54 protein-coding genes, 1 tRNA gene and 2 pseudogenes (1 of these 57 running past the window's edge) are annotated in these 57293 nt (G+C 67.5%); 41 read left to right on the forward strand and 16 right to left on the reverse strand.

From position 1 onward, the window contains the following. Together A5696_RS21175 and A5696_RS21180 are read left to right on the forward strand one after the other, a co-directional pair. A pseudogene (locus tag A5696_RS21175) lies at positions 1-1900 on the forward strand (ATP-binding protein); the annotation flags it as partial. An 83-nt stretch (positions 1901-1983) separates the two neighbouring features. Then, the gene (locus tag A5696_RS21180; RefSeq protein WP_067883014.1) at positions 1984-3246 is read left to right on the forward strand and encodes an alpha/beta hydrolase; all 1263 of its coding nucleotides are present in this window, start codon (positions 1984-1986) and stop codon (positions 3244-3246) included. Here A5696_RS21180 and A5696_RS21185 read toward each other — a convergent pair. The 4 genes from A5696_RS21185 to A5696_RS21200 are packed head-to-tail and all read right to left on the reverse strand — an operon-like array spanning position 3233 to position 8691. Then, positions 3233-4969: an ABC transporter family substrate-binding protein gene (locus A5696_RS21185; protein ID WP_082956605.1), complete on the reverse strand. Its 1737-nt coding sequence runs from the start codon at positions 4967-4969 to the stop codon at positions 3233-3235. The two genes, A5696_RS21180 and A5696_RS21185, sit on opposite strands and share 14 nt — an antisense overlap. Further along, the gene (locus A5696_RS21190; protein ID WP_067882960.1) at positions 4962-6800 is read right to left on the reverse strand and encodes an ABC transporter ATP-binding protein; all 1839 of its coding nucleotides are present in this window, start codon (positions 6798-6800) and stop codon (positions 4962-4964) included. The genes A5696_RS21185 and A5696_RS21190 overlap by 8 nt, the downstream gene beginning before the upstream one ends. Further along, on the reverse strand, positions 6797-7720 hold the full coding sequence (locus A5696_RS21195; protein WP_067882961.1) for an ABC transporter permease: 924 nt from the start codon (positions 7718-7720) through the stop codon (positions 6797-6799). The genes A5696_RS21190 and A5696_RS21195 overlap by 4 nt, the downstream gene beginning before the upstream one ends. After that, positions 7717-8691 (reverse strand): ABC transporter permease, encoded by a 975-nt coding sequence (locus tag A5696_RS21200; protein WP_067882962.1) that lies wholly within the window; start codon positions 8689-8691, stop codon positions 7717-7719. The genes A5696_RS21195 and A5696_RS21200 overlap by 4 nt, the downstream gene beginning before the upstream one ends. Before the next feature lie 126 nt (positions 8692-8817). On the opposite strand from A5696_RS21200, the gene A5696_RS21205 reads away from it, so the two are divergent. Further along, on the forward strand, positions 8818-9309 hold the full coding sequence (locus A5696_RS21205) for a carbonic anhydrase (protein ID WP_067882963.1): 492 nt from the start codon (positions 8818-8820) through the stop codon (positions 9307-9309). An 86-nt stretch (positions 9310-9395) separates the two neighbouring features. Here A5696_RS21205 and A5696_RS21210 read toward each other — a convergent pair whose 3' ends face one another. Further along, on the reverse strand, positions 9396-9815 hold the full coding sequence (locus A5696_RS21210) for a PaaI family thioesterase (protein ID WP_067882964.1): 420 nt from the start codon (positions 9813-9815) through the stop codon (positions 9396-9398). A 144-nt stretch (positions 9816-9959) separates the two neighbouring features. On the opposite strand from A5696_RS21210, the gene cysD reads away from it, so the two are divergent. The 3 genes from cysD to A5696_RS21225 are packed head-to-tail and all read left to right on the forward strand — an operon-like array spanning position 9960 to position 13245. Continuing rightward, positions 9960-10889 carry a sulfate adenylyltransferase subunit CysD gene (gene cysD / locus A5696_RS21215; RefSeq protein WP_067882965.1) on the forward strand — a complete coding sequence of 310 codons (930 nt, stop codon included), beginning with the start codon at positions 9960-9962 and terminating at the stop codon, positions 10887-10889. Beyond that, on the forward strand, positions 10889-12730 hold the full coding sequence (gene cysC / locus A5696_RS21220; protein ID WP_067882966.1) for an adenylyl-sulfate kinase: 1842 nt from the start codon (positions 10889-10891) through the stop codon (positions 12728-12730). The genes cysD and cysC overlap by 1 nt, the downstream gene beginning before the upstream one ends. A gap of 32 nt (positions 12731-12762) precedes the next feature. Beyond that, a complete protein-coding gene (locus tag A5696_RS21225) occupies positions 12763-13245 on the forward strand; it encodes an RrF2 family transcriptional regulator (RefSeq protein ID WP_067882967.1) in 483 nt (160 codons plus the stop codon). On the opposite strand, the gene A5696_RS21230 is transcribed toward A5696_RS21225, so the two are convergent. Beyond that, positions 13242-13631: a VOC family protein gene (locus tag A5696_RS21230; RefSeq protein WP_067882968.1), complete on the reverse strand. Its 390-nt coding sequence runs from the start codon at positions 13629-13631 to the stop codon at positions 13242-13244. The genes A5696_RS21225 and A5696_RS21230 overlap by 4 nt on opposite strands. 132 nt (positions 13632-13763) lie before the next feature. Further along, complete coding sequence (locus tag A5696_RS21235; RefSeq protein ID WP_067883015.1) at positions 13764-14177, reverse strand: VOC family protein; 414 nt, start codon at positions 14175-14177, stop codon at positions 13764-13766. Between the two features lie 39 nt (positions 14178-14216). Here A5696_RS21235 and A5696_RS21240 point away from each other — a divergent pair, with 39 nt between their 5' ends. Beyond that, on the forward strand, positions 14217-15095 hold the full coding sequence (locus tag A5696_RS21240; protein WP_067882969.1) for an LLM class flavin-dependent oxidoreductase: 879 nt from the start codon (positions 14217-14219) through the stop codon (positions 15093-15095). Here the strand turns inward: A5696_RS21240 and A5696_RS21245 are convergent. Then, the gene (locus tag A5696_RS21245) at positions 15092-16807 is read right to left on the reverse strand and encodes an NAD-binding protein (RefSeq protein WP_067882970.1); all 1716 of its coding nucleotides are present in this window, start codon (positions 16805-16807) and stop codon (positions 15092-15094) included. The two genes, A5696_RS21240 and A5696_RS21245, sit on opposite strands and share 4 nt — an antisense overlap. Positions 16808-16976: 169 nt before the next feature. Between A5696_RS21245 and A5696_RS21250 the strand changes: the two genes are divergently transcribed. After that, positions 16977-17513, forward strand: a complete 537-nt coding sequence (locus A5696_RS21250) for an NUDIX hydrolase (protein WP_067882971.1) — start codon at positions 16977-16979, stop codon at positions 17511-17513. 12 nt (positions 17514-17525) lie between these two features. Here the strand turns inward: A5696_RS21250 and A5696_RS21255 are convergent, their stop codons facing one another. Continuing rightward, positions 17526-18065, reverse strand: coding sequence for a TetR/AcrR family transcriptional regulator (locus A5696_RS21255; RefSeq protein WP_231964547.1), 540 nt, complete (start codon positions 18063-18065; stop codon positions 17526-17528). Positions 18066-18077: 12 nt separating this feature from the next. Next, entirely contained in the window at positions 18078-19067 is a 990-nt protein-coding gene (locus A5696_RS21260) for an NAD-dependent epimerase/dehydratase family protein (RefSeq protein WP_067882973.1), read from the reverse strand. Positions 19068-19150: 83 nt separating this feature from the next. Here A5696_RS21260 and A5696_RS21265 point away from each other — a divergent pair, with 83 nt between their 5' ends. Beyond that, positions 19151-19963 carry an SDR family NAD(P)-dependent oxidoreductase gene (locus tag A5696_RS21265; protein ID WP_067882974.1) on the forward strand — a complete coding sequence of 271 codons (813 nt, stop codon included), beginning with the start codon at positions 19151-19153 and terminating at the stop codon, positions 19961-19963. On the opposite strand, the gene A5696_RS21270 is transcribed toward A5696_RS21265, so the two are convergent. Then, on the reverse strand, positions 19960-20748 hold the full coding sequence (locus A5696_RS21270) for an SDR family NAD(P)-dependent oxidoreductase (RefSeq protein WP_067883016.1): 789 nt from the start codon (positions 20746-20748) through the stop codon (positions 19960-19962). The genes A5696_RS21265 and A5696_RS21270 overlap by 4 nt on opposite strands. Positions 20749-20793: 45 nt before the next feature. On the opposite strand from A5696_RS21270, the gene A5696_RS21275 reads away from it, so the two are divergent. Together A5696_RS21275 and A5696_RS21280 are read left to right on the forward strand one after the other, a co-directional pair. Next, positions 20794-21360 (forward strand): carboxymuconolactone decarboxylase family protein, encoded by a 567-nt coding sequence (locus A5696_RS21275; protein WP_067882975.1) that lies wholly within the window; start codon positions 20794-20796, stop codon positions 21358-21360. Between the two features lie 4 nt (positions 21361-21364). Next, positions 21365-21865 (forward strand): nitroreductase family deazaflavin-dependent oxidoreductase, encoded by a 501-nt coding sequence (locus A5696_RS21280; protein ID WP_067882976.1) that lies wholly within the window; start codon positions 21365-21367, stop codon positions 21863-21865. A gap of 254 nt (positions 21866-22119) precedes the next feature. Here A5696_RS21280 and A5696_RS21285 read toward each other — a convergent pair whose 3' ends face one another. The 3 genes from A5696_RS21285 to A5696_RS21295 all read right to left on the reverse strand — a co-directional run bounded on the left by A5696_RS21285 (position 22120) and on the right by A5696_RS21295 (position 24713). Further along, complete coding sequence (locus tag A5696_RS21285; RefSeq protein WP_067882977.1) at positions 22120-22311, reverse strand: hypothetical protein; 192 nt, start codon at positions 22309-22311, stop codon at positions 22120-22122. Between the two features lie 291 nt (positions 22312-22602). Continuing rightward, positions 22603-22830, reverse strand: coding sequence for a hypothetical protein (locus A5696_RS21290; protein ID WP_067882978.1), 228 nt, complete (start codon positions 22828-22830; stop codon positions 22603-22605). Between the two features lie 578 nt (positions 22831-23408). After that, positions 23409-24713, reverse strand: coding sequence for a cytochrome P450 (locus A5696_RS21295; protein ID WP_067882979.1), 1305 nt, complete (start codon positions 24711-24713; stop codon positions 23409-23411). A gap of 669 nt (positions 24714-25382) precedes the next feature. On the opposite strand from A5696_RS21295, the pseudogene A5696_RS29250 reads away from it, so the two are divergent. The 8 genes and pseudogenes from A5696_RS29250 to A5696_RS21315 all read left to right on the forward strand — a co-directional run. Further along, positions 25383-25727 (forward strand): annotated as a pseudogene (locus A5696_RS29250) (adenylate/guanylate cyclase domain-containing protein); the annotation flags it as partial. Further along, positions 25716-25928, forward strand: a complete 213-nt coding sequence (locus A5696_RS29255) for a tyrosine-type recombinase/integrase (RefSeq protein WP_369803373.1) — start codon at positions 25716-25718, stop codon at positions 25926-25928. The pseudogene A5696_RS29250 and the gene A5696_RS29255, both read left to right, overlap by 12 nt. A 286-nt stretch (positions 25929-26214) precedes the next feature. After that, the gene (locus tag A5696_RS21305; protein ID WP_067882981.1) at positions 26215-27327 is read left to right on the forward strand and encodes a tyrosine-type recombinase/integrase; all 1113 of its coding nucleotides are present in this window, start codon (positions 26215-26217) and stop codon (positions 27325-27327) included. Between the two features lie 98 nt (positions 27328-27425). After that, positions 27426-27647, forward strand: a complete 222-nt coding sequence (locus A5696_RS27285) for an AlpA family transcriptional regulator (RefSeq protein ID WP_082969088.1) — start codon at positions 27426-27428, stop codon at positions 27645-27647. 281 nt (positions 27648-27928) lie between these two features. Beyond that, positions 27929-28795: a hypothetical protein gene (locus A5696_RS27760; protein ID WP_156738530.1), complete on the forward strand. Its 867-nt coding sequence runs from the start codon at positions 27929-27931 to the stop codon at positions 28793-28795. Positions 28796-28901: 106 nt separating this feature from the next. Next, the gene (locus A5696_RS21310) at positions 28902-29174 is read left to right on the forward strand and encodes a hypothetical protein (RefSeq protein ID WP_067882982.1); all 273 of its coding nucleotides are present in this window, start codon (positions 28902-28904) and stop codon (positions 29172-29174) included. Positions 29175-29252: 78 nt separating this feature from the next. Then, a complete protein-coding gene (locus A5696_RS27290; RefSeq protein WP_082969089.1) occupies positions 29253-29555 on the forward strand; it encodes a WhiB family transcriptional regulator in 303 nt (100 codons plus the stop codon). 313 nt (positions 29556-29868) lie between these two features. After that, the gene (locus A5696_RS21315) at positions 29869-31266 is read left to right on the forward strand and encodes a phage major capsid protein (protein ID WP_082969090.1); all 1398 of its coding nucleotides are present in this window, start codon (positions 29869-29871) and stop codon (positions 31264-31266) included. 542 nt (positions 31267-31808) lie between these two features. Here the strand turns inward: A5696_RS21315 and A5696_RS27295 are convergent. Continuing rightward, positions 31809-32897, reverse strand: coding sequence for a LuxR C-terminal-related transcriptional regulator (locus A5696_RS27295; protein ID WP_197517043.1), 1089 nt, complete (start codon positions 32895-32897; stop codon positions 31809-31811). A 348-nt stretch (positions 32898-33245) separates the two neighbouring features. Between A5696_RS27295 and A5696_RS21325 the strand changes: the two genes are divergently transcribed. Continuing rightward, the gene (locus A5696_RS21325; RefSeq protein ID WP_156738531.1) at positions 33246-34007 is read left to right on the forward strand and encodes a hypothetical protein; all 762 of its coding nucleotides are present in this window, start codon (positions 33246-33248) and stop codon (positions 34005-34007) included. Beyond that, positions 34004-34582 carry a hypothetical protein gene (locus A5696_RS21330; RefSeq protein ID WP_156738532.1) on the forward strand — a complete coding sequence of 193 codons (579 nt, stop codon included), beginning with the start codon at positions 34004-34006 and terminating at the stop codon, positions 34580-34582. Before A5696_RS21325 ends, A5696_RS21330 begins: the two co-directional genes overlap by 4 nt. Before the next feature lie 724 nt (positions 34583-35306). On the opposite strand, the gene A5696_RS21335 is transcribed toward A5696_RS21330, so the two are convergent. Beyond that, positions 35307-35379, reverse strand: a tRNA-Arg gene (locus A5696_RS21335). A gap of 103 nt (positions 35380-35482) precedes the next feature. Here A5696_RS21335 and argS point away from each other — a divergent pair. From argS to atpD, 20 genes are all read left to right on the forward strand, one after another. Then, entirely contained in the window at positions 35483-37135 is a 1653-nt protein-coding gene (argS, locus tag A5696_RS21340) for an arginine--tRNA ligase (protein WP_067882987.1), read from the forward strand. Further along, complete coding sequence (lysA, locus tag A5696_RS21345; protein ID WP_067882988.1) at positions 37132-38550, forward strand: diaminopimelate decarboxylase; 1419 nt, start codon at positions 37132-37134, stop codon at positions 38548-38550. The genes argS and lysA overlap by 4 nt, the downstream gene beginning before the upstream one ends. Before the next feature lie 3 nt (positions 38551-38553). Next, the gene (locus tag A5696_RS21350; RefSeq protein ID WP_067882989.1) at positions 38554-39879 is read left to right on the forward strand and encodes a homoserine dehydrogenase; all 1326 of its coding nucleotides are present in this window, start codon (positions 38554-38556) and stop codon (positions 39877-39879) included. Continuing rightward, a complete protein-coding gene (thrC, locus tag A5696_RS21355) occupies positions 39876-40958 on the forward strand; it encodes a threonine synthase (protein WP_067882990.1) in 1083 nt (360 codons plus the stop codon). The genes A5696_RS21350 and thrC overlap by 4 nt, the downstream gene beginning before the upstream one ends. An 8-nt stretch (positions 40959-40966) precedes the next feature. Beyond that, positions 40967-41902: a homoserine kinase gene (gene thrB, locus A5696_RS21360; RefSeq protein WP_067883017.1), complete on the forward strand. Its 936-nt coding sequence runs from the start codon at positions 40967-40969 to the stop codon at positions 41900-41902. A gap of 267 nt (positions 41903-42169) precedes the next feature. Beyond that, positions 42170-44002 (forward strand): transcription termination factor Rho, encoded by a 1833-nt coding sequence (gene rho / locus A5696_RS21365; protein ID WP_067882991.1) that lies wholly within the window; start codon positions 42170-42172, stop codon positions 44000-44002. A 22-nt stretch (positions 44003-44024) separates the two neighbouring features. Beyond that, positions 44025-45599, forward strand: a complete 1575-nt coding sequence (gene fadD1 / locus A5696_RS21370) for a fatty-acid--CoA ligase FadD1 (RefSeq protein WP_067882992.1) — start codon at positions 44025-44027, stop codon at positions 45597-45599. 213 nt (positions 45600-45812) lie between these two features. Then, entirely contained in the window at positions 45813-46055 is a 243-nt protein-coding gene (gene rpmE / locus A5696_RS21375; RefSeq protein ID WP_066914959.1) for a 50S ribosomal protein L31, read from the forward strand. 91 nt (positions 46056-46146) lie between these two features. Then, entirely contained in the window at positions 46147-47220 is a 1074-nt protein-coding gene (prfA, locus tag A5696_RS21380) for a peptide chain release factor 1 (protein WP_067882993.1), read from the forward strand. Then, a complete protein-coding gene (prmC, locus tag A5696_RS21385; RefSeq protein WP_067882994.1) occupies positions 47217-48062 on the forward strand; it encodes a peptide chain release factor N(5)-glutamine methyltransferase in 846 nt (281 codons plus the stop codon). The genes prfA and prmC overlap by 4 nt, the downstream gene beginning before the upstream one ends. Beyond that, a complete protein-coding gene (locus A5696_RS21390) occupies positions 48059-48712 on the forward strand; it encodes an L-threonylcarbamoyladenylate synthase (RefSeq protein WP_067882995.1) in 654 nt (217 codons plus the stop codon). The genes prmC and A5696_RS21390 overlap by 4 nt, the downstream gene beginning before the upstream one ends. Positions 48713-48750: 38 nt before the next feature. Then, entirely contained in the window at positions 48751-49956 is a 1206-nt protein-coding gene (locus A5696_RS21395; protein WP_067882996.1) for a glycosyltransferase family 4 protein, read from the forward strand. 247 nt (positions 49957-50203) lie between these two features. Then, positions 50204-50671, forward strand: a complete 468-nt coding sequence (locus tag A5696_RS21400; RefSeq protein WP_067882997.1) for an ATP synthase subunit I — start codon at positions 50204-50206, stop codon at positions 50669-50671. Continuing rightward, positions 50664-51419, forward strand: a complete 756-nt coding sequence (gene atpB, locus A5696_RS21405) for a F0F1 ATP synthase subunit A (RefSeq protein WP_067882998.1) — start codon at positions 50664-50666, stop codon at positions 51417-51419. Before A5696_RS21400 ends, atpB begins: the two co-directional genes overlap by 8 nt. A gap of 53 nt (positions 51420-51472) precedes the next feature. After that, positions 51473-51718 carry a F0F1 ATP synthase subunit C gene (locus tag A5696_RS21410; RefSeq protein ID WP_066928722.1) on the forward strand — a complete coding sequence of 82 codons (246 nt, stop codon included), beginning with the start codon at positions 51473-51475 and terminating at the stop codon, positions 51716-51718. Positions 51719-51727: 9 nt separating this feature from the next. Next, positions 51728-52270 carry a F0F1 ATP synthase subunit B gene (locus tag A5696_RS21415; RefSeq protein WP_067882999.1) on the forward strand — a complete coding sequence of 181 codons (543 nt, stop codon included), beginning with the start codon at positions 51728-51730 and terminating at the stop codon, positions 52268-52270. 7 nt (positions 52271-52277) lie between these two features. Next, on the forward strand, positions 52278-53618 hold the full coding sequence (locus A5696_RS21420) for a F0F1 ATP synthase subunit B/delta (RefSeq protein WP_067883000.1): 1341 nt from the start codon (positions 52278-52280) through the stop codon (positions 53616-53618). A gap of 52 nt (positions 53619-53670) precedes the next feature. Then, positions 53671-55344, forward strand: a complete 1674-nt coding sequence (gene atpA / locus A5696_RS21425) for a F0F1 ATP synthase subunit alpha (protein ID WP_067883001.1) — start codon at positions 53671-53673, stop codon at positions 55342-55344. 6 nt (positions 55345-55350) lie between these two features. Beyond that, positions 55351-56268 carry a F0F1 ATP synthase subunit gamma gene (locus A5696_RS21430; RefSeq protein WP_067883002.1) on the forward strand — a complete coding sequence of 306 codons (918 nt, stop codon included), beginning with the start codon at positions 55351-55353 and terminating at the stop codon, positions 56266-56268. Positions 56269-56288: 20 nt separating this feature from the next. Then, positions 56289-57293 carry the 5' portion of a F0F1 ATP synthase subunit beta gene (atpD, locus tag A5696_RS21435; RefSeq protein WP_067883003.1) on the forward strand. 462 nt of this gene lie beyond the right edge of the window, so the window shows 1005 of its 1467 coding nt (coding positions 1-1005); its start codon is at positions 56289-56291; the stop codon falls past the right edge of the window.

The raw sequence follows: 57293 nt of genomic DNA on the forward strand, positions 1-57293 counted from the left end.
CGTCGGCGGCCCGCTGCGCCGCGGCCGCCGCGGCGGCGACGGTCGCGGTGCGGCTTTCGATTTCGGTGAGCAGGCGCACTCGAGCGTCGTGGGCGGCGGCCGCCGCGGCACCCGTCGCGGCGGCGGCGTCGGCGACCAGCTTGGCTTCGTGCGCTTGGTTGGTGAGTTCGGCGATCCGCTCAGCGGCGGTCCGCGCGGCGACGAGCCGCGGGGCGGCGGCGGCCCGTTGTTGTGACAAGGCGGCGACCTGCTCGGTCAGCTCGCCGAGGCGGCCACCCGGTTGCTGGCCGACCGGCAACGCCGCGCCGAATCCGCCCGGCGCACCGTCGATCAGCTCGCGGCCCGTGAGGAGGCCGACCGGTTGAGCGCCCGGTTGGCCAAGCTCGCGGCCATCCAGCGGGACCGGGACCGGGTCTGCGCCGAGCTCACGGAGCCGCCCGTCGCCACCATCACCGACGAGCTGCTGCGGCGCATCGAGAACGCCGCGGCCGCCGTCGACCGCATCGGCGGGCAGCTCGCGTTGACGTCCGCGGCGGTGGAATTCACCGCCGTCGCCGACGTCGACCTGGTGGCCGGCGACGAACGGGTGTCCCTGCGGGCCGGCCAAACCTGGTCGATCACGGCGACCGGTCCCACCACCGTCGAGGTTCCCGGCCTGTTGAGCGCGCGGATCACGCCCGGCGCGACCACGCTCGACGTCAGGGCCAAATACGCTGCCGCACAAGAGGAATTAGCGGCGGCGTTGCGCGCCGGCGGCGTGGCCGACCTTGCCGTGGCGCGTTCCGCCCACGGGCGCCGCCGTGAACTGCAGGGCTGCCGCGACCAATTGGATGCCACCGTGGCCGGCCTGTGCGGCGATGAGCAGGTCGACCAATTGCGGTCCCGCCTGGCGCAATTGCGCGCCGATCAGCCCGCCGAAACCGATCTTGTGGCGCCGGACGCCGCCCGTTCCGAATCGGACGCCGCGGAGGCGGCCCGCGCGGCCGCGGCCGCGGAATGCGAGGAGCGGCGACGGACCGCGGCCGCCGCCAATGCCACGCTCGCCGAATCAGCAACGCGCGCAACGGTTTCACAGAACAACGCCGAGGCCCAGCGCGCCGAGCTGGACGCGGCCGCCGAACGGCTGGCGCAGGAGCGGGCGTCGGCGAGCGACGAGGACCTCGCGTCGGCGGCCGAAACCGGGCTGAGGGCCGCTCGAAGCGCCGAGAGCCGGGCCGCCGAGCTGGCCGACGAGCTCGCGGCCGCGGCGCCCGAGGCGGCGGACGCCGAATTGGCCGCGGCCACCCGGGAGGCCGATTCGCTGCGCGATCGTCACGAGGAGGCCGCGCGTGCGTTGCGGGAAATCGCCATCGAGCTCTCGGTATTCGGCAGCGAGGGCCGCCAGGGCAAGCTGGATGCCGCACAGACCGAACGCGAGCACGCCGCCGGCGACCACGCCCGGGTCGGTGGCCGGGCGCGGGCCGCGCAGCTGCTGCGCTCGGTGATGACGCGGCACCGCGACACCACCAGGCAGCGCTACGTGGCGCCCTACCGCGCGGAACTGCAGCGGCTCGGCCGCCCCGTGTTCGGCCCCACCTTCGAGGTCGACGTCGGCAGCGACCTGTGCATCCGCAGCCGCACGCTGGACGGCGTCACGGTGCCCTACGAGTCCCTGTCGGGCGGGGCCAAGGAGCAGCTCGGCATCCTCGCGCGGCTGGCTGGCGCGGCCCTGGTCGCCAAGGAGGACAGCGTTCCCGTGGTGGTCGACGACGCGCTGGGTTTCACCGATCCCGACCGGCTCGCCAGGATGGGGCGGGTGTTCGACACCGTCGGCGCGCACGGGCAGGTGATCGTGCTGACGTGCAGCCCGGACCGGTACAGCGGCGTCGAGGGCGCCCACCGCATCGAGCTCAACGTTTAGCGTTCGACGCCCGACGGTAATTGTCTTTAAGGTGAGTGTTCGCCGGGCTCCTCGGCGGAGCGGAACGATGGCGGGACAGGCTCATGACCATGAACGCGAAACGGCGTCGGCTGCAGGAAAAGCTGGCGGCGTTGCCCGGCGTGCGGCCCGTGCGCCGGCCCGTTTCGACCGGCAGCTCCGAGCGGTTCAACCTCTACTACGTTCGCAGCGGCCTCAAGTCGGCGCACCCGCTGGTGATCATCCCCGGAGGTCCGGGGGTGGCGTCGGTGCAGATGTACCGGGGATTGCGGCGCCGGGCCGCCGCCGCCGGCCTCGACGTCATCATGATCGAGCATCGCGGCGTGGGGTTGTCGCGGCACAACGACGCCGGCGATGACCTGCCACCCCGCGCCCTCACCGTGAACCAGGTCGTCGACGATGTCGCCGCGGTGCTCGACGACGCCCGCGTGGACTCCGCCGTCATCTACGGGACGTCGTACGGCACCTACATCGCCGCCGGGGTCGGCGTGCGCCATCCGGGCCGGGTCCACGCGATGGTCCTGGATTCGCCGCTGTTGTCCCGCCACGACATCGTGATCGTGCGCCGCGCGATCCGTCGGCTGCTGCTGCGGGGCGACAGCCCCGAAACCGCCCCGCTGGCGCCCAAGATCCGCAAGCTCGTCGACGCCGGGGTGATGACCGCCGCGGCGACACAGGTCGTCGCGACCATCTATGGCTACGGCGGTGCCGGGCTGCTCGATCGGCAACTCGACCTGCTGCTCGAGGATCGAAAGCTGTTGTGGTGGGCGATATCCCATTTCGCCACGCTGAGCAACCTGCCGTATCGGTACGAGGAGGATCTGGTGAGCCGCATCGCGTTCCGCGAGCTCGACTATGCCGCCGAACCCGACGGCCTGCCGCTCGACCCGGCCGTGGCGGAACGCGAAACCCGCACCCAGAAGGTCACGTTCGAGGACGAGCCGTACGACCTGCCGGCCGAGATGCCGAATTTCACCTGGCCCACCGTCGTGATTTCCGGGGGCCGCGATCTGATCACCCCGACGCCGGTCGCCGAGCGGGTCGCGTCCCTGATCCCCGGTTCGACGCTGGTGAAACTTCCCACCATGGCCCACAGCGCGCTGGACTTTCGCGAGCCCGCGGCGCTGGCCATCGCCGGCGCGGTGTGCCGGGGCGAACTCGACGGGCTGGCCGCCCAGGCCCCCGCGCTGGATGCCCTCCCGCCCCGGCCGGGAATTCGCTTGCTGTGGAAGGCGATCGAGTTGACCGCCGTCGCCGAGGGCGCCCTGCCGAGCCTGCCAGCGGTGCCGGCCTTCGGGCTGCTGCGGCGCCGGTTCAGCTCCGCATGAACCCGATCGCGGTGTAGTTCAGGTCGGCGAGACCGACCGCGCCGAAGTTGGCGAGCGTGCTGCGCACCGCGACGTCGCCGGGGGATTGGGTCAGCGGCAGGCTGAATCCCTCGGCCCAGATGAGCTTGTCGAGGTCGTTGGCCAACGCGCGCGCCTTGGCCGGATCGAGCTCTTCGAGCGTGCGCTCGATCGCGGCGTCGATCTCCGGGCTGCCGATCTTGCCGAAGTTGCTCGCCCCGTCGGACTGGTAGATCTGCGTCAGCGACGAGAGCGGGAACGCGTCGCCGAGCCAGCTGAACTGCGCGATGTCGAAGTCCCCTACGTTGATGTAATTGGTGAAGAAGCCGCTGCCCGACCTCGCGACGAGGTCGAGCTTGACCCCGATCTGGGCGAGGCTGTGCTGGGCGATCTGCGCGAAAACCCGGCTGCCCTGGGCGTCGTAGAACAAGTCGCGGACGACCAGCTGGTGACCGTCCTTCTCGCGGAACTGGCCGCCCCGCCTCCACCCCAGCCCGTCCAGCTCGCGGCTCGCCTCGGCCGGGTCATAGGGTGCGACGAAGCTGTTGTCCTGGTAGCCCTCCTGCCCGGCGACGTAGATGTGGTTACCCAGCGCCACCGGGTTGCTGGTGAGGCCGTACTGGACGACCTTGGCGATGGTCTGCCGGTCGATGCCCTTGGAGACGGCGACCCGCAGCGCCCTGTCCTCCAAAATCGACCCGTGGGCGCCGTTGAAGGTGAAGTGCGACCAGGCCGGGGCGGGCGCGCGACGGATCGAAATGCCTTTGGTCCGTTGGGCGATCGTCAGCTGGTCCACCGTGCCGATCCCGGTCGCATCGATCGTGTTGTTCTGCAGAGCCGGCAGCCGGGCGGCGTCATCGAGCACGAGGTAGGTGATGCTGTCCAGGCGCGGGCGCGCGCCCCACCATTTCGGGTTGCGCCGCAACACGATTCGCTGCGTGGTCCGGTCCAGCGAGGATACGATGAACGGACCGGCCGACGGGCCGGGCCCGTCGAGCTGCCCCTTGTTGAACACCTCGGGCGTGGAGGTCATGCTGGCCGGCAGCAGCATGCCGTTGCCGGCGAACATGCCGCGCCACTCGGCGTAGGGCTTGGCGAAGGTCATGACCGCCTGCCGGTCGTCCACGCCCCGGGTGACCGAGGCGACGCGGTCCGCGCCACCGGGCCCGGCGATCTCGAAGGTCTTGTCGTTTCCGCTCAGCGCGTGGATCTGGCTGGCGATGTCGCGCCAGGTGACCGGCGTGCCGTCGGACCACACGGCTTTCGGGTTGATGGTGTAGGTCACCACCTGCGGATTGGTCCCGGTGAGCTCGACGCTGGTGAAGTAGTCGGTGTCGACGGTCGTCGAACCGTCCGGCCCGATGACGAACGCGCGCGGCAGCGTCGCCTTCATCATCCCGGCGACCTCGGCCGAGTTGCCGTCGATGCTCAGGATGTTGAAGTTCGGCGGGAAGTCGCTGAGCGCGAGCCGCAGGTCGCCGCCGTCGCGCAGGGTGGCGGGGTTCTGCGGGTTGACGTCGCTGGTGCTGCCGATCGACGCGTTGGTGCCCGTCGGGGCCGTCAAGTTGATGGCCGGCGAGCATCCGGTCAGCGTCAAAGCGGCGATCACCATCAGGCTCGACACCCGCCGAGCCTGCGTCCAGAGCGCGGATTTGCCCCCGAACCGCGCCCTGAGCGCGGTCTCGGCGCGAGACGACCTAGACATACTTCCCCGGATCTGGTTGCGGCACCGCGCCCAGCAGCTGACGCGTGTAATCGTGTTGCGGATTGCGGAAGAGCTCCTCGCTGTCGCCCTGTTCCACGATGGCCCCCGCGTGCATCACCGCCACCCGGTGGGCCAGGTGCTTGACCACCGAAAGATCGTGGGAGACAAAGAGATACGACAAGCCGAATTGCTCTTGCAGATCGAGCAGCAGGTTGATGATCCCGGCCTGGATCGAGACATCGAGCGCGGACACCGGCTCGTCGAGGGCCAGGATCTTGGGCTGCAGCGCGAGCGCGCGTGCGATGCCGATGCGCTGCTTTTGCCCGCCGGAGAACTCGGCGGGGTAGCGGGTCGCGTCCGCCCGGCGCAGGCCCACGATGTCGAGCAGCTCGGCGACCCGCGCGTTGGTGGCGATCTTGTCGAAGCCGTTGGCCCGCAACGGTTCGGCGAGCAGCTCGAAGACCGGCAGCCGCGGGTCCAGGGACGCCACCGGGTCCTGGAAGACGACCTGGATGTCGCGCCGCAGCGCTCGCCGGCTCGCCGCCGTCAATGACGCCACGTCGTTCCCGAGCACCTCGATCGAGCCCGACTGCGGCGCAACCAGTTCCAGGATCTCGTGCAGCGTGGTCGACTTGCCCGAGCCGGATTCGCCGACGATGCCCAGGGTGCGGCCCTGCCGCAGCTCGAAGCTGACGCCGTCGACCGCGCGGACCTCGCCGACCGTGCGGCGCAACACCACGCCCTTGGTCAGCTTGTAGGTCTTGACCAGATCGCGCACCCGCACGACGACGGGCGAGTCGCCAGAAGCCAGCTCCGCGTGCGCGGCGGTGCTGACCCCGTAGATGTCCGCGGCGCTGCGATCGCCAACCTGGTCGGTGCGGATGCACGCCGCCCGGTGGTCCACGCCGACGGAGATCAATTCCGGTTCCGCGGTGCGGCATTCGTCGATCACCAGCGGGCAGCGCGGCGCGAACGGGCAGCCCGGCGGCAGCCCCACCAACGACGGCGGAGCGCCGGGGATCGGCACCAGGCGGGCGCCCTGCGCGGCGTCCAACCGGGGAACGGACCCCAACAGCCCCACCGTGTAGGGCATCTGGCGGCGGCGGTAAAGCTCGGCCACGCCGGCGAATTCGACGACCCGACCCGCATACATCACCAGCGCCCGGTCGGCGAACTCGGCGACCACGCCGAGGTCGTGGGTGATGATGAGCACCCCGGCGCCGGTCACGTCGCGGGCGGTCCTGAGCACCTCGAGTATCTGCGCCTGCACCGTGACGTCGAGCGCGGTGGTCGGCTCGTCGCAGATCAACAGGTCGGGGTCGTTGGCGATCGCGATCGCGATCACGACCCGCTGCCGCTCGCCGCCGGACAGCTCGTGCGGGAACGCGCGGGCGCGGCGCTGCGGCTGCGAGATGCCGACCAGCTCGAGCAGTTCCACCGCGCGGCGGCGGGCGGCCTTGCGGCCGACGCGCGGCTGGTGCACCTCGATCGCCTCGGCGATCTGGTCGCCGACGGTGTACACCGGTGTCAGCGCCGACATCGGATCCTGGAACACCATGCCGACGGCCTTGCCGCGGAAGCGTGACATCGCCTCGTCGCCCAGTCCCAGCAGCTCGGTGTCGTGCAGCCGAACCGAGCCGCGCACGCGCGCGTATTCGGGCAGCAGGCCCACCACCGCCATCGCCGACACGGACTTGCCCGAGCCCGATTCGCCGACCATGGCCACCACCTCGCCGGGCTCGATGCGGTAGCTGATGCCGCGCACCGCGGTCACCGGTTGGCCGTCGGTGGGAAAGTCGACGGCCAGGTCGGTCACTTCCAGCAGGCTCATCGGGCGCCGCCCCGCCCCATCCCGCTGCCCGGGTCCAGCGCGTCGCGCAGCCCGTCGCCGGTCAGGTTGGCGCACACCAGGATCAGGACCAGCACACCGGCCGGAAACAGGAACACCCAGGGGAAGGTGGTCGCGGACTGGGTGCCGTTGGCGATCAGGGTGCCCAGCGACACGTCGGGCGGCTGGATGCCGAAACCGAGGAAGCTCAGGCCGGTTTCGGCCAGGATGGCCGAGGCGACGTTGAGCGCGGCGTCGATGATCAGGATCGACGCGACGTTGGGCACCACGTGGCCGAGGATGATCCGGCGGCTGGAGACACCCATATACCTTGCGGCGCGGATGAATTCGCGCTCGCGCAGGCTCATGGTCATGCCGCGGACCATGCGTGAGCTGATCATCCAGCCGAACGCGGCCAGCAGCAGCACCAGCAGCAGGACGCTGGACGACTTCTTGACCCGCGGCGTGAGGATGGCGATGAGGATGAAGCTCGGCACCACCAGCAGCAGGTCGACCACCCACATCAGCACCCGGTCGCGCCAGCCGCCGAAATAGCCGGCGATGGACCCGACGGTGGCGGCGATGCCGGTGGAGATCACGGCCACGCAGACGCCGATCAGCATCGACTTCTGCATGCCGCGCAGGATCTGCGCCAGCAGGTCCTGGCCCATCGCGTTGGTGCCCAGCCAGTGCCGGGTGTTCGGCGGCTGCAGCAGCGCGTTGAAGTCGAGGTCATCGTAGGAATAGGGCAGCAGCGACGGCAGCGCGTAGCAACCGACGAACAGCAGCACCAGCAACGCCAGCGACGCCACCGCGAGCCGGTTGCGGGCGAACCTGCGCAACACCAGGGTGCGCCGCGAGGCGAACTCCACCTCCTCCGGGGCCGAAAGTCCCTGCGCCGCAGTGGTTTCAGCGCGCGTCATGACACCCGCACCCTCGGATCGAGCGCCGCGTAGAAGACGTCGGACAGCAGGCCGGCCAGCAACACCACCGCGCCGGAGAACAGGGTGATCGCCGCGATGATGTTGGTGTCCTGGGCCGTGATGCCCTGCACCAGCCATTCGCCCATGCCGTGCCAGCCGAAGATCTTCTCGACGAACACCGCGCCGGTGACCAGCCCGGCCACCCCGTAGGCGAACAGCGTCGCCAGCGGTATCAGCGCGGTGCGCAGCCCGTGTTTGAGCAGCGCGCGCCGACGGGTGAGGCCCTTGGCGCGGGCGGTGCGGATGAAATCCTGGCCGAGGACGTCGAGCATCGCGTTGCGCTGATAGCGGCTGTAGCCGGCGGCGGCCATCAGCGAGAGCGTCAGCGTGGGCAGGATCAGATGCCGCAACCGGTCGAGCAACTCGTGCCAGCCGCCCGCCACGCCCGGCGACGTCTCGCCGGTGTAGTCGAACAGCTGGACGCCGAGGGCCCAGTTCACCCGGAGCGCCCCGAGGATCAACAGGTTCGCGATGACGAACGACGGCGTGCTGAGCACGAGCAGCGCCACCATCGTGACGAGGCGGTCGCTGAGCCGGTACTGGCGGATCGCGCCCCACGCGCCCGCCACGATGCCCAGCACGGTGCCCACCACGGAGCCCACGACCAGCAACCGCAGGGTCACCCCGACGCGGCGCCACAGCGTGGAGCCGACGGGCTGCCCGGTGACGGTGGTGCCGAAGTCGCCGCGGACCACGTGCGACGCCCAATGCGCGTAGCGGATCGGGATCGGTTGGTCCAGGCCGAGCGCGTGGGCCTTGGCGTCGATGACGGACTGCGGTGGTCGCGGATTGCGCTGCAACAGGCTGTCCAGCGGAGAGAAGGCCAGGGACGTCAGGCAATAGGTCAGAAACGACGCCAGCGCCAGCAGCACGACATAGTTCAGCAGCCGGCGCGCCAGAAACCGGATCATGGCCGCCCGTTCCGCATTGGGACAGGTTAGCGAGCCGGGAGGTGTCTTGTGATCCGGCTGATTTTCATGAGTGAATTACGGGCGGCTGGTTGCTACGTTCGGCCGCGATATCCCGAGGAGGCGCGCGTGACGGTTACCGACGACTACCTGGCCAACAACGCCCGGTACGCGAGCGGCTTCACCGGGCCGCTGCCGATGCCGCCGAGCAAGCACGTCGCGGTGGTCGCGTGCATGGACGCCCGGCTCGACGTCTACCGCCTCCTGGGGCTCAACGAGGGGGAGGCTCACGTCATCCGCAACGCGGGCGGCGTCGTCACCGACGACGTCATCCGCTCGCTCGCGATCAGCCAGCGGCTGCTGGGGACCCGGGAGATCATCCTGATTCACCATTCCGACTGCGGGATGCTCACCTTCACCGACGACGACTTCAAGCGCGCCATTCAGGACGAGACGGGGGTGAAACCGCCCTGGGCGGCCGAGGCTTTCCCCGACCCGGCCGAGGACGTCCGGCAGTCGCTGCGCCGCATCCAGAACAGCCCGTTCGTGACCAAGCACGTGTCGCTGCGCGGCTTCGTCTTCGACGTCGCCACCGGCAAGCTCGAGGAAGTCACACCGTAGCGCTGCCCCCTTCCCCGCGCGAGCAGACGCAAAAGCCCCCAATCGGGACCAAATTTGGGGGCTTTTGCGTCTGCTCGCCGCGAAAACTAGCCCACCTTGTAGGTCGCCAGGGCCTTGGCGACCAGCCTGCCCGCCGGGTCGACGATCTCGGCCTCGCAGTTCACCAGCGACCGGCCCCGCCGCAGCACCCGGCCCACCCCGATGACGTCGGTGGCGCGGGCCGGCGCCAGGAAATCCAGCGCCATCGACACCGTCACCCCGCGCAGCGAAGGGGGCGCCTCCACGCCGCACCACGCCGCCGCCATGACGGTGACGTCGGCCAGCGTCGCGATGGCACCGCCGTGGACCATGTCGCCGATGGTGACGTTGGAGGGATCCCACGGCAGCCGCAGCCGCACCTCGTCGTCGCCCAGCTCATCGGCGACGATTCCCAGTTTCGCGACCAAGGGCGATTGGGGGAGGAATTGCGCAATAACTTCGCGGCCGCTCTGTGTTCCAGTTTTCATGCGCCCATGCTTTCGCACCGGCAAGCCACGGCAAATACCCGGCAGGTCATTGACACCGGCCGGGTGGGCTGGTTGCATAGACGGCAATGACCATAAAGATGGTCAAATCGATCAGCTTTATCAAGTAAACAGTCGAGGTAGCCGATGACCAGCGCTGTGAACGCGGCCCCCGCCGCCGGCCAATACGAGTTGAGCCACCTGCGCTCGCTCGAGGCCGAGGCGATCCACATCATCCGGGAGGTGGCCGCGGAGTTCGAGCGGCCGGTGCTGCTGTTCTCCGGGGGCAAGGACTCGATCGTCATGCTGCACCTGGCGCTCAAGGCGTTCCGCCCCGGGCGGCTGCCGTTCCCGGTGATGCACGTCGACACCGGCCACAACTTCGACGAGGTGATCGCCGCCCGCGACGAGCTGGTCGCCGAGTCCGGGGTGCGCCTCGTGGTGGCGTCGGTGCAGGAGGACATCGACGCGGGCCGCGTCGTCGAGACGATCCCGTCGCGCAACCCGATCCAGACCGTGACGCTGCTGCGCGCCATCCGGGAGAACAAGTTCGACGCCGCGTTCGGCGGGGCGCGCCGTGACGAGGAGAAGGCGCGGGCCAAGGAGCGGGTGTTCAGCTTCCGCGACGAGTTCGGCCAGTGGGACCCCAAGGCCCAGCGGCCCGAGCTGTGGAACCTCTACAACGGCCGGCACCACAAGGGCGAGCACATCCGCGTCTTCCCGCTGTCCAACTGGACCGAGTTCGACATCTGGTCCTACATCGGCGCCGAGAAGGTCAAGCTGCCGTCGATCTATTTCGCGCACCGCCGCAAGGTGTTTCGCCGCGACGGCATGCTGCTGGCGGTGCACCGGCACATGCAGCCACGCGCCGACGAGCCGGTGTTCGAGGCGACGGTGCGGTTCCGCACCGTCGGCGACGTCACCTGCACCGGATGCGTGGAGTCGGAGGCCTCCACCGTGTCGGAGGTCATCGCCGAGACGGCGGTGTCCCGGCTGACCGAGCGCGGCGCGACCCGCGCCGACGACCGCATCTCGGAGGCCGGGATGGAAGACCGGAAACGACAGGGCTACTTCTGATGGCAACGTTATTGAGGCTGGCGACCGCGGGCTCCGTCGACGACGGCAAGTCCACCCTGATCGGACGGCTGCTCTACGACTCCAAGGCCGTGATGGAGGACCAGTGGGCGTCGGTGGAGCGGACGTCCAAGGAGCGCGGCCACGACTACACCGACCTGGCGCTGGTCACCGACGGCCTGCGGGCCGAGCGGGAGCAGGGCATCACCATCGACGTCGCCTACCGCTACTTCGCCACGCCCAAGCGGAAATTCATCATCGCCGACACCCCGGGCCACATCCAGTACACCCGCAACATGGTGACCGGCGCGTCGACCGCCCAGCTGGTGATCGTGCTCGTCGACGCCCGCCACGGCCTGCTGGAGCAGTCCCGCCGGCACGCCTTCCTGGCGTCGCTGCTGGGCATCCAGCACATCGTGCTGGCCGTCAACAAGATGGACCTGATCGACTGGGACAAAGAGAGATTCGACTGGATCCGCGACGAGTTCCACGCCTTTGCGGCGCGCCTCGACGTCCAGGACGTGGCCACCATCCCGATCTCCGCCCTCAACGGCGACAACGTGGTGACCAAGTCGGACAACGCGCCGTGGTACGAGGGGCCGGCGCTGCTGTCGCACCTCGAAGAGGTCTACATCGCCGGTGACCGCAACCTGGTCGACGTGCGGTTCCCGGTGCAATACGTCATCCGGCCGCACACCCACGAGCATCAGGACCACCGCAGTTACGCCGGCACCGTGGCCAGTGGGGTGATGCGCCCCGGCGACGAGGTGGTCGTGCTGCCGATCGGCAAGACCACCCGGGTCACCGCGATCGAGGGGCCGAATGGCCCTGTGGAGGAAGCGTTTCCGCCGATGGCGGTCTCGGTGAGCCTCGCCGACGACATCGACATCTCGCGCGGCGACATGATCGCCCGCACCCACAACCAGCCCAGGGTCGCACAGGATTTCGACGCGACCGTGTGCTGGATGGCCGACAATTCGGCGCTGGAGCCCGGCCGCGACTACCTGATCAAGCACACCACCCGGACCACGCGCGCGCGGGTCACCGCCCTGGACTACCGGCTCGACGTCAACACCCTGCACCGGGACAAGGCCGCAGAGGCGTTGCAGCTCAACGAACTTGGCCGCATTTCGCTGCGCACCCAGGTCCCGCTGCTGCTCGACGAGTACACCCGCAACTCCAGCACCGGCTCGTTCATCCTGATCGACACGAACACCAACGGCACGGTGGCCGCGGGCATGGTCTTGCGGGACGTCTCGACGCAGGCGTCGAGCCCGAACACCGTGCGGCACAAGTCGCTCGTCGGTGCGGGATCCCGGCCGCGGGGCAGGACGATCTGGTTCACCGGCCTGTCGGGCTCGGGCAAATCGAGCGTGGCCATGGAGGTCGAGCGCAAACTGCTCGAAAGCGGTTTTCCCGCTTACGTTCTCGACGGGGACAACCTGCGGCACGGCCTGAATGCCGACCTGGGCTTCTCGATGGCCGACCGCGCGGAGAACCTGCGCCGGCTGGCGCACGTGGCGGCGCTGCTGGCCGACTCCGGCCAGACCGTGCTGGTGCCGGCGATCAGCCCGCTGGCCGAGCATCGCGAACTGGCGCGCAAGGTCCACGGCGAGGCCGGGCTGGACTTTTTCGAGGTCTTCTGCGACACCCCGCTCGACGACTGCGAGAAGCGTGATCCCAAGGGGCTGTACGCCAAAGCGCGGGCGGGCGAGATCGCGAATTTCACCGGGATCGACAGCCCCTATCAGCAACCGGAGCACCCGGATCTGCGGCTCACGCCGGACCGCGACGTCGACGAGCAGGCGCAGCTGGTCGTCGACCTGCTGGAGTTGCGCCCCTAAGCGCCGCGGGCGGCCAATGGCACAATCCTCACATGCGGATGTCGGCCAAGGCGGAGTACGCGGTGCGGGCGATGGTCCAGCTCGCGACGGCCGACACCGGCACGTTGGTGACGACCGACGAATTGGCGCAGGCCCAGGGCATACCGCCGCAATTTCTCGTCGACATCCTCACCAACCTGCGCACCGATCGCCTGGTGCGCAGCCACCGCGGCCGCGAGGGCGGGTACGAACTGGCCCGCCCCGGAAGCGAGATCAGCATCGCCGACGTGCTGCGCTGCATCGACGGCCCGCTGGCCAGCGTCCGCGACATCGGCCTGGGTGACCTCCCGTACTCCGGGCCCACCGCGCCGTTGGCCGACGTCTGGCGTGCGCTGCGGGCCAGCATGCGTTCGGTCCTCGAAGAAACCACCCTGGCCGACGTCGCGGCCGGCGCGCTGCCCAAGCACGTCGCGCAGATGGCCGACGACTACCGGGACCAAGAGCACGCGCGGCACGGCTCACGGCGCGGCGATTAGCCGCCCGAGCCGTAGGGCCGCGTCAGGATCTCCATGGCGTGCCCCGAGGGATCCCGGAAGTAGACCCCGCGGCCGCCGTCCCGGGTGTTGATCTCGCCGGGCCGGTTGGCCCCCGGGTCCGCCCAGTGCTCCAGGCCGCGCGAGGTGATCTTTCCGTAGATGGCATCGAAGTCCTCCTCGGAGACCAGGAAGGCGTAGTGCTGGCGGCGGATCTCCTCGCCCTCGGGCGCGTCGGCGTAATCGAGGGTGGCGCCGTGCTCGAGCGCGACCGCCATGAAGTGGCCGAACGGTTTGGGGTCGGGCAGGCCGAACAATTCGGCGAGGAATTCCGCGGATTCCCGCTTGTCGCGCGCGGCGACGATGGTGTGGTTGAAACTGATCGCCATAGTTCCCTTCTACCCCTCCGCGAGCCCTACCTCTCCCGCGAGCGTTACCCCTCGCCGCGAGGGTGCGTGTTTGTACGGCGACACGCCGTGCGGGCCGTCATTTTGCGCACGCTCGCGGGCAGACGACAGGCCCTACTTCGGCGCCGTCAGCTCCAGCGCGATGTTGTCCGGGTCGCGGAATTCCAGAATGTACGACGGCCCGATGTCTTTGACGGGCTCGTGCCCCACGCCGACCTCGTCGAGATGGGCCGCCGCGGCGTCCAATTCGGCCTTGCTGCCGACCCGGAACGCGATGTGGTCCAGGCCGCAGCGATCCTCGTCGAACCGGTCCGTCGCGACCGGCCGCAGGCCGAGCAGCGTGCCGCCGAGGTCGTAGATGACGCCGCCGAACAGGAAGCCGAACTGGTTGCGGGTGGCCTCGTCGGCGTTCTCGGGAACCTCCAGCAACACCGGCCAGCCGAAGACGCTCTCGTAGAACTGCCGGGACCGCTCGATGTCGGTCACGGTCAGCCGGACGTGCGCGATGGAGGTGCTGGTGAAACCCATCCACCTCATGCTGCCAGAATCGCGTCTGTGCAGATAGCGATGACCATGCCGGTGATGGAGCCGGACCTGGACGCGGCGGTGCTCGAGAATTGGGCCCGCGCGATCGACGAGGGGCCGTTCTCGTCGCTGTGCTGGGGCGAGCGGATCGCGTTCGACAACCCGGACAACCTGACGCTGCTCGGCGCGCTGGCGGCCTGGACCCGCCGGGTGCGGCTGCTGACGACCGTGATCGTGCCGCAGCTGCACGACCCGGTGATGCTGGCGAAGGCGCTGGCCACCGGCGACATGCTGTGCGGCGGGCGGCTGACGGTGGGCATCGGCGTCGGCGGCCGGCAGGAGGACTATCACGCCGTGGGCGCCGACCCGTCGACGCAGACGATGCGCGGCATGGCCGAGCGGGTGGCGGCGATGCGACGGGTGTGGGCCGGTGAAAAGCTCACCGAGTCCGTCCTGCCCGTCGGGCCGGCCCCGGTCCAGGCCGGTGGTCCGCCGCTGTTCGTCGGCAGCATCGGTCCCAAGACGATCCGCAGCGCCGCGGCCTGGGCCGACGGGCTGGCCGGCACCACGCTGGACCTCGACGTCGCCAAGCAGAACGAGTTGTTCGACGTGGCGCGCGAGGCGTGGGCGCGCGCCGGGAGGCCCAAACCGCATCTGGTGACGTCGTTCTGGTTCGCGTTCGGGACGCCCGAGCAGGCCCGCGCGCAGGTGCATCGCCACCTGCGGCGCTACATGAACTGGATACCGGCCGAGTATGTCGACGCGATGGCGCCTATGACCGGCTGGGCCGGCAGCGAGGATGAGCTGCTGGCGGTGCTACGCAAGTTCGAGGGCATCGGCACCGACGAGGTTCAGCTCATCCCGACGAGTTCGGACCCCGATCAGCTGCGCCGCGCGGCCGACGTGGCGGCACAGCTTTAGGCAGACGCCCGCTCGCCGCCGACCTCGGGCTGCTGGGGAGGCTGCCCCTTGCGCAGCGTCGCCAGCAGCTCGCGGTAGGGGCCGACGAGGTAGACGGTGTCGCCGGCGCACAGCCGCGCGTCGCGGCGCGGGTGCAGCTGGACCGGTGCGTCCTCCCGGGTTATCGCGATGACCCGGGTGTGGGTGGACAACTCGAACATGCGCAGCCCGTCGAGTTCGCTGTGGGCCGCCACGTGCATGCCGCCGACCATGAACGAGCGCTGCCCCACCCAGAACGTCCCGAGTACCTGCAGGCCCATGGCGGCGCCGATGAACCATGGCGCGGCCAGTTCGACGGTCGAGCGGACGTGATCGAAGCCGAACCGCTGCGACACGGCGGTGCCGAGCGCCCGGTCGAAGATGCGCAGCACGATCGGCACATCGGGCCGGACGACTTCGGGGATCACCCTGGGCCCCAGCATTTCTCGCAGCACGATGCCGGTCTCGATGTTGACCATGTCGTCCTGGGTCAGCACCGCGATCGCGCGGGCGTGTTCGGCCCGGGCCGACTCCAGGGTCTGGCGCAGCGTCGCGTCCCCGAAGATCACCGGCACTTCGAGGTCGGCCGCGGTCGAGAGGAAGCGGTTGTTCTCGTCCCGTTCGATGACCGCGACGTCGTATCCGGCCGCGGTCAGATCGGCGACCACGCGGCTGCCGAACGAGCCCAGCCCGACGACGATGATGTGGTTGCGCAGATGGCGCGCCTGCCGGCGGCCGGCGGAGTAGGCGAAGCGCCGCGACAACAGCAGGTCGGCGATGAAAGCGACCAGCAGCGCGGTGGTCATCACCCCGGCGAACATCAACATGATGCTGAACAGCCGCAACCAGGTGGGCTGGTGCAGGAAGCTGAAGTCGCCGTAGCCGACGGTCGCGATCGTCTCGGTGCTGAAGTACAGGGCGTCGAGCCACGTCATCCCCGGATGGGGCCGGTAGGCGAACCGCAACACGATCGTCGACCCGATCAGCAAGCCCAGCGCGGCGGCCAGCGCGCGGTAGAACATCGGGTTGACGTCGTTGCGCAGGGTTCGTAACGCGTCGAACGCGCGCCGGAGCTGGGGCGGGCGGGTGCGCACGCGCGTCGCCCGAGCGATCTTGATGCCCAGGCCGGCCAGCTCGTCGGGCGTCCCGATCATCGCGGTCCAGTCACCGGCATGCACCGGCTGGTCGCGGCCGGGACATGCCACCACCTCGCCGGGGATGGGGGAGTTCGGGCCGTGAATCACCGCCACAGGCGCCAGATCGCCGTAGATCTCGCGCAGGGTTCCGTCGCGCGGAGCCTCGCCGTCGGAGACGACGAACTTGATGCCGGCCGCCTCGAACGGGTGCGTGGTGTGGGCCAGGCACGCCTCGACGACCGACGGGGCCGCGAGGTCGGCGACGTCGAGAATCGCACCGGGGCCGTTGTGGTCGGCCACCGCCTCGCGGAGCACGTCATTGGCCAGACGCGCCACCACGCGCACGCGGGGGTTGGTTTTCCTTGCCAGCAAGGCGATTTCAAGGTTTATCGCATCGTCGTCCCCGGCGCACACGACGGCGACCGCGCGATCGGCTTCGACGTGGACGAGATCGGCGGGGCTGTTGAGCTTGACGACACTGACGCCGGCGTTGTTCAGCTCCTCGATGATCGTCGTGGCGAGTGCGTCGTCGCCGCTGACGATGATGTGCCGTCGCATGCTAGCGCGGTGAATCGCTGTCTTCACGGGTCATTGGTGCATTATTGCCGTCGGCGCGGCAAGACACGAGTTCGCGCCGCTTTGCTTACCTCACCGAAACACCGGCTCGCCCAGCACTCCACGGGAGGGCAGGGCTTCGGACGCCATCGCCGGCCGTGATACTGGCGGGGTGCCTTTCATCGAACGCGTCGCGTCGCGCGAGATCTATCGCAATCGCTGGCTGGTGATCCGGGAGGACGACATCCGCCGCCCCGATGGCAGCCTCGGCATCTACGCCGTGGTGGACAAGCCGACGTACGCGCTGGTGATGCCCTACGACGGGAACCGGTTCAAGCTCGTGGAGCAGTTCCGCTATCCCCTCGGCGCGCGGCGCTGGGAGTTCCCGCAGGGCAGCGCCCCGGATCTGGTCGACGCCGAGCCGTCCCAGCTGGCCGAGCGGGAGCTGCGCGAGGAGACGGGGCTGCGCGCGACGTCGTTCGAGGCGCTGGGCCGCATCGATGTCGCCGCCGGAATGAGCAGCCAGCGCGGCTGGGTGTTTCTGGCCACCGGGATCGTCGAGGGCGAGGCGGATCGCGAGCACGAGGAGCAGGACATGCGCAGCGCGTGGTTCTCCCGCGAGGACGTCGAACAGATGATGCGCACCGGGGTGATCGTCGACGCGCAGTCGATCGCCGCCTATGGCCTGTTTCTGCTGCGCGAGCGGTGACGTGACGAAGCTTCAGCCCGACTGAGCCGCAAGGCCGGCCGCGGCCCGGATCTGCCGGCGCGCCGCGGCGGGATCGGCTTCGGGAAAGATGTAGTGGCTCAACGCCGTTCGCGCGATGGCGCCGGCCAGATCGCGAGGTTCCACCGGCGTGGCGAAGGCGCCCTCGCGGGCACAGCGCTGCAAGACCGTCACCAACCCCTCGGTGAGCATGGGCAGCGCCTGCGCCATCTGTTGGTGCGCGAACGTCGGCTCCAGGTCCAGCAGCCGCCCGGGCGGTTGGGCCTCGACGAAGGTCGCGACGACGTCGACGACGGCCTGCAGCCGCGCGATTCCGGCGACGCCGGCCATCGCGTCGTCCATCGCGGCGGTGAAGCGCCGGCGCTCCCGTTTCCCCAGCGCGTCGATGAGCTCTTCCTTGGAGGCGAAGTAGCGGTAGATCGTGGGCCGCGACACCCCGGCCCGGGCCGCCACGTCCGACAGTGACAACCTCCGCGCCCCAGCCCGGAAGACCTGCCGCTGGGCCGCGTCGAGGATCCGATCGGCCAGATCCACCACCGTGCCCCCTTACAGTTTGCCGAGCTCGCGCAGCCACGAGATCAGCAGTCGCAGGCCGTCATCGAACGACATGGGCGCATAGCCCAGGCGCCGGGTGGTCAGGTTGTCGGACGCCCGGGGTCTGCGCTCGCTCTTCGCCGCTGCTTCCGCGATGGCCATCAGGGTGGGACCGAATTCGGCGGTCAACGCCTCGGGATCGGTGCGGTAGTCGAGATCCTCGACGCGATGGTCGATTCCGGCGATCTCACACGCGCGGTTGATGCCGCCGGCGGTGCTGAAGGTCTCCTCGGGCCGGCCGACCAACAGGTAGCGCTCACCGGCCACCCCGTTGTCCAGCGCGGCGATCGAGCCCTTCGCGACGTCGGCCCCGGCCACCCACGTCACCGGAAAAGCCAAATAACGCTTGATCTTTCCGCGCATCCCGGCCAGCAGCACCCGGTTGAAGCTGGTGCGGTGCAAGGCGCGCTCGACGACCACCCCGGGCCCGAAGATCGCGCCCGGGTGGCACGTCAGCACGTCGTCGCCCGCCGCGGCGCGCTCGTGCGCGTCGAGGAAGGCGGCGAGCTTGGTGACGGTGTAGGGGTCGCCCGGTGGGTGCCGAAGCACGGGCGCCTCCTCGAAGTCGACGCCGGTGCTCAGGTCGAGGAACGTGGCGGTGCTCAGGGCGACCACCCGACGCATGCCGTGGGCCTTGGCCGCATCCAGGACGTTCGCGGTGCCGACCATGTTGACGGCCTTGAAGTCGTTCAGGTCCTGGCTCGCGCCGCCCAGCAGCGCCGCGCAGTGGATGGCCGCCTCGGCGCCCCTGGCCGCGCGACGCACGTCGTCGGCGTCCGTGATGTCGCCCCCGACCAGCTCCACGCCGATCCCGGCCAGCGCCGCGGCCCCGTCGGGATCGCGCACCAGCGCCCGCACGCGATCGCCCCGCTCGATCAGCTGTAGGCACACGTTGCCGCCGGTCTGCCCGGTCGCGCCGGTGACGAAGATGGTGCTGGCCATGCCGGCCTCCCAGCTGATTACATATCGAACATGTTCAGTAAAGACTGTAAACCGCGACGTGCCATTGTTCTATATTCGGCTGCATGACACTCGATCCCTCCAGCGTTCTTCTGACCGACCGTGTCGCGGTTGTCACCGGCGGGGGCGCGGGCATCGGCCGCGGCATCGCGGCGGCGTTGAAGGCCTTCGGCGCGCGCGTGGCGATCTGGGAACGCAACGCCGACTCGTGCGCTTCCGCCGCCGCGGAGATCGGCGCGCTGGGCCTGGTGGTCGACGTCCGCGACAGCGCGGCGGTGGACGCCGCGCTGCAGCAGACGACCGCCGAACTCGGCACGGTGACGATCCTGGTCAACAACGCCGGCGGAGTGTTCTGGTCGAGCATCCTCGAGACCAGTGAAAACGGTTGGGACGCACTGTACAAGTCGAATCTGCGCCACGTCTACCTGTGCACGCAGCGGGTGGCGCGGATTCTCGTCGAGCAGAAACTGCCGGGCAGCATCATCAGCGTCACCTCGATCGAGGGCGTGCGTGCCGCGCCCGGTTACGCGACCTATGCGGCGGCCAAGGCCGGTGTCATCAACTACACGAAGACCGCGGCGCTCGAGCTCGCGCCGCACGGCATCCGGGTCAACGCGCTGGCGCCCGACATCACCCTGACCGAGGGCATCAGGCAGATCGCGCCGCCCGGCTCCGAGCGGCGGTTCGGCCTCACGGTGCCGATGGGCCGCGCCGGCCATGTCGACGAAATGGCAGGAGCAGCAGTGTTTCTCGCCTCCGACATGTCCAGCTACATCACCGGCCAGACGATCCACGTCGACGGCGGCACCCATGCCGCCGGCGGCTGGTATCACCACCCGGACACCGGCGCATACGTGCTGGGTCCCGCGAGCGGCTAGTCGCCGGTATCGAGGCCGACGTGCGCCGACATCCCTCCGTCGATCGCAATCATTTGCCCGGTGATGTAGCGCGACTGCTCCGATGCCAGGAACACCACCAGGTCGGCGACGTCTTTCGGGTGCCCGACATAAGGCGTCAACGTCGCGCGACCGAGGTTGGCGATGACGTCCTCGGAGAGGTGCGCGCGCACCGCGTCGGTCAGGATCAGTCCCGGCACGATTGTGTTGGCCCGCACGCCGCCCTTTCCCTCGCTGGTCGCGACGTACATCGTCAGCGCGTGCACCCCGGACTTCGACACGCCGTAGGCCAGCCGGGTCGTATCACCCGACAGTGCCGCCCCCGAGGACATGTTGACGATGGAACCGCCTCCGCCCCTTCGCATTTCGGGAACCGCGTACTTGCACATCAGCAGCTGACTCCCGAGGTTGACGTCCAAGGACCGTCGCCACACATCCAGTGGCATCTCGGCCACCGTGGTGTCGCGCGACAAGAAATCGCTCGCGGTCAGCGCCGCGTTGTTGTGCAGAACGTCGACCCGGCCAAACTCGGCGACGGTGGACCGCACCACGTGGCGCGCCGTGTCCTCCTCGGCGAGGTCGCCGCCGAGTGCGAGTGCCAGCGCCCCGGTTCGCCGGATCTCGTCGGCGACCCCGGCGGCCTTGGTCTCGTCGATGTCGACGACCGCGACGGCGGCGCCTTGACGGGCCAATTCGTGCGCCGTCGCCGCGCCGATTCCGCCCGCGCCCCCGGTGACGATCGCGACCTTTCCGGCAAGTCTGGACATCGAGTTCTCCTTTTGGGCGACGCACAAAAAAGTTAGCCTGATTCGATGCCGCGTATCGCGCCAATCCCGATGGAAGAGCTCAGCGCCCACTCCCGCGAAATCGTCGAGGCCGGTGTCGCCGCCGGTCTGTACGCGACGCCGGTGCCCCTGCAGATCTTCGCGTATCGCAGCGCGCAGCTGGATCAGGTCAACGCGGCCAGGACCACGCTGGGGGCCGGCACCCTGCTGGGTGGCCGGATCCTGGAGTTACTGCGCATCCGCAGCGCCCAGCTCGGCGAATGCGAACCGTGCAGCCAGTCGCGCAAGCACGACTCGATCACCGACGAGGACGTCGCCTGCCTGCTGGCGCCGGGCCACGGCGCGCTCACCCCCCAGGAGCAGATGGCCGTCGAGTTCCTCGACCTGCTCTCCTCTGACCACCACGCCATGGACGACAAGTTCTACAAGCGCCTGGGGGAGCACTTCACCGCCGCGCAGATCATCGAGCTGGGGTTCACCTGCGCCGGGGTGATGGGGCTGCACCGCTTCATCCACACTCTCGACGTCTACGGCGACTCGGCGCCCGTCATCGGGTACGACCAGGACCAGGTCGACAGCACCAAGAAGGCGTGACGCCATGTCCGACCTGTCGTTCGACCACGCCAACGCGTTCCATCGGTTGATGCGCAGCTTCGGGTCCACGACGCTGGGCGCGGCGTTCCTGCGCCCGACCGCGCACCACCTCGACCGGCTGATCACGAAGGTCACCGGGGGCAGGAGCAGCTTCGCCGGACTCGTGACCGGGGTTCCCGCGGTGATACTGACCACCATCGGCGCCAAATCGGGGGAGCCGCGCACCGTCGCGCTGTACGGGATCCCGCACCCCGACGGGGTGGCCCTCATCGCGTCCAACTTCGGCGGTGCGAAGCATCCGGCCTGGTACCACAACCTCAGGGCCCATCCGGAGGCCACGGTGTCGATCGGCCGCGACACGTGGCAGGCGACTGCCCGCCTCGCCAGTCCCGGCGAACGCGGTGAGATCTGGGCCAAGGGCATCACGATGTACCCCGGCTGGCGCAAGTACGAAGTGCGCGCCGGCGACCGACACATCGAGGCGTTCATCCTCAGCCGGAACTGAACTGCGTTGTGGCTAGCCCGGTTTAGGCTTCTTCGCCGACGGATGGCCGCTGAATGCCTCGAGGCCGTCTCGATCGGTGGCGGTGCGGAACCCGATATCGGCCACCCAGCGGGCGCGCAGTGCGCTCACTCGTCGGACGCGCAATTAGGAATCGAGATTGTCATCGCCTTGTGACAAAACTTGTCGTGCGAGCAAATTGGACAATGCCAGTTCTTACAAACTCATGCACGGCGACCCCTTCGCCGGTATTCATATCAGGTCGAGGAGATCAGCCGCTGTATGTAGGGGAGAATCACGCGGCATTCCTCGGCGCTGAGCCGCAGCGTGCCGCGCTCGCCATCGCGGGAGTCGAACGACACCGTTAACGCGCCGTGTTCGACCAGCGGTGCGTCGCCGATGTGGCCTTGGTAGGCCATGAATTTCGGTTCCTCGATCACGACGAGCATGCCTGTGGGATCCCTCTCTTTGTTCGCCCGGCTCTCGCCGATGATGTGCAGTTGTGTCGAGTCCTCAATCGAACCGCTGTGCGTTATGGCTCCATATCGTCGTTGTGCGACGGTCGAGATTTTTTCGGGGCGTCCCGAACAGCTCGCTTCAATGAGCTCAGCAAGCTTGTTTAATAGGTACCAGCATCTCGATGTGCGGCAAAATGTGATGAGGAGTGAATTTCGCCACGCGCGGCACAGAGCCGACAAGGCCTGCAACCCGCGCGCCTACGTGGGGATCACACGTAGAAGTCAGCCCCTCATTCCTCGCTCGCTTCTGACAAGCAGGGCAGGCCCGCCGAGCATGAGCGCCAGTGCGAAGCCGGTGATGTCGGTGCTGGTGGGTTGGTGGGTACTCATGTCGAACACGGTGATCCCGAGGGTGGTGAGCAGGGTGAGCACTAAGGTCATGCCGGTGTAACGGATCGGCCCGAGGGCGAGGAAGACAAGCCCGATTACCGCGATGAACAGCGACAACATCAGGTCAGCGCCTGAGCTTCGCGTCGTACCAACCCCGCCTCCTCGTCCGAACTACCCAGCCGCCAGGCTCATAGCGTAGCCGCGTGGTGTCGATATGGACGGCGAGTTTTCGATGACTTGTGACACCGTCGTGATACGCAGAGCCGCCGCAGGGGTGAGGGACAGAGGCCGCATTTATGACGCCCTCCGACGGCGTGGCTGCACGGCCTCTTCGTCCCGAACGACCACGACCTGCGGATATGGAAACTGATGGTTAGAGACGGCTGATACTTGATCAGTCGGGAATTTAGCCGCTGAACTGCTGCTTCGATGCCTTAGCCATCAACTTCCACCATCTGCCGTCGGCTGTAAGAGCGCACCCGTCTGCGTACCGGCGTCCCTTTTGCGCGGGGCGTTTCCGCGCCACAAGTTGATGGCCGTGCGGCGCAGGGCGGGTGCTAGACATTCGACACCCGGAGCGGGTACACAGCGGTGCGACAAGGAGGCGGTTGCCGCTCGACCCAGCGAAGCCAGAGCTAATGGTGTGAAAGGCCATCGCAGTTCAATCTCGAATCAGACGTGCGAGCGCCCACCCCCACTCATTGAGCCGCGGGCGTCCAACCGACAGGCAGTCGTTTGATGCCGTGGATGAACGCCGAGCGCAGGATGGCCGGTTCCTCGACGGCGACGATATCGGGGATGCGGTTGCGCAACTCCTCGAACAGCACCCGGATCTCCCGCCGGGCCAGGTTGGCGCCCAGACAGAAGTGGGCTCCACCTCCGCCGTATCCAAAGTGCGGGTTGGGATTTCGGGTGACGTCGAACAACCAGGGGTTGTCGAACTTGGTTTCGTCGCGGTTGGCCGAGTTGTACCACATCGAAACCTTGTCGCCGGCCTTCATCGCCACACCGCCGAGTTCGACGTCCTCGTTGAGATTGCGTCGCATGAAGATCACCGGAGTGGCCCAGCGCACGATCTCCTCGACCGCGGTAGCGGCGACGCCGTCGAAATCGGCCCACCATTTGTCCCGCGCATCGGGGTAACGGCTCAACGCCACCATGCCGTGACTGATGGCGTTGCGGGTGGTCTCGTTGCCCGCACCGGACAACAGGATGAAAAACGATGCGATTTCCGCAGACGACAGGCGCTCACCGTCGACCTCTGCCCGTACCAGGTTCGAGGTCAGATCGTCGGCGGGTTCGGCACGGCGGGACTCGGCCAACTGGGCGCCGTACGCGGCGAGGTCGAGTACCGCCTGAATCGCCTCGTCGTGGCCGGTGGTCACCTCCTCGTCACCGGTTCCCAAGATGACCGACGTCCAGTGGAAGACCTTGTGCTCGTCCGCTTCGGGGATGCCCATCATGTCGCAGATGATTTGCAGCGGAAGCGGACCCGAGAGGGACTCGACGAAGTCCGCCTCCCCGTCGGGGTGGTTGGCCAGCATGTCGCTCACCAGTTGCTGCGCCCGGGTACGTACGCTTTCCTCGATGCGGGCCACCATCTTGGGGGTGAACGCGCGGTTGACTATCGATCGCAGCCGTTGGTGGCGCGGGTCGTCGAGGTTGATCATTGATCCGCTGAACTCCGCGATCGCCGCGTCGATCTCGAGCAATGACACGCTCGTCGGGATCGAACTGAAGACTTCCGGGTGCCGGCTCGCATGATGCACATGGTCGAACGACGTCAGTGCCCAATGCCCGGGGCCCGATTCGAACCCGGGTATGCGGGGAGCCTCGAAGAACGCTATCGGCGCTTCGCGGCGGAGCGTGACGAACGCCCCGTCGCGGCGGTCGTCGTCCCAACTCCAGAACTCGAGTGAGCCCAGGTCGATATCGCTCAATAGCACCTCCGGTGGCGGTGTGCCATTTTCGCGGTGCGTGATAGCCGAGCCAATCGTTGTCATGGTGACCTCCCGGTCCGACCCTGAGTGTGACACCCTGTCACGTCGGTGGTCCACAGAACTCGCTGTGGCGCATTTTCCCGAGGCTGTCGGCGGCCAACGCTGACCTGCGCCCCCCACCTCGGTAGATGATGGCGAGGAGGGGGTGCAAAAGTCTGTCCGAGCGCCGTACCCGTTCTGACTGCCTGTCAACGGTTTTAGGCAGCGGCGACGGCGAAGAGATGCCCAGCAAAGACGGTGACCATCGCAGCGAACACGGTGACCACCCCAGGTATGGGCGTCCTACCCGGGGTACGGCCAACCTATGGCCAGCAGCACGACGAGAATCAAGGTGAACGTGGCCGTGAGTAGCGACAGATCTCTCATCATCAGCCGGTATTCGCGGTCAGCATCATAATTTGGACTTGTCACCGCGGCCTCCTCTTTTGGGCGCAACCCAAACAGTCTCAGGCGCGGCGGAGATGGCCGCCCAGAGTAGTCGACTACTCCATTCAAACCCAGCGGCGACGGGGACAGGACAGACGAACAACCAAAGACCCCGCCGACCGATTCGCGTGGCGGCCCACCCCGACGCCTACGACCAAATCGACCAGGCCCGAGCAGAACTCGAGCGATTGGCTGATTCCGTCGGCGACACGAGAGAACGGGGCTAAAGCGGTGTCCGTTCCTCCGGTGGCTGCACCATCAGGCGTGGTGACGTTTCTGTTCACCGATGTCAAGGGTGGGACCCGTCGGTGGGAAGCCGACGCCGAGAGGATGCGGATCGCCCTCGCTGCCCATGACGACGTGTTGTGCAAGGCGATTGAGGCGCAGGGCGGCTGGTTGTTCAAGCACACCGGTGACGGTGTGTGTGCCGTGTTCGCCTCGCCGAGGTGTGCGGTGGATGCGGCAGTCGCCGCGCAGCGGGCACTGGAGTTGCCGGTGCGGATGGGCATCGCGACCGGCGAAGCCGAACTGCGGGGGGCGGACTACTTCAGAACGGTGCAGAACCGTGCAGCACGGGTAATGGCCGCCGGCGTGCGCCGGCTCCGCTTGCATGACGCCCGCCATTCGTGCGGCACCGCATTGCACCTTCGCGGCGTGCCGATGGCCGTCATCGCCAAGTGGCTGGGTCACGCTGACGCATCGACCACGGCGCGTATCTACGCCCACAGCCAGGACCATGCGCTTAAGGCGGCCAGCGCAACGCTGGGGCAGGTTGTCACTCCCGGCGGGTAGATCAACAGTTCGATGGATGTTGTGACATCCTCGTGACACTGAGGCTCTCATAGGAGCGGTTCGAACACAGGCTGATTCGTGTCATCGCAGGTCAGCCGGTGCTTCGTGTGGTGCCCCCGGCAGGATTCGAACCTGTTAGACGTGACGGCGCGACCGAGCGTGTTCACCATGGATTTATGCGGCTTTAGCTGGGCTTATGGTGCTTCTGCTAAGCGGCAGTAATGGACACTGCTGGGCATAGAAGTACAGTCTTATTGTCACGTTGGTTGCACGGAAGGCCCCCAGGATGCCGCGTAAAGCCCGCCGTAAACGCCGCCGCTTCGGTCGCCTGCGCCACCTGCCGTCTGGGCGCTGGCAAGCCGCTTACATCGGCCCGGACGGCAAGCTCCATAAGGCCCCGCACACCTTCGCCTCCGACGTGGCCGCAGAGGCGTGGCTGTCGAAGGTCCGCGACGCCATCGACCGAGAAGTCTGGGGCGCTACCGAACGCAGCGACGGCGTGATCCTGCGGGACTACGCCCGGCGCTGGATGGACCACCGCCAACTGCGACCGCGCACCAAAGCCCTGTATGAGTCTTTGTTGGAGCGGCTGATCCTGCCCAAGCTGGGCGATGCGGTGATGGTGAACTTGACGCCGGCAGCGATCCGCCAGTGGCACGCCGCGCTGGGTGCCGACCATCCCACCCAGACCGCCCACGGCTACGCGCTGCTGCACGCGATCTGTGCGACCGCCGTCCAGGACGAAGTGATAGACGCGAACCCGTGCCGCATCCGGTCGGCCATGCAGACCAAGCGCCGCCGCAACATCGACATTCTCACCCCGGCTGAGGTGGACCGGCTGGCTACAGAGATGCCCGCCCAGCTGCGCGCCAGCGTCATCCTGGCCGCTTGGTGCGGTCTGCGGTGGGGTGAAACATCAGAGCTGCGCCGCGCGGACGTCAGCGCTGATTGCAGCGTGCTACACGTTCGGCGGGCAGTCACCTACCGCGACCGTGTTTTCACCGTCGGGGAGCCGAAGACAGCTGCCGGGGTTCGTGACGTTGCGGTGCCACCCCATATCCGCCCAATCATCAAGGCGCACTTGAAAAACTATGTGGGACGGGGGGCTGACTCGCTGCTGTTCCCCGACGACGACGGCACCCATCTTCGCGCGGACCGCTACCGCCCGCACTGGGAGAAGGCCCGTGCCGCGATCGGCAAGCCCACCCTGCGGGTTCATGACCTGCGCCACGTTGGCGCGGTGCTGGCGGCCCAATCTGGCGCTACCACAGCGGAATTGATGCATAGGCTAGGCCACACCACGCCGCAGATGGCGCTGCGCTATCAACATGTGGCGGAGGGCCGTGACGCGGAGATCGCGGAGCGGCTGTCCAAACTTGCTGGCGCGGAGCGAATCTAAGATTTCCCTGTGAATTCCCTGCGGTCCCAACAGGTCTGCCAGGGGAAGCACATTTCCCCTGCTTTGTAATTGCCGTGGGCTGAGCCAGGCTACGGCCCATGATTGGACACACTGAGGCAGAGACCCCTCTGCCCCCATTGTTAAGCCCCAGCCAGGCTGCCGCCTATGCCGGCGTGGACAGGAAAACGATTTATCGCCGAATAGAGGACGGCACCTTGCCGGCCGTGAGGTTCGGCCCGCGCTGCCTTCGCGTCCGGCGCGAGGACCTGCTCAAGCTGCTGGAACCCCCGGCACCCCAAGCCAAGCGCCGCGCTGGCTAGCCGCGCGCCAACCCAGAGCCTGGCCAACCCACGGGCCAATGACTGACGCGCGCAACGGAAACCGACCCAACACCACAGCACCGAGAGAGAACACAGGACGGGCCACCATGACGGATTGGAAAACACGGAATGCACCAACAGAATTGGCGAAGGGCGCGCCCGCGTAACCGGACGCGCCCCGCCAGTGCTACAGGTAGTTGCCAGACTTCCGCGAGCAGCACTGCCCATGCTATCGGACTGGACGGACACGACGTGGGTGCCACCGCGCTGGCGGCGAACCAGTGAGCACCGCCGACAGGTGGGTTCGCAGCCACACCGACTTCCCCAAGTTTGAGTGGATGGGCCTGGTGCGAAAGGCCAAGCACATTTCGGCAGTGCGGCGCTTGGTGATATGCCACATCGGTGCCACCGCCGACCGTTGCGGCCAAAAGGCCTGGCGCTCAAACGCCCTGGTGATGGAGGAGCTTGGGGTGTCGCTGGACACCGTGAAGGACGCGCGCAAGGACGCCGTGGATTCCGGGTTCCTGGTGCCCACCAGCAAAGCCCCGCGCGGTGCCGGGAACACCAAGACGATGGAGTACCGGCTTCAAATCCCGGCAATAAATAGTGGCTCCACAGCCCCTATTCCCAAACGAAATGGTGGCCCCAGACCCCCTATTTCCAGCAAAGAAATGGGGGCTACGGACTCGATAAATAGGGGCTGCGGAGGGCAAAAAATAGGGGCTGCAGAAGCCCACCCTTCGGGTTTTCCTTCGGGTTTTCCTTCGGGGCTGCGGCACGACGGCGTTGGCGATCTAGCCGAACCACACAACCGTCCCCCAGACCCCAACCCCAAATATCCATCTCAACAACAAAAGACTGGCGACGCCCCTGGCGGGGCGGCAAAAGACCACGCGGCTGACGCCGCGAGCATGGACGAGAAGAAGCCTCGCCCACAGCTGGGCGCCATGGTCCATCGGATGTTGGTCAACACCAACCCAGCGCGAGCCGGGGCAGCCAAGCCACCACCCAGACGGGACAACTGGGCTGTGCGTGAGGACCTCGAACGCCACAAGGAGCGCCTGGCCGGCATTGACAGCTGCGAGTTGTGCGACGAGCACGGCTACCTGGGCGACGACAAGTGCTGGCACGGGAAGCCAGCGGCATGAGCGCCGCCTGGCAGCGCCGCCGCCGCCTCAGGCGTTTCGACCGCGCTCGCCGAGTTTTCAACAGCTGGAACGAACCAGCCACTACTCACCAGAGAGGGTTCCCGAAATGACCGAGCAGCAAGCACTTCCCAGCATGATTCCCACCCGCGCCGATTTTCAGCGTGCCGCCGCGCTGTGCCTCCACGCCTATGGCCATGACCCCCAAGGCGTCAATCACGTCCTGGCCGAGGCCGATCAGCTTGGGAGGCTGTCCAGCCTGGTTCTGGCGCTGGTGGAAATCGCCGGGCGCGCACCGGAGCCGCTGGCCAGCCCCGCTGGGATAGCGGGCCTGCGGATGGTGTGCGCCGGGATGGCGTTAGACGAAGACACGCCGCAGTGACAGTTTTCGTCGAAGGGGTCGCTGCGCGGTGCCAGGCTGGGCCGCACAGCCCCCTGGTGACCCTGGAAGGACTCTCGCGTGGTCGGTGACCTGTTGTCCCTGCTGGACGTGCCCCACCTGGACGGAGCCAGCTGTCGCGGCCTGCAAGACCTGTACGACCGAACGATCGCCAACGGGCGGGGCATCACCCTTGAGATACGCCAGGCACGCGAGACCGCCCAGGCCATCTGCCGTCAATGCCCAGCGTTAGCCGAATGCCGTGACTGGACCAACAGCCTGCCCCGCTCCAAACGCCCGCTCGGGGTGACCGCTGGCCTGGTGTTGGGTGACTTCGCGCGCAGACGTACACCCCGCCGCCGCAAGACACGCCGCGCGGCATGAGTGGTGACGCAACGCTGTCGGGGCGATTGGTTATGATCGGAGTCTGCGACCAGAGTTGCCGTGCAACCCGCCTTCGGGCGCGCCGTAAGCCACAGGTCTCCGCTCGCGTTTGCCCGCCCGCGCAGGGTTTTTGCCCCGCCCGGATTGCGGTTCATCTGCTGTTGGCATTGGACAGCGCCAACAGCCGCGTGGAACAGCCGTTGCCGCACCAGCTTTGACTTCTTGGCTAAATGAGGCTGGTGCGGCAGCGGTTCCCGCGAGCACGGGCCGCCACCACCTTTCCTCAGCCCTTTGAAATGAACAGGACGCAACCATGTTTGAAACCATGACGCGGGACCAAGCAGTGGAGCGCATGCAACAGCTGCACGCCCGCATTTCCGAAATCGCCGGCAAGCACCGGACCAGCCGCCAAGACGACGCCGACTTCGCTGCCGCGCAAACCGAATTCGCGGAGTTGCAACGCCAGGTTGAGGACCTAGACCGCCGTTCCGCGCTGGCCAGCGCCGCCCGTGGCGGCGGCGGGGAACTGCGGATTGAGCGCGGCTCCATCACCGACCACACGCCCACCCTTGGCGGCACCCCGCAGCGGGACAGCGCCAAGCGGACCTTGGATCGGTCGGTCAAGGCTGGCGGCCTGGACGAGCGCGCCGCTGAAGCCGTGGAGCGCCTGATGGACGACGGAAACGAGCTGGAGCGCAGCTGGATGCGACGCTGGGTAACCGACAGCGGCAGCCCGGAATACAAGTCCGCATTCCGGAAGCTGTTGGCGCACGGCGAAGCCCGCGCGGGCCTGGAATTCACCGGACCCGAACGGGCTGCGTTTGAGCGGGTTTCACGGCTGAAGCAGGAGCAGCGCGCGATGTCCCTGACGGACAGCGCGGGCGGGTTCCTGGTGCCGTATGAGGTCGATTTCAATATCAACCTGGTCAGCGCGGGTTCCATCAACCCGCTGTTGCAGTGGGCGCGGGTGGTGCGTTCGGTTTCCGACGTGTGGCACGGCATCAACTCCAACGGCGTAGTCAGCGAGTGGCTGGCGGAGGCCGCCGAAGCGTCCGACGCCTCGCCAACACTGGCGGAGCCTCAGGTGCCCAACTACAAGGCGTCCACGTTCGTGCCCTACAGCTTTGAGGTAGCCATGGACAGCACCGACCTGGTTTCCCAGCTGGGCCAGCTGATTTCGGACAGCCAGACCCAGTTGCTCAACGAAGCCTGGACCAACGGCGGCGGCGTGGGCGGACCGACCGGCCTGGTGACCAAGCTGACCGGCTCCTCCAGCGTGGTGAACGCCGGCACGTCGGCAACCCTTGCCGCAGGCGACGTGTACAACCTGCAGAACACGCTGGGGCCGCGCTGGCAGGCCAACGCCCGCTGGTTGGGCAACCTGGCCGCGATCAACGCCATCGCCGCGTTGGAAACCCCGAACGGCGCGATCCGCTTCCCCTCCATCCAGAACGACCCGCGCACGCTGCTAGGCCGTCCGGTGGGCGAAGCCAGCAACATGGACGGCAGCCTGGCCGCCGGCAGCCACGCCCTGATATACGGCGACTTCAACCAGTTCGTCATCAGCCAGCGCATCGGCACCAGCGTGGAACTGATCCCGCACCTGTTCGGCGCCAACCGGCGTCCGACTGGACAGCGCGGACTGTTCGCCTGGTCGCGTTGGGGTTCGGACTGCATCAACACCGCAGCGTTCCGCATGTTGGCGCTTTAGCAACGACTTCCGTGGCCTTGGGAAAGTGGCGGCGCTTTCGGTGTGCGCCTTTGCCTGGCCCGCCACGGAATCGGTGCCCAGGTGGCCAAATGTTGGGGCTGTCCGGCCTTCCGGCCACCTGGGCACCACCACCCAAGACTCCCGTGACCGAGGTACTGGTCGGGCCACATTTGCTGGCTTCCTCGGTCACGGGACCCCAACTCAAGCCCAGACCCCAGGGGGGCGGTCAAACAGGACGGGGACCGGGAGGCAACCCACGCCCCACCAGCGTGGGTAGCCCCCCCTCAAGCTTTTACCGAAGATTTTTCGGGCTTGTAATGGCGCGCCTGCACCACAGTTTTCCGCGCGTTTGCGCTGGTCGGCGCTGTGCAGCAGCGGTTTTCGGGGAAAGCTGGAAAACCGAAGACGTTCGGTTTCTTGAGGTCTACGGGAAGCGGCAAACTGAAGATGAGATGTCCTTCTGCAGGGCCAAACATTCGGGTACTTCTACATGGTCGCGGGCGAAGGTTAAGTAGGTCCCCTGTCCACCGCACCGATGTGCGCTAGAACGGCGGCTCGTCGTCTCCGAGCATTTGCCTTTCACCCTTACGCCACTCCCGAAACTGTCGGAGTTCTGCCTGAAGTCGCTCCATGTCTAGCTTCTTGTGGCACCGCTTACACATCGGCATATAGAACTCGGGGAACCGCGAGTAGGGGACGATACTGCGAAGTTGCCAATCTTGCTTTGTGTCATACAGTTCCGACTGATCCGTGCCGTCGTACGCCCACTCCTCGGCGAGATCCCCACACCAGACGCATGGATACTTGTGAACGCGGCCCCACAGCGCCCTGCACCGATGGTGCGCGCCGGTATAGGTGCATTCGTCGAAGATGGTTCGAATTGGAACCATGTGCCCATGCACCCGTAGCTGCCGAAGGTGAGCTTCGCAGTATCCCTTCGACTTTGCTTTGCCGGTGCAGCCGTCGAAGTTACAAAACTTTGGCTGCTTCATTCGCGGCTGGAACGAAGGCGTGACCGCGCCCGTGTCCTTCAATTGCCGCGCGTGGCCATTGCAATAGCCATCTTTATTCCCCCGCGGTCGAGTGCAGCCTTTAACGACGCAGGGCGTGTTCTGGCCGTTTGGTGCGCGCAGCAATTCAGGTACGAGCGGCAATCCCGTTTTTTTCCGTTTTTCGTGCGTTGAGCAGTAGCCGTCAGGGCCGTAGTTTGATGGCCGTTCGCAGCCGTCGATGCTGCACCGCTTCGGCCCCGTGAAGACTTGCGGGCACGGGTCGCCCGTTACGCAGAGCGCCCGGTGAACAGTGGTCTGGCTAATACCGAGTTGGGCGGCGATCGCTTGCATGGTCAGCCCGGTCGCGCGCAGCGCGAAAACCGCTTGCTCGCGCTTGCGGCGGCCCTCCTGCTGTTGCTTCAGTCGCGAGTGGAACGGTGTGACTGTGCCGTTATCCCGGAGTTGGCGCGCATGGCCACGGCAGTGGCCGGTTTTGCTTCCTCGCGGGCGTTCGCAGCCCTCGACGATGCACGGCGGTGTCGGTCGGCGTTTACGCAGCGGGCGTGGATCGCCCGTGACGGCCAGCGTGGATCGAACTGTCTCAATACTGACCTCGAGCTGTTGCGCGATCGTATGCATGGTCAATCCAGTCGACCGGAGCGCCAAGATAGCCTGCCGGCGCTCTTCACGTACTGACGCGCGAACCGCCGCAGGAACGCGCGGCGGCCGACGGCCTCGTTGGGACGGCCCACACTGTCCGGCATCATGCATGCCAAAAGCATGCCAGCGCTACAGGGCTGTGTGGTATGCACCACGTTCTAGAGCGGTGCGGTCGCGAGGCAAGGTTCGTGTAGAGCTGCCTTCACCCCCACTTTCCGCAGGTCATGGGAACATATGTCGTGCCAGGACCGTTGAGAGTTGATGTGTAATTATGGACGAATGGATGGGAGTCCTAGCTACGATCGTCCACCAGTACGAGCCACGACCTTGACGATTTATGTCGAACCAATCGATAACTTCGATCTGGCGATGGTCGCGCCACTTCATCAGCGATGGAGCGAGAAGTTCCCGGCGCTTGGGCAGGCGTTCCCTCGACGTCGCCCAGACGAATTGCCCAGCGTCGACATAATCGGGCTTGCTGGCGGTTGGCCCCTACCCGCCGTGGAGCAAGTTGACAACTCCCTCAGCCGAACCCTCAGCTACCAGCGCGACCAAATTTCCCTGGAATGGAAGTTCGACTCGGAAGCTGCGGTCACGATGTATCCCGGGTTTACGAGCCTGTCCGCGGAGCTGAACGCCGTGTTTGCGTACTTCCTCGAAGTTGTTGAGCGTTTGGGTGATAAGACTCTCCGAATCCAAGGGGCACGTTGCGCTTACGTGAACGTGCTCGACAGCATCGAGGGTGTCGACTGGATCGCTGGCTACATCTCAGGTTGGCAAGGTCCCGCCCTGGGTAGTCGAGGGGGTGACGCTGAATACCTTGGACTCAGAGTGAAGAACGCAAGCGACAACACCGACCTCGGAACTCGCCGGATCACAATGCTGGAACTGGATTCCGGACAGGAAGTGGGCAGAACGCACTTGGAGATCGACGTCCTGTCACTACCCCTTCCGGAGTCAAGTCTCAGCGATCTGCCCCCGGCGGAGGCGGCAAGTGCGATGCTGGAAGATGCACACGCGACTCTGATTGCGACCTTTGAGGACAATGCGGATGACGAGATGCGAGCCAAGTGGGGGGTGAGGCAATGACCGCTGCCGACTTTCAAGAGGCGGCCAGTCGTCTGACCAAAAGGCTCGCGGAAGCCAAATTCGCAGTCGATTCTGCTTGGGCGCGGCAGGGACGACTTACTGAGGAGATGCTTGCCAAGCTCTCCAGGATTGACGCCGCGCTTGCTTCGATGGCTCGAACGGTCGATGCGTGGACAAACGACGACCGCCTGAGAGCGTTGACCGGACGACAAACGGCAAAAAGCCGCGCGCATGCGGTTCTCGATGGCCTCAAGGGGCAAGGGCTGATAGAAGGCACCACTTACGACCGCGCCGTGACACTCGTTGATGTTCTGTTTACGCCGAATACCGTCTACGCGTCGATTTCCTCCGACGACGGTGGAGTGACCTTCTACTGGCGAGCGGGCGACATGTCCATCGAAATCGACATTCATCCAGCTGAGGGATTCTGGTGGCGCGTTCGAAATGTCGCTGCAGAAAACTATTCTGGCCATGGTGCCGCAATCCACCAGTACGACCAGCTGAAGCACAGCTTGAAAATGTTCTCGAAAGAAGTCGACCGCGCCAACCCACACTGGCGTCAGCAAATCATTTAAGTGGCGTGTCGGCTCCGGCTGAATGGGTCAGTGATGACCCTTCGATCACTGACGATGAAGTCGTATATCGGCGTGTGACCAAAAATGCCCCGGGGGCGCTCACCATAGACCGTATCAGTGGTGAGACCCACTTAGGCACAGGGGCATTCAGTCTCAACCCACGTGACAGGGCCGCTCCGGCCGGCTGTTCAGTTTGTCTCGAAAGCCTTATGCGACAACACGAAATTCCAACAAGTAGGCTAGCCAAGTGGGAAACGCAGGGCGTCGGTCGTTTCCATGCCAGGGATGTTCGCCGAGGCAAAGGCGGGATCGTCGCCTCCGAAGACCCAGAAGACACGGAGCTTGGTAAGGCGCACGCGCTCCTCCGTACAAAATCGCCCGGTCTACCACGGGCCGAGTGGCTCGACATCCGCTCAGCAATTTTGGAACAGGCCATTTATTTTGAATCCGATCCAGGATTCTCCGACGCCACGAACAGAGCTTGAACGGGCGGCTCCAAGCTTGGCGCCGCGCCGCGCCGCCGCCGGGTCGCTGTTCCTAACGCCGAGGTACGTGAGATAGGTCGGTTGTCGTCTTACCGGGTCACCTCCCGCCACCTCCAACTTGGCCGGGTCGAGCGGGAGCAGGGCAGCCTCCATCCAGATACCACGGTGGTCGCGGGAGTCCTGCCTTGCCCGTTATTTCACGCATCTTGCACGCGATTGTGTTTGCGCTGTTCAGACCGTGCCCCCGGCAGGATTCGAACCTGCGGCCTTCTGCTCCGGAGGCAGACGCTCTATCCCCTGAGCTACGGGGGCGCTGGTCGCGCCATGGGCCCCGACAGCCTAACGCATCTCGGTGACCGGACGAGCACCGCAATAGATTCGGGGGAAGGCGCCCCAGCCAATAGGATGGACGCTCGTGACCCCCGACGACCTGGCTGAGCTGCTCAAAGCCACCGCTGCCGCGGTGCTTGCCGAGCGCGGGCTGGACGCCGCCGCGTTGCCGGCGACGGTCACCGTGGAACGACCCCGTAACCCCGATCATGGCGACTACGCCAGCAACCTGGCGCTGCAGCTGGGCAAGAAGGTGGGCGCCAACCCGCGCGAGCTGGCCGGCTGGCTGGCCGAGGCGCTGGCCAACGCCGACGGCATCGCCTCGGCGGAGGTGGCCGGACCGGGCTTCATCAACATGCGCCTCGAGGCGTCGGCGCAGGCCAAGATCGTCGACGACGTCCTGGGCGCCGGCGACGGATTCGGGCACTCCGATGCGCTGGCCGGCCTCAAGATCAACCTCGAGTTCGTCTCGGCCAATCCGACGGGACCCATCCACATCGGCGGTACCCGCTGGGCCGCCGTCGGCGACGCGCTGGGCCGGTTGCTGTCCACCCAGGGCGCCGACGTCGAGCGCGAATACTATTTCAACGACCACGGCGCCCAGATCGACCGGTTTGCCAACTCGTTGATCGCCGCGGCCCGAGGCGAACCGACCCCGGCCGACGGGTACGCGGGGACCTACATCAACGACATCGCCGCGCAGGTGCTGCAGAAGGCGCCCGACGCGCTCAGCCTGCCCGACGCCGACATGCACGAGACGTTTCGCGAAATCGGCGTCGACCTGATGTTCACCCACATCAAGGAGTCGCTGCACGAGTTCGGCACCGACTTCGACGTCTACACCCACGAAGACTCGATGCACACCAGCGGCCGCGTCGACCAGGCCATCGCCAGGCTGCGCGAGACCGGCAACGTCTACGAGAAGGACGGCGCAACGTGGTTGCGCACCAGCGCTTTCGGCGACGACAAGGACCGCGTCGTGATCAAGAGCGACGGCAAGCCGGCCTACATCGCCGCCGACATCGCCTACTACCTGGACAAGCGGCAGCGCGGCTTCGACCTGTGCATCTACATGCTCGGCGCCGACCACCACGGCTACATCGCCCGGCTCAAGGCCGTGGCCGCCGCCTTCGGTGAAGACCCGGCCACGGTCGAGGTGCTCATCGGGCAGCTGGTCAACCTGGTCCGCGACGGCCAGCCGGTCCGGATGAGCAAGCGGGCCGGCACGGTGCTCACCCTCGACGATTTGGTCGAGGCGATCGGCGTCGACGCGGCGCGCTACAGCCTGATCCGCTCGTCGGTGGACACCGCCATCGACATCGACCTGGAGCTGTGGTCGTCGGCGTCCAACGAAAACCCGGTCTATTACGTGCAATACGCGCACGCCCGGCTGTCGGCGCTGGCCCGCAACGCCGCCGAGCTCGGCCTGGTCCCCGACACCGCGCACCTCGAGTTGCTCAGCCACGACAAGGAGGGCGCGTTGTTGCGCTCGATCGGCGAGTTCCCGCGGGTTCTGAACACCGCCGCGTCGCTGCGGGAACCGCACCGGGTGTGCCGCTATTTGGAGGACCTCGCCGGCGACTACCACCGGTTCTACGACTCGTGCCGGGTGCTGCCGCAGGGCGACGAGCAGCCCACCGACCTGCACACCGCGCGCCTGGCGCTCTGCCAGGCCGCCCGCCAGGTGATCGCCAACGGTCTGACGATCCTCGGCGTCAGCGCCCCGGAGCGAATGTGAACGTCCATCCCGCCGGTCCCCGGCACGCCGACGACGCGCGCCACGCCGAGAGCCCGCCGCGCCCGCAATCCCCCGAGGAGCTGTTGCGGCTGGCCCCGAACGTGTGGCCGCGCAGCACAACTCGCGACGAGGACGGCGCGGCGGTCATCGGGGGACTACCGGTGACCCAGCTCGCCCACGAGTACGGGACCCCGCTGTTCGTCATCGACGAGGACGACTTCCGCTCCCGCTGCCGGGACCTGGCGGCGGCCTTCGGCGGCGGGAACAACGTGCACTACGCCGCGAAGGCGTTCCTGTGCACCGAAATCGCCCGCTGGATCAACGAGGAGGGCCTGTCGCTGGACGTGTGCACTGGCGGGGAACTGGCCGTCGCGCTGCACGCCGAGTTCCCGCCGGAGCGGATCACCTTCCACGGCAACAACAAATCGGTCGCCGAACTGACCGCGGCCGTCAAGGCCGGCGTGGGTCACGTCGTGCTGGACTCGATGACCGAGATCGAACGCCTCGACACCATCGCGGGGGAGGCGGGCATCGTCCAGAACGTGCTCGTGCGCCTCACCGTCGGGGTCGAGGCGCACACCCACGAGTTCATCTCCACCGCGCACGAGGACCAGAAGTTCGGGTTGTCGGTCGCCAGCGGCGCGGCGATGGCCGCGGTGCGCCGGGTCTTCGACACGGATCACCTGCGACTGGTCGGGCTGCACAGCCACATCGGGTCGCAGATCTTCGACGTCGCCGGCTTCGAACTCGCAGCGCACCGCGTCATCGGCCTGCTGCACGACATCGTCGCCGAGTTCGGCGTCGACAAGACCGCCCAGCTGTCGACCGTCGATCTCGGTGGTGGCTTCGGCATCTCGTACCTGGCACCCGACGACCCGCCGCCGATGGCCGAACTGGCGAACAAGCTCAGCGCCATCGTGCGCAACGAGTCGGCGGCCGTCGGGCTGTCCACCCCCCGGCTGGTGGTCGAGCCGGGGCGTGCCATCGCCGGGCCGGGCACCATCACGCTCTACGAGGTCGGCACCGTCAAGGACGTCGACGTGAGCACCACCGCGCACCGGCGTTACGTCAGCGTCGACGGCGGCATGAGCGACAACATCCGCACCGCGCTCTACGACGCGCAGTACGACGCCCGGTTGGTCTCGCGCACCAGCGACGCCCCGGCGGAGCTGGCCCGCATCGTCGGAAAGCACTGCGAGACGGGCGATATCGTCGTTCGCGACACCTGGGTTCCCGGTGACCTGCAGCCGGGTGACCTGCTCGGCGTCGCCGCCACCGGCGCGTACTGCTATTCCCTGTCCAGCCGTTACAACATGATCGGCCGGCCCGCCGTGGTGGCCGTGCGCGGGGGGCGCGCACGGCTGATCCTGCGCCGGGAGACGGTCGACGATCTGCTGAGTCTGGAAGTGAGGTGACCCGTGCCCGGTGACGAAAAGGCCGTCGGCGTAGCTGTACTCGGGTTGGGCAACGTCGGCAGCGAGGTCGTCAGGATCATCGAGGACAGCGCCGAGGACCTGGCGGCCCGCATCGGTGCCCCCTTGGTGCTCCGCGGGATCGGGGTGCGCCGCGTCGCGCCCGACCGCGGCGTTCCCGTCGGCCTGCTGACCGACAACATCGAAGAGCTGGTCTGCCGCGAGGACGTCGACATCGTCGTCGAGGTGATGGGACCGGTGGAGCCGGCCCGCAAGGCGATCCTGTCCGCGCTGGAGCACGGCAAGTCCGTCGTCACCGCGAACAAGGCGCTGCTGTCCATCTCCACCGGGGAGCTGGCGCAGGCCGCTGAAAACGCCCACGTCGACCTGTATTTCGAGGCGGCCGTTGCGGGTGCGATCCCAGTCATCCGCCCGCTCACCCAATCCCTGGCCGGCGACACCGTGCTGCGGGTGGCCGGCATCGTCAACGGCACCACCAACTACATCCTGTCCGCGATGGACAGCACCGGCGCCGACTACCAGACCGCCCTGGCCGAGGCGAGCGCGCTGGGCTACGCCGAGGCCGATCCCACCGCCGACGTCGAGGGCTACGACGCCGCGGCCAAGGCGGCGATCCTGGCGTCCATCGCCTTTCACACCCGGGTGCACGCCGACGACGTGTACCGCGAGGGCATCACCAAGATCACCCCGGCCGATTTCGCGTCCGCGCGGGCGCTGGGCTGCACCATCAAGCTGCTGTCCATCTGCGAACGGATCACCGGAGACGATGGCCAGCAACGCGTTTCGGCCCGGGTCTACCCGGCGCTGGTGCCGCTGTCGCATCCGCTCGCCACGGTCAGCGGGGCGTTCAACGCGGTGGTGGTCGAGGCCGCGGCCTCGGGGCGGCTGATGTTCTACGGCCAGGGCGCGGGTGGCGCACCCACCGCCTCGGCGGTCACCGGCGACCTGGTGATGGCCGCCCGGAACAGGGTGCTGGGCAGCCGCGGCCCGAAGGAGTCCCGGTACGCCCAACTGCCTATCGCCCCAATGGGTCTCATCTCCACCCGTTACTACGTCAGCATGAACGTCGCCGACGAGCCGGGCGTATTGTCTTCGGTGGCAGCCGAATTCGCCAAGCGCGAGGTCAGTATCGCCGAGGTCCGCCAGGAGGGCGTGGTGGACGAGGGTGGCCGGCGGGTCGGGGCCCGCGTTGTGGTGGTCACGCACACCGCCACCGACGCCGCGCTGTCCGAAACCGTCCGTGCCCTCGCCGATTTGGATGTCGTGCAGGACGTGACCAGCGTGCTGCGACTGGAAGGAAACGGCCTGTGAGCGCTGCCCGGACGGCCACCCATCAACCCTGGCCCGGAGTGATCGCGGCGTACCGCGACCGATTACCGGTGGGCGACGACTGGACCCCGGTCACCCTGCTCGAAGGCGGCACCCCCCTGATTGCCGCGACGCGGCTCTCGGAACGAACCGGCTGCACGGTCCACCTCAAGGTCGAGGGCCTCAACCCGACCGGCTCCTTCAAGGACCGGGGCATGACGATGGCCGTCACCGACGCCCTGGCCCGCGGCCAGCAGGCCGTGCTGTGCGCATCGACCGGCAACACCTCGGCCTCGGCGGCCGCGTACGCGGCGCGCGCCGGCATCACCTGCGCGGTGCTGATCCCGCAGGGCAAGATCGCGATGGGCAAGCTGGCGCAGGCGGTGATGCACGGCGCCAAGATCATCCAGATCGACGGCAACTTCGACGACTGCCTGGAACTCGCCCGCAAGATGGCCGCCGACTTCCCGACCATCGCGCTGGTGAACTCGGTCAACCCGGTGCGCATCGAGGGCCAGAAGACGGCCGCGTTCGAGATCGTCGACGCGCTGGGCGCCGCGCCGGACGTGCACGCCCTTCCCGTCGGCAACGCCGGCAACATCACCGCGTACTGGAAGGGCTACACCGAGTACCACCACGAGGGCGTGATCGACAAGCTGCCCCGGATGCTGGGCGCCCAGGCCGCCGGCGCGGCGCCGCTGGTGCTCGGCCACCCGGTCAGCCACCCGGAGACCATCGCGACCGCCATCCGCATCGGCGCGCCGGCGTCGTGGACGGCGGCCGTCGCGGCCCAGCAGCAATCGCAGGGCCGGTTCCTGGCCGTCACCGACGAGGAGATCCTGGCGGCATACCACCTGGTGGCCGCGTCCGAAGGCGTGTTCGTCGAGCCGGCGTCCGCGGCCAGCATCGCGGGTCTGCTCAAGGCCGTCGACGACGGCTGGGTGGCGCGCGGATCGACGGTGGTGTGCACGGTGACCGGCAACGGTCTCAAGGACCCCGACACCGCGCTCAAAGACATGCCGAAGGTGTCCCCGCTGCCGGTGGATCCGGTGCTCGTCGTCGAACAGCTGGGTTTGGGCTAGTGACCCGGATGCTGCCCGCCGGGCTGGTGGCCAGCGCCGTGGTGTCGGCATCCAGCGCCAATCTGGGCCCCGGCTTCGACAGCCTCGGTCTGGCGTTGAGCCTGTGCGACGAGATTATCGTGGAGACAACGGATTCCGGCCTGGTCGTGGTGGTCGAGGGCGAGGGCGCCGGCCAGGTACCGCTGGACGCCGACCACCTGGTGGTCCGCGCCGTGCGGCGCGGACTGCACGCCGCGGGGGTCAACGCCGCCGGCCTGGAGGTGCGCTGCCGCAACGCCATCCCGCACTCGCGTGGCCTCGGTTCCTCGGCGGCGGCGGTCGCCGGCGGCCTGGCGGCGGTGAATGGGCTTGTCGCGCAAACGGGTTCGACTCCGCTGGGCGTTGATCAGCTCATCCAGCTGTGCGCGGAATTCGAGGGCCATCCCGACAACGCCGCGGCCGCGGTGCTGGGCGGTGCGGTGGTGTCCTGGACGGACCGCACCGGTGCCGAGCCCCGATATTCGGCGGTGTCGCTGCGGCTGCACCCGGACATTCAGCTGTTCTGCGCGGTTCCCGAGGACCGCTCGCTGACGGCGGAAACCCGCGTGCTGCTGCCCGGCCTGGTCAGCCACGAAGACGCCAGCTTCAACGTCAGCCGCGCCGCGCTGCTGGTCGTAGCCCTCACCGAACGGCCGGACCTGCTGATGCCGGCCACCGAGGACGTGCTCCACCAACCGCAACGCGGCCCGGTGATGCGCGGATCGGCGGAATATTTGCGGCTGCTGCGGCGTCACAACATCGCAGCGACGCTGTCCGGGGCCGGCCCCTCGCTGATCGCACTCAGCACCGAGCCGGACTTACCCCCAGAAGCGCTGGAGTACGGGGCCGCACACGGATTTAACGTCACGAAGATGACCGCCGGCGAAGGAGTACGCTGGAACCCGGGCGTCACCGTCGCCGGTTGATCCGCAGCGTGGCCGGAGGGTTTGCTTGCTTCCGACAGGGATGCAGGTTATCCTCGGAGCCGTCCAGCAATCGCAGCATCTGCATCTGCAAACATACTGCCTTGCCGCTAGGACAACACCAATTCTTCTCGTAAACGAGGTTCGCCGTTTTCTCCGCTGATCCCTGGCGATCACCGTCGCAGAGTCGATGATTGGGCGCACTCGGCAATTTGGCTGACTGCAACGACCCCCCGTATGACCTGATCAGCGGGGGAAGAAAGGAAATCCGTGACTGATACGGACCTCTTCACGGCTGGCGAGAGCACCGACAGCAATCAGGTGCCGGACGCCGTGACCACAGACGCTCCCGACGTCAAAACCACCGCCTCGAGCGGCTCCCTGTCCGCCATGGTGCTGCCCGAGCTGCGTGCGCTGGCTAACCAGGTCGGCGTCAAGGGGACCTCGGGGATGCGCAAGAACGAACTGATCGCCGCCATAAAGGAAATCCGGGGACAGGCCAACGGGACGTCGGCCCCGGCCGCCCCCGAGGGCAGCGGCAAATCCGAGAAAACCGAAACCACCGCGGCCGAAGCGCCGGCCGCCGCGCCGGTCGCCGCAGGGGACCAGAACGGGTCCACCGCCGAGGCGCCGCGCCGGGAACGCCGCGGTGCCAACCGCGATGCGGGCTCGTCGGCCCGCACACCCCAGGAGCAGGACGACGCCGGCACCCGCAAAGGCGGCGCCGACGCGGACAAACGCCAAGGGGGCCAACAGGACACCAAGAACGACGAGCGGGGGCAGGACTCCGGCGGCGACCAGGGTTCGGGCGGCCAGCAGTCCCGCGGCTCGAACCAGCAGGACGACGACGGCGAGGGCCGTCAGGGCCGGCGGGGACGCCGGTTCCGCGACCGCGACCGCAGGCGGCGCGGCGAGCGCTCCGGCGATGGCGTCGACTCCGAACTGCGCGAGGACGACGTCGTCCAGCCGGTCGCCGGAATCCTCGACGTTCTGGACAATTACGCGTTCGTGCGCACCTCCGGGTACCTGGCCGGCCCGCACGACGTCTACGTCTCGATGAACATGGTGCGCAAGAACGGTCTGCGCCGCGGCGACGCGGTGACCGGCGCGGTTCGGGTGCCCCGGGACGGCGAGCAGCCCAACCAGCGGCAGAAGTTCAACCCGCTGGTGCGCCTGGACAGCGTCAACGGCGGCTCCGTCGAGGACGCCAAGAAGCGGCCCGATTTCTCCAAGCTGACGCCGTTGTACCCCAACCAGCGGCTGCGCCTGGAAACCACGCCCGACCGGCTGACCACCCGGGTCATCGACCTGATCATGCCGATCGGCAAGGGCCAGCGCGCGCTGATCGTCTCGCCGCCCAAGGCGGGTAAGACGACGATCCTGCAGGACATCGCCAACGCGATCACCAAGAACAACCCGGAGTGCCACCTCATGGTCGTCCTCGTCGACGAGCGGCCCGAGGAGGTCACCGACATGACGCGCTCGGTCAAGGGCGAGGTCATCGCCTCGACCTTCGACCGGCCGCCGTCGGACCACACGTCGGTCGCCGAGCTGGCCATCGAACGCGCCAAGCGGCTCGTCGAGCAGGGCAAGGACGTCGTGGTGTTGCTCGACTCGATCACCCGCCTGGGCCGCGCCTACAACAACGCGTCGCCGGCGTCGGGCCGGATCCTGTCCGGCGGTGTCGACTCCACCGCGCTGTACCCGCCCAAGCGCTTCCTCGGCGCCGCGCGCAACATCGAGGAGGGCGGCTCGCTGACCATCATCGCCACCGCAATGGTCGAGACCGGGTCCACCGGTGACACGGTCATCTTCGAGGAGTTCAAGGGCACCGGCAACGCCGAGCTCAAGCTGGACCGCAAGATCTCCGAACGCCGCGTCTTCCCGGCGGTCGACGTGAACCCGTCCGGCACGCGGAAGGACGAGCTGCTGCTGTCGCCCGACGAATTCGGCATCGTGCACAAGCTGCGCCGCGTGCTGTCGGGCCTGGACCCCCACCAGGCCATCGACCTGCTGATGTCGCAGCTGCGCAAGACGAAGACCAACTACGAGTTCCTGGTGCAGGTGTCCAAGACGACCCCCGGGTCGATGGACAACGACTAGTCAGCGACTAGCGTCGCAAGCTGTGGCGGAGACGCTGCAGCAACTCCTCCGCGAGCGTGCCGACCAGGACACGCCGGCGCTGAAGTACGGCGACCGGGTCTGGACCTGGCGTGAGCACCTGGCCGACGCCGCCGCCACCGCGGCCGCGGTCATCGGGGTCGCCGACCCGGACCGCCCGCTGCACGTGGGCGCGCTGCTGGGCAACAGCCCCGAGATGCTGACCGCCATGGCGTCCGCCGCGCTCGGCGGCTACGTGCTGTGCGGCGTCAACGACACCCGCCGCGGTGCCGCGCTGGCCCGCGACATCCTGCACGCCCACTGCCAGATCCTGCTGACCGATCCGGCGCACAGGGAGTTGCTCGACGGCCTCGAGCTGCCCGGCGTGCGGGTGTTCGACGTGTCCGGCGAGTCCTGGGCGGCGCTGCTGGAGCGCGCCGGGCCGCCGACCCCGCACCGGGAGGTGGCGGCCACCGACACCTTCATGATGATGTTCACCTCCGGCACGAGCGGCGAGCCGAAGGCCGTGCAGGTCACCCACCTGACCGTGCTCTTCGCCGGTGCCACGCTGATCGCGCGGTTCGAGCTCGACGCGACCGACGTCTGCTACCTGTCGATGCCGCTGTTTCACGCCAACTCGCTGTTCGCGGGGTGGAGCGTCGCGGTGAGCACCGGCGCGGCCATGGTGCCCGCGACGTTTTCGGCCTCCGGTCTGCTCCCGGATCTTCGCCGCTACGGCGTCACCTTCATGAACTACGTCGGCAAACCGCTGGCCTTCGTGCTGGCCACGCCCGAGCGACCCGACGACCACGACAACCCGTTGCGGCTCGCGGTCGGCAACGAGGCCAGCGACCGCGACATCGCCGAGTTCAGCAGGCGTTTCGACTGCACGGTGTGGGACGGCTTCGGGTCCACCGAGGGCGCGATCATCATCACCCGCGAGGACGGCTGCCCGCCGGGGTCGCTGGGCCGCGGCTTCCCCGGGGTCGCCGTCTACAACCCGGGCACGCTGGCCGAATGCCCACCCGCCGCGTTCGACGGGGACGGGGCCCTGACCAACGCCGACGAGGCGATCGGTGAGCTGGTCAACACCACCGGCGCGGGCCTGTTCGCCGGGTACTACAACGACCGCGAGGCCACCGACGCGCGCCTTCGGCACGGCATGTTCTGGTCCGGCGACCTCGCCTACCGGGACGCCGACGGGTGGATCTACTTCGCCGGGCGCAGCGGCGACTGGTTGCGCGTCGACGGCGAAAACATGACCACGGCGCCCATCGAGCGCATCCTGCAACGGTTGGCCCCGGTCAGCCACGTCGCGGTGTACGCGGTGCCCGACGAGCACGTCGGCGACCAGGTGATGGCGGCGATGGTGTTGGCCGACGGCGCGGATCTGACGCCCGGGGAGTTCGGCCGGTTCCTCGCCGCCCAGCCGGACCTGTCGCCCAAGGCGTGGCCCCGCTACGTCTGGCTGACCGACCGGCTGCCGACCACGGCCACCAACAAGATCCTCAAGCGCGAGCTGACCGCGCTCGGCGCGGCCCCCGGCGCCGGCGTGGTCTGGACCCGCGACGGGAAAAGCCGCGTCTACCGCGACACCTGAACCACGCACCCGACACGCCGCCGGTGGAGGTCGCAACGGCTTATGTCTCGACCCATCATGTGCCGCCCCACACCCCGGGAATGCGCAGGCGCAGCTCCGCGTTTGGGGGGATGTAGGTTGACCTGGCATAATCGAGGGTCGACTAGCCCAGGACCAGATCAGGTTCATGGAGTGCGCGCCCGGTCCGGGCGGCAAACGATCGAAGAGGACACGATGAAAGCTGACATTCACCCCGCCTACGGTGAAACCACCGTGCACTGCGGGTGCGGCAACACCTTCACCACCCGCAGCACCAAGCCCGGCGGCAACATCGTCGTCGAGGTCTGCTCGCAGTGCCACCCCTTCTACACCGGCAAGCAGAAGATCCTCGACAGCGGCGGCCGCGTGGCCCGGTTCGAGAAGCGCTACGGCAAGCGCAAGGCCGCAGCCGACAACGGCGAGTCGACCGACAAATAGCTGGCTTACCGACGCCCGAACTGTGCCCAACGGCGCACAGGCCGGGCGTCGGTTCGCGTTCGGGGCGATCACAAGCGGCAGGAGGTGAGACATGACGCAGCCGGTGCAGACCATTGACGTGCTGCTGGCCGAACACGCCGACCTCGAGAAGCGGCTGGCAGACCCAGAACTGCACAGCAATCCCGACGAGGCGCGCAAGGCCGGTCGCCGGTTCGCTCGCTTGGCCCCGATCGTCGGCACCTACCGCAAGCTGGCCGCCGCGCGCGGCGACCTCGAGACCGCCCGCGAGCTGGCCGCCGACGACGAGTCGTTCGCCGACGAGGTGACCGAGCTCGAAACGCGGGTGACCGAACTGGACACCCAACTCACCGACATGCTCGCGCCGCGCGATCCCCACGACGCCGACGACATCGTCCTCGAGGTCAAATCCGGTGAGGGCGGCGAGGAATCGGCGTTGTTCGCCGCCGATCTGGCCCGCATGTACATCCGTTACGCGGAGCGGCACGGCTGGACGGTCACGGTGCTGGACGAAACCACCTCGGATCTGGGCGGTTACAAGGACGCCACGCTGGCCATCGCCAGCAAGGGGGACACCGCCGACGGGGTGTGGTCGCGGATGAAGTTCGAGGGCGGCGTCCATCGGGTGCAACGCGTTCCGGTGACGGAATCCCAAGGGCGCGTTCATACTTCGGCGGCAGGCGTGCTGGTCTACCCGGAGCCCGAGGAAGTCGGCGAGGTGCAGATCGACGAGTCGGACCTGCGCATCGACGTGTACCGGTCGTCCGGCAAGGGCGGGCAGGGCGTCAACACCACCGACTCCGCGGTGCGCATCACCCACCTGCCCACCGGGATCGTGGTCACCTGCCAGAACGAACGGTCCCAGCTGCAGAACAAGGCCCGGGCGATGCAGGTGCTGGCCGCCCGGCTGCAGGCCCTCGCGGAGGAGAAGGCGCTGGCCGACGCGTCGGCCGACCGCGCCAGCCAGGTCCGCACCGTGGACCGCAGCGAACGGATCCGCACCTACAACTTCCCGGAGAACCGGATCACCGACCACCGGATCGGTTTCAAGGCGCACAACCTCGATCAGGTGCTCGACGGCGACCTCGACGCGTTGTTCGACGCGCTCAGCTCCGCCGACAAGCAAGCGCGGCTGCAGCAGGCATGACCCTCCTGCGGCGCGCGATCGAGTCGGCCGCGGCGCGGCTCGCCCGGGCCGGGATCGACTCCGCCCGCCACGACGCCGAGGAGTTGGCCGCGCACCTGGTGGGCACCGAGCGCGGCCGCCTGACGTTGCTCGAGGCGCCCGGCGACGAATTCTTCGGGCGTTACGGCGACATGATTGCGGCGCGCTCCCAACGGGTTCCGTTGCAGCATCTCACCGGGACGGCGGCGTTCGGGCCGGTGACGCTGCGCGTCGGCCCCGGTGTGTTCATCCCGCGCCCGGAGACCGAGGCGATGCTGGAGTGGGCCACCGCGCAGCCGCTCCCCGCCCGGCCCGTGATCGTCGACTTGTGCACCGGCTCGGGCGCTTTGGCCCTGGCCCTGGCCCGGCACCGGCCCGCGGCGCGGGTCATCGGCATCGACGACTCGGACACCGCCCTGGGCTACGCGCGCCGCAACACCGAGGACACCCTCGTGGAGCTGGTGCGCGCCGACGTCACCGACCCGGCCCTTTTTCCCGAGCTGGACGGGCGGGTGGACCTCGTCGTCGCCAACCCGCCCTATGTTCCCGACGACAGCGCCGTGGAAGCCGAAGTGGCCCAACATGATCCGCCGCACGCGGTGTTCGGCGGAGTGGACGGGATGGCGGTGATCGCCGCCGTCATCCGGCTCGCCGGGCGCTGGCTGCGCCCCGGCGGCCTCTTCGCCGTCGAGCACGACGACACCACGTCGGCGCAGACCGTCGAAGCACTGAGCGGCACAGGGCTTTTCGAGGACATCGAGGGCCGTCGGGATCTGGCGGGACGGCCGAGGTTCGTGACGGCCCGGCGGAAGGGTCGCGCATGAGCTCCGTGTTCGACTGCGCCGACCCCGACCAGCGCTCACTCGGAATCACCTCGGCCGCAGGCGCCCTCAAGAGCGGCCGGCTGGTCGTGCTGCCCACCGACACCGTGTACGGCATCGGCGCCGACGCCTTCGACAGCACCGCGGTGGCCGCGCTGCTCGCGGCGAAGGGGCGGGGCCGTGACATGCCGGTGGGCGTGTTGGTCGGCTCCTGGCACACCATCGAGGGGCTGGTCTACACGATGCCCGCGGGGGCGCGCGACCTGATCCGTGCCTTCTGGCCGGGCGCGCTGAGCCTGGTGGTGACGCAGGCGCCGTCATTGCAATGGGACCTCGGGGATGCCCGGGGCACCGTCATGCTGCGGATGCCGCTGCACCCGGTCGCCATCGAGCTGCTTCGCGAGGTCGGCCCCGTGGCGGTATCCAGCGCCAACGTCTCCGGCCGGCCGCCCGCGGTCGACGCCGCCGAGGCGCGCAGTCAGCTCGGTGAGCTGGTCGACGTCTACCTCGACGCGGGCCCGTCCCAGCAGCAGGCCGCCTCCACGATCGTCGACCTGACCGGAGACGCCCCGCGCATCCTGCGTGCGGGCCCGGTGAGCGCCGAGCGGATCGCCGAAGTGCTTGGCGTGGACGCCGGAAGCCTGATCGCCTAGGCGACGGCTCGCTGTCAGGTTGGTGCAGTACGGTCTCGGTGGTGTCCAGCGGCCCGGTCAGCGACGTAGCCAGCCTCGCCGGCGGCGTCCTCGCCCTGTCGGATCGGGGCACCGGAGTCCCCCTGCGCGAGCTCGCGCTGGTCGGGCTGACCGCGGCGATCATCACCTACTTCGCGACCGGCCCGGTGCGGGTACTGGCCATGCGCCTGGGGGCCGTCGCCTATCCGCGGGAACGCGACGTGCACGTCACGCCCACCCCGCGCATGGGTGGGCTCGCGATGTTCATCGGTGTGGTCGCGGCCGTTTTCCTGGCCTGGCAACTGCCGGCGCTCACCCGCGGGTTCGTCTACTCGACCGGCATGCCGGCCGTCCTGGTGGCAGCCGCGGTGATCGTCGGCATCGGCCTGATCGACGACCGCTGGGGGCTGGACGCCCTGACCAAGTTCGCCGGCCAGATCACCGCGGCCAGCGTGCTGGTCACGATGGGCGTCGCGTGGAGCGTCCTGTACATCCCCATCGGCGGCGTCGGCACCATCGTGCTGGACCAAGCCTCGTCGATCCTGCTCACCCTGGCGCTGACGGTGTCGATGGTCAACGCGATGAACTTCGTCGACGGCCTCGACGGGCTGGCCGCCGGGCTGGGACTCATCATGGCGCTGGCGATCTGCATGTTCTCGGTGGGCCTGCTGCGCGACCATGGCGGGGACGTCTTGTTCTATCCGCCCGCCGTCATCTCGGTGGTACTGGCGGGGACCTGCCTGGGGTTCTTGCCGCACAACTTCCACCGCGCGCGGATCTTCATGGGCGATTCCGGCTCGATGCTGATCGGCCTGATGGTCGCCGCGGCCGCCACTACCGCCGCAGGCCCCGTTTCGCAGAACGCCTACGGCGCCCGCGACGTGTTTGCTCTGCTGGCGCCGTTCCTGCTGGTGGTGGCCGTCATGTTCGTGCCGATGCTCGACCTTTTGCTGGCGATCGTGCGCCGCACCCGCGCCGGCCGCAGCGCATTCAGCCCCGACAAAATGCACCTGCATCACCGGTTGCTGCAGATCGGTCATTCGCATCGCCGGGTGGTGCTGCTGATCTATCTGTGGGTGGGCATTGTCGCGTTCGGCGCCGCGAGCACCATATTTTTCAATCCCCGCCATACCGCCGCGGTAATGCTGGCCGCGATCGTGGTCGCCGGTGTGGCCACGGCGATCCCGCTCCTCCGCCGCCGCGACGACGACTACGACGTGGACTGAACGAGCCTACGACACCCGGTAGTAGCGGTGCCGATCGTATGGTACGGTGCAGGTAGAACCCCAAAAAGAGACCTTGAGGGTTGCCGGCCAGCCGGCCCGTCGGACGCCCGTCCGAGCGCGCCGGTTCACGACCGACGTAGGGAGCTACCCCTTGGGTGAATCCCCTGTGACGTGCGATACGCTCGGCGGGCCACCGATCGGTCGGTCGGGGGTCTCCCGCTTCACTACCTGGGATTGAGGTGCTGCAGTGACGACACCAGCGCAGGACGCGCCGTTGGTGTTTCCCTCTGTTGCTTTCCGTCCGCTTCGGCTGTTTGTGATCAGCGTGGGCATCACCGCGCTGGCGATTCTCGGCGCCGGATTGTCCGGCCGCCTCATGCTCGGCGTGTTCTTCGGTGTCGGGTTGCTCTTGGGTTTGCTCAACGCGCTTCTCGTCCGGCGCTCGGTCGCGTCGATCACCGCGAAAGAGCATCCCCTGAAAAGCTCGATGGCGGTCAATTCGGCGACGAGGTTGGCGATCATCACCGTCGTCGCGCTCGTCGTTGCCTATGTTTTCCGGCCGAACGGCCTGGGCGCGATGTTCGGTCTGGCGCTCTTCCAGGTGCTCTTGGTCGCGTCGACCGCTCTGCCGGTCTGGAAGAAGCTGCGGACGGGCGAGGCGGCCCCATCCCTGAGCCCTGAGGGCAACGACGGAGGCAACACGAGCGATGATTGAGACGATCCTGGCCGGTTCCCAGATCGAGGTCGGCGAGCACACCACGGCGAGGTGGCTCGGCATGACCGTCAACACCGACACCATCCTGTCGACGGCGATCGCCGCGGTAATCGTCATCGCCCTGGCGTTCGTCCTGCGCGCCAACATCACGTCGAGCGGTGTGCCCAGCGGAATCCAGCTGTTCTGGGAGGCGCTCACCATTCAGATGCGCAACCAGATCGAAAGCGCCATCGGGATGCGGATCGCGCCGTTCGTGCTGCCGCTGGCCGTCACCATCTTCATCTTCATCCTGATCTCCAACTGGCTGTCGGTGCTGCCGCTGCAGTACACCGATAAATCCGGTCACACCACCGAGTTGCTGAAGTCGGCCGCGGCGGACATCAATTACGTTCTGGCGCTGGCCCTTTTCGTGTTCGTCTGCTACCACGTGGCCGGCATCTGGCGCCGCGGCATCGTCGGCCACCCGCTCAAGGTGCTCAAGGGGCACGTGGCGTTCCTGGCGCCGATCAACCTGGTCGAGGAATTGGCCAAGCCGATCTCGTTGTCGCTCCGACTTTTCGGCAACATCTTCGCCGGCGGCATCCTGGTGGCGCTGATCGCGCTCTTCCCCGCCTACATCATGTGGTTGCCCAACGCCATCTGGAAATCGTTCGACCTGTTCGTCGGTGCGATCCAGGCCTTCATCTTCTCGATCCTGACCATCTTGTACTTCAGCCAGGCCATGGAGCTGGAGGACGACCATGACTAGCCCACTCACGACCAGATAAGCCAACAAGATAAAGCTGGACAAAGGAGGAAAGAATGGACCCCACTATCGCTGCCGGTGCACTCATCGGCGGTGGAATCATCATGGGCGGCGGCGCAATCGGAGCCGGCATCGGTGACGGTATCGCCGGTAACGCGCTGGTTTCGGGCATCGCCCGGCAGCCCGAGGCGCAGGGCCGGTTGTTCACGCCGTTCTTCATCACGGTCGGTCTGGTCGAGGCGGCCTACTTCATCAACCTGGCGTTCATGGCGTTGTTCGTCTTCGCCACCCCCGTCACGTAATTCGCTGTGATGGGTGACCCGAACCCCATGGTGCTCGCCGCCGGCCAGGCGGTAGCAGAGGGAGGCAAGGGGGGCAGCAACTTTCTCGTCCCCAACGGCACATTCTTCTTCGTGCTGGCCATCTTCCTCATCGTTCTCGCCATCATCGGCACCTTCGTGGTGCCGCCGATCCTGAAGGTGCTGCGCGAACGCGACGCCATGGTCGCCAAGACCGCCGCCGACAACAAGAAGTCGGCCGAGCAGTTCGAAGCGGCCCGGGCCGATTACGAAGAGGCCATGAAGGAAGCGCGCGTTCAGGCGTCATCCTTCCGCGACAACGCCCGCGCCGAAGGCCGCAAGGTTATCGAGGACGCGCGCGCCAGTGCCGAGCAGGACGTGATGGCGACGGTGCAGCTGGCCGCCGAGCAATTGAAACGGGAAAGGGACGCCGTGGAGCTGGATCTGCGCGCCAACGTGGGGACCATGTCGGCGACCCTGGCCAGCCGGATCCTCGGCGTAGACGTCGCACCCACCGCCGCGGCCACGGCCGCCACCGAGTCGTCCGGGCGGTAAGCAGCAAATGTGGACTTTTGTCGGACAGTTGTTCGGGTTCGTGGTCATCGTGGCGCTGGTGTGGCGGTACGCCGTCCCGCCGGTGCGCAAGATGATGACCGCCCGGCAAGAGCTGGTGCGCCAGCAGTTGGCCGATTCGGCGGCGGCCGCCGAGCGGCTGACCGAGTCGACCACGGCCCACAGCAAGGCCGTGGAGGCCGCCAAGGAAGAGGCGGAACAAGTCGTCGAAGAGGCCAAGTCGGACGCCGAACGCATCACCGAGCAGTTGCAGGCCCAGGCCGGCGTGGAGGCCGACCGCATCAAGGCGCAGGGCGCGCGCCAGGCCGAGCTGCTGCGGGCGCAGCTGACCCGGCAACTCCGCCTGGAGCTCGGGCACGAATCCGTGCGCCAGGCAGGGGAATTGGTGCGTAGCTATGTGGCGGACCCCGAACAGCGGTCGGCCACCGTCGATCGGTTCCTCGACGATCTGGAAGCCATGGCGCCGGCACCCGCCGAGGTCGCCTACCCGTTGCTGGCGAAGATGCGGTCGGCCAGCCGGCAGGCGCTGGGCGCCCTGTCGGATCGGTTCGGGACCATCGCCAAGAACCTCGACAACAAAGCGCTTTCCACCGTCTCCGCCGAGTTGGTGGCGGTGGCGAAAATGCTGGACCGCGAAATCGTCGTCACCCGCTACCTCACCGTGCCCGCCGAAGTCGCGGCACCGCGGGTTCGGCTGATCGAGCGACTGGTGTCCGGCAAGGTCGGCGACGCCACGCTCGACGTGTTGCGCGCGGCGGTCTCCGAACGCTGGTCGGCCAACACGGATTTGGTCGACGCCATCGAGCACATCTCGCGGCAGGCGTTGCTGGAGGTCGCCGAACGCGAAGATCAGGTCGACGAGGTCGAAGACCAATTGTTCCGGTTCTCGCGCGTTCTCGACGCGCAGCCGCGACTTGCCATCCTGTTGGGCGACTACGGTTCCCCCGCCGAAGGCCGGATCGGCCTGCTGCGCAAGGTGCTTGAGAGCGCAAGCGGGCGGGTGAACCCCGTCGCTACGGCACTGCTGACCCAGACGGTCGAACTGCTCAGGGGCGAGCCGGCCGAGGTGGCCGTGAAGTTCTTGGCGGAGGTCGCGGTGGCGCGCCGCGGCGAAATCGTCGCCCAGGTCACTGCGGCGGCGGAGCTCAGCGATGCCCAGCGCACCCGCCTCACCGAAGTTCTCAGCCGCATCTACTCCCACCCGGTCACGGTGCAGCTGCAGATCGAACCCGACTTGCTGGGCGGGCTGCTGATCGCCGTGGCCGACGAGGTGATCGACGGGACGCTCTCCTCTCGCCTGGCCGCGGCCCAGGCCCAGTTGCCCGACTGAACCCATCACAAGAACCCACGCGAACGAAGATCAAGTAGGAAGACGAAAAGCCATGGCAGAGTTGACAATCTCGGCTGACGACATCCAGGGCGCCATCGAGGAGTACGTAGGCTCCTTCACCGCCGACACCTCCCGCGAGGAAGTCGGCACCGTTGTCGACGCCGGGGACGGCATCGCCCACGTCGAGGGCCTGCCGTCGGTCATGACCCAGGAGTTGCTCGAGTTCCCCGGCGGCGTCCTCGGCGTCGCCCTGAACCTGGACGAGCACAGCGTCGGCGCGGTCATCCTGGGTGATTTCGAGAAAATCGAAGAAGGCCAACAGGTCAAGCGCACCGGCGAGGTGTTGTCGGTGCCCGTCGGCGACGCGTTCTTGGGCCGGGTCGTCGACCCGCTGGGCCACCCGATCGACGGGCGCGGGGACATCGAGACCGACGTGCGGCGCGCGCTGGAGCTGCAGGCGCCGTCGGTGGTCCAGCGTCAGGGCGTCAAGGAGCCCCTGCAGACCGGGATCAAGGCCATCGACGCCATGACCCCGATCGGTCGCGGTCAGCGGCAGCTGATCATCGGCGACCGCAAGACCGGCAAGACGGCGGTCTGCATCGACACCATCCTCAACCAGCGGCAGAACTGGGAGTCGGGCGACGAGCGCAAGCAGGTGCGCTGCGTGTACGTGGCCATCGGCCAGAAGGGCACGACGATCGCGGCCGTCCGGCGCGCGCTGGAAGAGGGCGGAGCGATGGACTACACCACCATCGTCGCGGCGCCCGCTTCCGACGCTGCCGGCTTCAAATGGCTTGCGCCGTACACCGGTTCGGCGATCGCCCAGCACTGGATGTACGACGGCAAGCACGTGCTGATCGTGTTCGACGACCTGAGCAAGCAGGCCGAGGCCTACCGCGCGATCTCGCTGCTGTTGCGTCGCCCGCCGGGCCGCGAGGCCTACCCGGGCGACGTGTTCTACCTGCACTCGCGGCTGTTGGAGCGCTGCGCCAAGCTGTCCGACGAACTCGGTGGCGGCTCGCTGACCGGTCTGCCGATCATCGAGACCAAGGCCAACGACATCTCGGCGTACATCCCGACCAACGTCATCTCGATCACCGACGGCCAGTGCTTCCTGGAGTCCGACCTGTTCAACCAGGGCGTCCGGCCCGCCATCAACGTGGGTGTCTCGGTTTCCCGCGTCGGCGGCGCGGCGCAGATCAAGGCGATGAAGGAAGTGGCGGGCTCGTTGCGGCTGGACCTGTCGCAGTACCGCGAGCTGGAATCGTTCGCGGCCTTCGCTTCCGATCTGGACGCCACGTCCAAGGCGCAGCTGGAGCGCGGCGAACGGCTGGTCGAGTTGCTCAAGCAACGGCAGTACCAGCCGATGCCGGTCGAGGAGCAGGTGGTCTCGATCTTCCTGGGCACCGGCGGCCACCTGGACTCGGTGCCCGTCGAGGACGTGCGGCGGTTCGAAACCGAACTGCTGGACCACATGCGCGCTTCCGAGGAGAAGTTCCTGGCCGGGATCCGCGACAGCCAGAAGCTCTCCGAAGAGGGCGAGAACCAGCTCACCGAGATCATCAAGAAGTTCAAGAAGGGCTTCGCGGCCTCCGACGGCGGATCTGTGGTGCCCGACGAGCACGTCGAGCCGATGGACGAGGAAGACCTGGCAAAGGAGTCGGTCCAGGTCAAAAAGGAGAAGCCGAAGCAGGAACCCAAGGACACCAAGAAGGACAAGAAGTAGCTAACGATGGCGGCCACACTTCGCGAATTGCGCGGCCGAATCCGTTCGGCAGGGTCGATCAAGAAGATCACCAAGGCCCAGGAGATGATCGCGACCTCGCGCATCGGTAAGGCCCAGGCCCGGCTGGAATCCGCACGGCCCTACGCGTTTCAGATCACCTCGACGCTGACGACCCTGTCCGCCGAGGCCGCTCTGGACCACCCGTTGCTGGTCGAGCGGGAAGAACCGAAGCGGGCCGGCGTGCTGGTGGTGTCCTCCGACCGGGGTTTGTGCGGCGCGTACAACTCCAGCGTCTTCCGCCGCTCCGAGGAGCTGTTCTCCCTGCTGCGGGAGGAAGGAAAGACGCCGGTTCTGTACACGGTGGGCCGTAAGGCGCAGAACTACTTCAAATTCCGCAACTGGGACATCACCGATTCCTGGATGGGCTTCTCCGAGCAGCCCACGGTCGAAAATGCCACGGAGATCGCCGAAACCCTGGTCGACGCCTTCATGCAGGGCACCAACGAGGAAGCGGGGCAGCAGTCCGAGGACGTCGAGGGTGTTGACGAACTGCACATCGTCTACTCGGAGTTCAAGTCGATGATGTCGCAAACGGCGGTGGCCCACCGCATCGCCCCGCTGGTGGTGGAGTACGTCGAGGAAGAACCCGAGCTGCACACGCTTTACTCGTTCGAGCCGGATGCGACAACGCTTTTCGACGCGCTGCTGCCGAGATACCTGACGACCCGGGTGTACGCGGCGCTGTTGGAAGCGGCGGCATCGGAGCTGGCCTCACGCCAGCGGGCGATGAAGTCGGCCACCGACAACGCGGACGACCTCATCAAAGATCTGACGCTGATGGCGAACCGCGAGCGGCAGGCCCAGATCACCCAGGAGATCAGCGAAATCGTCGGTGGCGCAAACGCGCTCGCCGACGCTAAGTAGCACCACGAGGAAGAAGAAACATGACTGCTACTGACCAGAAGACCAAGGACTCCGGCAAGTCCGGGGACACCGACACCAGCGGACGCGTTGTGCGGGTCACCGGGCCCGTCGTCGACGTCGAGTTCCCGCGCGGCTCGGTTCCCGAGCTGTTCAACGCGCTGCACGCCGACATCACCTACGAGGCGATGGCCAAGAAGCTCACGCTCGAGGTCGCGCAGCACCTGGGCGACAACCTTGTTCGGACCATTTCGTTGCAGCCCACCGACGGCCTGGTGCGCGGCGTCGAGGTCACCGACACCGGCAACTCGATCTCGGTGCCGGTGGGCGAGGACGTCAAGGGCCACGTCTTCAACGCCCTGGGCGACTGCCTGGACAAGCCGGGGTACGGGGAGGACTTCGACCACTGGTCGATTCACCGCAAGCCGCCGTCCTTCGAGGAACTCGAGCCGCGCACCGAGATGCTCGAAACCGGCCTCAAGGTCGTGGACCTGCTGACCCCGTACGTGCGTGGCGGCAAGATCGCCCTCTTCGGTGGTGCCGGCGTGGGCAAGACGGTGCTCATCCAGGAGATGATCAACCGCATCGCCCGAAACTTCGGTGGCACTTCGGTGTTCGCCGGCGTGGGCGAGCGCACCCGTGAGGGCAACGACCTGTGGGTGGAGCTCAAGGAAGCCGACGTGCTCAAGGACACCGCGCTGGTGTTCGGTCAGATGGACGAGCCGCCCGGCACCCGTATGCGGGTTGCGCTGTCCGCGCTGACCATGGCCGAGTGGTTCCGTGACGAGGCGGGCCAGGACGTGCTGCTGTTCATCGACAACATCTTCCGGTTCACCCAGGCCGGCTCCGAGGTGTCGACCCTGCTGGGTCGCATGCCCTCGGCGGTGGGCTACCAGCCCACACTCGCCGATGAGATGGGCGAGCTGCAGGAGCGCATCACCTCGACCCGCGGGCGGTCGATCACGTCGATGCAGGCGGTTTACGTGCCGGCGGACGACTACACCGACCCGGCGCCCGCGACGACGTTC

It is taken from the genome of Mycobacterium sp. E2699 (assembly GCF_001666745.1).
In the GTDB taxonomy this organism is placed as follows: domain Bacteria; phylum Actinomycetota; class Actinomycetes; order Mycobacteriales; family Mycobacteriaceae; genus Mycobacterium.

Excerpts from the sequence above, each read along its gene's own strand:
- A5696_RS21180 (WP_067883014.1), top strand. The coding sequence starts at position 1,984 with ATGACCATGAACGCGAAACGGCGTCGGCTGCAGGAAAAGCTGGCGGCG.
- A5696_RS21185 (WP_082956605.1), bottom strand. The coding sequence starts at position 4,969 with ATGTCTAGGTCGTCTCGCGCCGAGACCGCGCTCAGGGCGCGGTTCGGG.
- A5696_RS21190 (WP_067882960.1), bottom strand. The coding sequence starts at position 6,800 with ATGAGCCTGCTGGAAGTGACCGACCTGGCCGTCGACTTTCCCACCGAC.
- A5696_RS21195 (WP_067882961.1), bottom strand. The coding sequence starts at position 7,720 with ATGACGCGCGCTGAAACCACTGCGGCGCAGGGACTTTCGGCCCCGGAG.
- A5696_RS21200 (WP_067882962.1), bottom strand. The coding sequence starts at position 8,691 with ATGATCCGGTTTCTGGCGCGCCGGCTGCTGAACTATGTCGTGCTGCTG.
- A5696_RS21210 (WP_067882964.1), bottom strand. The coding sequence starts at position 9,815 with ATGAAAACTGGAACACAGAGCGGCCGCGAAGTTATTGCGCAATTCCTC.
- cysD (WP_067882965.1), top strand. The coding sequence starts at position 9,960 with ATGACCAGCGCTGTGAACGCGGCCCCCGCCGCCGGCCAATACGAGTTG.
- cysC (WP_067882966.1), top strand. The coding sequence starts at position 10,889 with ATGGCAACGTTATTGAGGCTGGCGACCGCGGGCTCCGTCGACGACGGC.
- A5696_RS21225 (WP_067882967.1), top strand. The coding sequence starts at position 12,763 with ATGCGGATGTCGGCCAAGGCGGAGTACGCGGTGCGGGCGATGGTCCAG.
- A5696_RS21230 (WP_067882968.1), bottom strand. The coding sequence starts at position 13,631 with ATGGCGATCAGTTTCAACCACACCATCGTCGCCGCGCGCGACAAGCGG.
- A5696_RS21235 (WP_067883015.1), bottom strand. The coding sequence starts at position 14,177 with ATGGGTTTCACCAGCACCTCCATCGCGCACGTCCGGCTGACCGTGACC.
- A5696_RS21240 (WP_067882969.1), top strand. The coding sequence starts at position 14,217 with ATGACCATGCCGGTGATGGAGCCGGACCTGGACGCGGCGGTGCTCGAG.
- A5696_RS21245 (WP_067882970.1), bottom strand. The coding sequence starts at position 16,807 with ATGCGACGGCACATCATCGTCAGCGGCGACGACGCACTCGCCACGACG.
- A5696_RS21260 (WP_067882973.1), bottom strand. The coding sequence starts at position 19,067 with ATGGCCAGCACCATCTTCGTCACCGGCGCGACCGGGCAGACCGGCGGC.
- A5696_RS21265 (WP_067882974.1), top strand. The coding sequence starts at position 19,151 with ATGACACTCGATCCCTCCAGCGTTCTTCTGACCGACCGTGTCGCGGTT.
- A5696_RS21270 (WP_067883016.1), bottom strand. The coding sequence starts at position 20,748 with ATGTCCAGACTTGCCGGAAAGGTCGCGATCGTCACCGGGGGCGCGGGC.
- A5696_RS21275 (WP_067882975.1), top strand. The coding sequence starts at position 20,794 with ATGCCGCGTATCGCGCCAATCCCGATGGAAGAGCTCAGCGCCCACTCC.
- A5696_RS21280 (WP_067882976.1), top strand. The coding sequence starts at position 21,365 with ATGTCCGACCTGTCGTTCGACCACGCCAACGCGTTCCATCGGTTGATG.
- A5696_RS21285 (WP_067882977.1), bottom strand. The coding sequence starts at position 22,311 with ATGCTCGTCGTGATCGAGGAACCGAAATTCATGGCCTACCAAGGCCAC.
- A5696_RS21290 (WP_067882978.1), bottom strand. The coding sequence starts at position 22,830 with ATGTTGTCGCTGTTCATCGCGGTAATCGGGCTTGTCTTCCTCGCCCTC.
- A5696_RS21295 (WP_067882979.1), bottom strand. The coding sequence starts at position 24,713 with ATGACAACGATTGGCTCGGCTATCACGCACCGCGAAAATGGCACACCG.
- A5696_RS29255 (WP_369803373.1), top strand. The coding sequence starts at position 25,716 with ATGGCCGCCGGCGTGCGCCGGCTCCGCTTGCATGACGCCCGCCATTCG.
- A5696_RS21305 (WP_067882981.1), top strand. The coding sequence starts at position 26,215 with ATGCCGCGTAAAGCCCGCCGTAAACGCCGCCGCTTCGGTCGCCTGCGC.
- A5696_RS27285 (WP_082969088.1), top strand. The coding sequence starts at position 27,426 with ATGATTGGACACACTGAGGCAGAGACCCCTCTGCCCCCATTGTTAAGC.
- A5696_RS21310 (WP_067882982.1), top strand. The coding sequence starts at position 28,902 with ATGACCGAGCAGCAAGCACTTCCCAGCATGATTCCCACCCGCGCCGAT.
- A5696_RS21315 (WP_082969090.1), top strand. The coding sequence starts at position 29,869 with ATGTTTGAAACCATGACGCGGGACCAAGCAGTGGAGCGCATGCAACAG.
- A5696_RS27295 (WP_197517043.1), bottom strand. The coding sequence starts at position 32,897 with ATGCATACGATCGCGCAACAGCTCGAGGTCAGTATTGAGACAGTTCGA.
- A5696_RS21330 (WP_156738532.1), top strand. The coding sequence starts at position 34,004 with ATGACCGCTGCCGACTTTCAAGAGGCGGCCAGTCGTCTGACCAAAAGG.
- thrB (WP_067883017.1), top strand. The coding sequence starts at position 40,967 with ATGCTGCCCGCCGGGCTGGTGGCCAGCGCCGTGGTGTCGGCATCCAGC.
- rpmE (WP_066914959.1), top strand. The coding sequence starts at position 45,813 with ATGAAAGCTGACATTCACCCCGCCTACGGTGAAACCACCGTGCACTGC.
- prfA (WP_067882993.1), top strand. The coding sequence starts at position 46,147 with ATGACGCAGCCGGTGCAGACCATTGACGTGCTGCTGGCCGAACACGCC.
- prmC (WP_067882994.1), top strand. The coding sequence starts at position 47,217 with ATGACCCTCCTGCGGCGCGCGATCGAGTCGGCCGCGGCGCGGCTCGCC.
- A5696_RS21390 (WP_067882995.1), top strand. The coding sequence starts at position 48,059 with ATGAGCTCCGTGTTCGACTGCGCCGACCCCGACCAGCGCTCACTCGGA.
- atpB (WP_067882998.1), top strand. The coding sequence starts at position 50,664 with ATGATTGAGACGATCCTGGCCGGTTCCCAGATCGAGGTCGGCGAGCAC.
- A5696_RS21410 (WP_066928722.1), top strand. The coding sequence starts at position 51,473 with ATGGACCCCACTATCGCTGCCGGTGCACTCATCGGCGGTGGAATCATC.
- A5696_RS21415 (WP_067882999.1), top strand. The coding sequence starts at position 51,728 with ATGGGTGACCCGAACCCCATGGTGCTCGCCGCCGGCCAGGCGGTAGCA.
- A5696_RS21420 (WP_067883000.1), top strand. The coding sequence starts at position 52,278 with ATGTGGACTTTTGTCGGACAGTTGTTCGGGTTCGTGGTCATCGTGGCG.
- atpA (WP_067883001.1), top strand. The coding sequence starts at position 53,671 with ATGGCAGAGTTGACAATCTCGGCTGACGACATCCAGGGCGCCATCGAG.
- A5696_RS21430 (WP_067883002.1), top strand. The coding sequence starts at position 55,351 with ATGGCGGCCACACTTCGCGAATTGCGCGGCCGAATCCGTTCGGCAGGG.